Raw genomic sequence first — 56,287 nt, 5'->3', positions numbered from 1 at the left:
CGGCGCGGATTTCCCGAGGAGGCGGCTCGGGCCAAGGCCGACGCCGACCACGCCGCCTCCCTCGCCGACGGCATGGCCACCCCTGACACCTACCTGGGGGTCCTGACCAGCCGCTACACGGTGCTGGGCACGCTCTGGGTGGCACTGCGCCGCCCGTTCCTCGGGCGCAGCGGAGCCTTCGTCTTCGACGTGGAGGTCGCCGAGGCGTACCGGGGGCGGGGGCACGGCCGTTCGTTGATGCTGCTCGCCGAGCAGCGGGCGTTCGCCGCCGGAGGCGAACGTATCGGCCTCAACGTCTACGCGGACAACGTCCCCGCCCTGCGGCTCTACGAGTCGCTGGGGTACGAGTCGGAGATGCGCCACTTCTACAAGCAGTTGCTCTGAGCACCGGGCCTGGTTCCGGGCCAGGGGCCGGGACTCAGGTCCGGAACCAGGCCCGGTGCTCAGGCCTGGGCGAGCAGGCGGTCGACGATCTCCTCGATGCGTCCGCGCAGCCCTTCCTGGCTCTTGCCGCCGTCCAGCCGCTGGTCGTCGATGACGTACGTCGGTGTTCCGGTCACGCCGATGGCCTTGCCCTCGGCCTGGTCGGCGTCGACGATCAGCATGTGGCGCCCGTCGATCAGGGCGGTGTCGAACTCTTCGGCGTCGAGACCGAGTTCACCCGCGGTCGCCACCAGAAAGGGCTCGCCCTTCTTCGCCAGCTCCCCGGTCCCGGCGAGCACCGCCGCCACGTACGGCCACCCCTTGCCCTGCTCGAACGCCTCCTCGGCGGCCTGCGCGGCGGCGTGCGCGTGCTTGTGCTTTTCGAGGGGGAAGTGCCGCAGCCGCAGCTCCAGGCGGTCGCCGTAGCGCTCGCGCAGCGCGTTCACGTCGTCCAGGGCGGTGTGGCAGTCGGGACACTGGAGCTCGCACCAGATGTCGAGGACAACGGTGCGGGCGGGGGAGGAGTCGCTCATGGGGCCAGTCTCCCAGCCCCGCGGAGGCGCTCCCACCGGGACCTGGGGATGACCCGGCCCCGGAGATCTCCCTGAGGTCGCACGGGGGCGTGGCCCCGGCAGCCTCCCTCGGTGCAGGATGGAGGGAAACGTAATCCCTGAGGCTGGAGGACAGGATGCTGGCTGAGACCGTCTGTTCCGCGGTGTCCGCGGCCGGCCTGGGCATCGCCGCGATCACCGCGTACCGCAAGCGCTTCCTGGCCGCGACGCGTATCGCCGCCTACTCGCTCGTCCCGGTCGGCCTGGTCATGACCGGGGTCGTCGAGTGGGTCTCGGGGATCGCCTTCAAGCCGAGTGTGTGGGTCGGCTTCGGGGTGCTCGGGCTCGCCTGGCTGCTCTTCATGACGACCCGGGCCGTCGAGCGCCGCACCGGCGGCACCCGCAAGGAGCGCAGGGCCGCCAAAGCGGCGCAGCGCGAGGCGGTGGCGCCCCGGGCGTCCGCACCGTCGCTCGGTCCGGCACCTGCGCAGGGGCAGCAGGAAGCCGCGCAGCCGCAGGGCCGGCCCGCGGCGCAGCCCAAGAGCAAGCCGAAGGCCGCCGCGCCGGCCGAGGACTTCAGTGACATCGAAGCCATTCTCAAGAAGCACGGGCTCTGAAGAAGCGCGGGATCTGAAAGCGGCGCGGAATCTGCTTGGCCGGATCCGAAGCAGGCGCATGATATGGTCGTCATCCGGACAGGACCTGTCAAAGTCGGGCACTGCGCAAAGCGAAGTGATCCCCGTTGGGTAGCGGGCGGGCGGGGATCCGGCGAACTCCCCCCGCAAGCGGGCGTGTTGGTCATCGGAGGTGCCCGCGCTGCGTCATCATCGCCCCGAGATGCTGGACACGTCCCGGGGCGAAGGCCCCGCACCCACCGAAGAACCGCGCGGCTGCCTCTTCGCGCTCTCCCAGCCACCCCTGATGATCTTCCTCGGGGTGATCGGCTCTCTGCTTCTGATGGCTGCGATGCACGATCTCTTACTGCTGTGAGGCAGTCGTGCCCGCACCGCTGTAGGACATCCGGGCCGAGCCCGCGAGCACGTCGGCTCAGCCCGCGGCTTCCTTGCGCCGCGCCCGGTACGCGGCCACATGCAGCCGGTTCCCGCAGGTGCGGCTTGAGCAGTAGCGGCGCGAGCGGTTGCGCGACAGGTCGACGAAGGCCCGTCGGCAGTCCGGGGCCTCGCAGCGCCGCAGCCGCTCCTGCTCGCCGGAGACCACGATGAAGGCCAGGGCCATCCCGCAGTCCGCCGCGAGGTGGTCCGCGACCGAGGCGCCGGGCGCGAAGTAGTGCACGTGCCATTCGAAGCCGTCGTGGTCGGTGAGCCGGGGCGTGGTGCCGGCCGCGGCCACCAGCTGATTGATGAGTTCCGCCGCGGCATGGGCGTCCTCCGCCGCGAATGAGTCCGCGAACTGCGCTCGCACGTCCCGTACGGCCTTCAAATCCAGCGCGCCGAGCTCTCCCACGTCGCTGACGTCGTGGAGCCTTACGAAGCCGTACAGCGCCTCGATGTCCGCGAGCCGGTCGGGCTGCTCGCCTTCCGCCGCCGTGTTCACCAGATCGACGACGACGTCGAGGGCGCGCCGGGTGTCGTGGGGGATCAGCACGATTTGCTCCCTGGCCTGCCGCGGGCGGGCGCCCGCCGATGCTGGCCGACTTTAGCGGGCGCAGCGGCGCCGCCCCCACGGTGGATTCCGTGGGGGCGGCGCCGGTGTCTGCCTTGTGCGGTTGTCCGCTCCGCGCCGTCGCCCCGAGTCGGACGGCGATGAACGGCTCTCGACCTGGCTCAGTTCTCGGCCAGGATGTGGGAGAGCTCGGTGTCGAGATCGAAGTGACGATGCTCGGTGCCCGGTGGCACCGCGGCATCCGTCCGCTTCAGGAACGACTCCAGGGCTCGCGCCGGAGCTTCGAGAAGTGCTTCTCCTTCCGGGGAGCTCAGGGCGATGCAGACAACGCCCTGACCGTGGCTGCGGGACGGCCAGACTCGGACGTCGCCGGTACCGGTGGGCCGGTGCAGGCCCTCGGCGAGGAGGTCGCGGGCGAACACCCACTCGACGGTTTCCTCGGCTCCGGTGTGGAAGGTGGCATGAACGGCATAGGGATCGGCCGTGTCATACCGCAGGCCCGCGGGTACAGGCAGTGAGGACTCGCTCGACACAACGAGGCGCAGGTGCAGCTCGCAGCTGACCGTGGTGTTCATAAGCGCCAGGGCCTTTCGCTCAGTGTGCGCTCGGGGATTCGCACGTCGGCGAAATCGACATGCCACCTACGGTGCCGTTGTAAACCCCTCTGACCGTTTTGCGGCGCTTGAGGTACCTCGTACGGCCGAGCGGTGCTTCGTCCGATACGGCCATTCCGGTGACGAGGTCGTGTCGGGTAGGTTGGGCTCCATGAATGCGGAGAGTAACGAGCGGGAGAAGGCTGCCGCACCGGCAGCCACAGCCCCCGCGACGGGGGATCTGATCGGGGCCGATCGCGAGCTTGGATCGCGGGCGCCGCAGTTCATCAAGGCATCCAGGACGCTGCACATCAGCTGGCAGGTGTGCGTTTTTGTCATCGGTCTCGCGGTCGTGGCGGCAGGCGTCGTCATGCTGCCGCTGCCGGGACCCGGCTGGCTGGTGATCTTCGGGGGCATGGCGATCTGGGCCACCGAGTTCGTGTGGGCCCAGCTGGTGCTGCGCTGGACGAAGCACAAGGTCACTGCGGCGGCGCAGAAGGCGCTCGATCCGAAGGTCCGCCGACGCAACATCATTCTCACCACGATCGGCCTGGTGATCATCGCTGTGCTGGTCGGAATCTACGTCTGGAAGTTCGGCATCGCGATGCCCTGGAAGATCGACGAATAGCGCGTAATCCGGTTCGGGGGAGCCGCTGACATGGGGTAATGTTTGCGGTGCGTCCGGGCGATTAGCTCAGTGGGAGAGCGCTTCGTTCACACCGAAGAGGTCACTGGTTCGAAACCAGTATCGCCCACCCGGACCGAAGGCCCGAAAGACTCTTGAGTCTTTCGGGCCTTCGGCGTTCCCGGCTCTCCGGGCCCGCCCCATGCCCGGCTCTCAGCGCATCCGGCCCAGGGTCTCCCGCAGCCTGCGGGCGTCGCGAAGCCGCTGCTCGTACGTCGCCCCGACGGCCAGCAGCAGCAGACCCACGAGGGCCGGCGGCAGCCAGCGCGGCAGCGCGCCGACGACCTGGACGACGTACGGCGCGAGCTCGTGCAGCGCGTCCAGGGCGAGCACCGCGCCGCCGAGCACAAGCAGCGCCTGCAGCCGGTACCTGGCACCGGTCAGCGTGACGGCCAGGGCCGCCGCGCCGAGCAGCAGCGGGCGCAGCCAGTGCTCGTCGCCCCAGGCCGCGACGAGGCTCGGCAGCAGCGTCGCCGCCAGACCGGGTCCGTACGCCGCCCAGGACGAGGCCTGCGGGTCGCGGCGGCGCCGCAGCACGCCGATCACGAGCGCGGGCAGGGTCACCGGCAGGGTGTACGCCTCAGGGGCGACCACGTCGGACGCGGCGAGCCGCACCCAGGTGGCCAGCACGAACAACGCCGCGGCGACGTACCCGACGGACCGCCGGTCGGCCCGTACGGCGGTGCCCGCGACGATGACCCCGCACAGGGCCAGCACCAGCGCGAGAGTGGCCGCGTCCCCGGCGGCCAGGCCGATCGCGAGCAGGCCCGCCGCGGCGCCGGTGATCTCCAGGGGCAGCGCCAGGGCGCGGCGGGGGACACGGGCGGCGATGACCGCGACCGCCGCCGGGATCACCAGGACGGCCAACGCGACCTGGTGGGGCGGAAGGTGGAACGAGGCGGCGATGGCGGCGGTGAGCCCGGTCGCGTACCCGACGGCGGCGCAGGCACCGACGAGCGGCGTGACACGGTCGGCGGCGTACGCGGCGTACGCGATGAACAGCGCCGACAGGACGCCGAGGACGGTGAAGGTGGCGATCTCGGAGGCCAGGGACAGCAGGGCGACGGGGGCCGAGGTGGCGAGGGCGCAGGCGAACGCCGTCAGGCCGAGCGGGCCGTCGACCGCCCGCCACCGTGCGGCGGAGGATCCCGTGTCGGGGGCGCCGCCCGTCGGCGTCGTGTCCGGGGCCCGGCGGCGTACCGCAACCGCCAGGGTCGCCGCGGCCAGCACCACGTACAGCGTCACGGCCGCGAGGTAGCCGAAGCCCAGTGCGGCCGGGGCGGCGAGCAGCGCCGACCAGGTCAGGGCCAGGGCACCGCAGGCCGCCGCCGGGCGCCAGGCACGATCGGCGGGAGCCAGGCGACGCGCCGTCACCAGGGCCGCCGCGGCGATCAGCAGGACCAGCGGGGTCAGCGTCGCCCAGGACCAGGGAAGCTCACCGGAGAGCGCCTCACGGATGCCGTCGGGCGCCCCCGACCAGACCCGATCCAGCCCGTTCACGGGGCCCAGCAGGGTCACCGCGACCGGCGGCAGCGCCCACACGGCGCCCCCGGCGAGCACCGCGCCGCCCGCGCCGGCCAGACCGAGCGTCATGGGGCGCGGCAGCCCCGCTCGCACGACGGCCAACAGGGCGACGGCGCACAGCACATACCCGGGCACCGCCCACGCGTCGGGAACGGCGGGGCGGACCGTGCCGCCGACAGCCGCGATCACCGCGAGACCGGCGGCGGCGGCCGGCGCGACGGCGTGCGGCGCCGGTGCGCGCCAGGCCGTGAACAGGCCCAGGGCCGCGACGGCGAGCAGCAGCGCGCCGGGGCGCAGTGCGTCGGCGACGCCACCGGCGGCCACCGCCATGCCCCCGGCGGCGATCAGCGCCCACCCGCCCATGAACCAGGCAAGGGCGTAGGCGAGCGGGCGAACCGCGCGGCCCGTGGTCCACAGGGCGACCGCGACATCGAGCGCGGCCGTCGCCAGCAGCGCCCAGATCGCCGTCAGCGGACCCGCTCCTGCCGCCAGGGCCCAGAGCAGGAACGGCAGTTGAGCGGCGATCAGCGCGGCGGGCAACGGAATCCGCAGCCGGCCGAGCGCAAGACCGTACGCCGTCCACCCCGCCGCGAGCACGGCCGAGACGACCGCCACGTATCCGAAGCCGTCGACGTCCGCCAGCGCCGCCTTGTGCAGCGCGTACGCGTCGAGCACCGTCAGCGCCAGGCCGAGCGCCGCCACCGACTCCGCCGTCGAGACGAGCCCGCGGCGCAGCAGCAGGGCCGGGGTCGCCAGGGCCAGGGCGGTCACCGCGCCCAGCACCACGCTGCGCCCGCCGATGCCCATGTCACCCCAGCTGACCAGGGTGAAGGCGATCGCGGCGATGGTCAGCAGAATCCCGCCGAGTGTCAGCAGCACATTTTGCGCACCCGGCGCCGACGCGTCCTTGGGCGCCCGCGGCACGTGCCCGGCGCCGAACGGCGGAGCCGTCTGCGCACGGGCGAAGGGCGGGGCCTGCGGGGCGGGTGGCCACAGGACGCTGATCAGCCAGGCCCTGCGGGCCAGCAACTGGGCGCGGCGGGCGTCCAGCTGGACCAGTTCGCGATCGAGGATCACCAGTTCCTCGGCGGGCGGTGGCGCGTTCTCCATGGTCGGAGTGTGGCGGGTGCCACCCGCCCCGGCATGGGTTGCGGTACTCAGATCCATGGTGAGTACGCCCGGGTGCCCGCAGACTGCGGACATGGACTGGTGTTGTTACCGCTTTCGCACGGTGTGGGATCTGCCCGCCCCGCCTGCCGCCGTGTACGCCGTGTTGGAGCGGGCCGACGAGTATCCGCTGTGGTGGCCACAGGTGCGGCAGGTGACCCGGATCGACGAGCACACCGGCACCGCGCGGTTCCGCTCGCTCCTCCCGTACGACTTCGTCGTCACCGCAACCGAGCGACGGCGCGACCCGGCGGCCGGGGTGCTGGAAGCGGCCATGACCGGGGATCTCGAAGGGTGGGCGCGCTGGACGGTGACGGCGCACGGCGCGGGCACGCGCGCCATCTACGACCAGGAAGTGGAGGTGCGCAAGCCGCTGGTGCGACGGCTCGCCGTGCCGGGGCGGCCCTTCTTCGTCGCCAATCACGCGCTGATGATGCGAGGCGGCCGACGCGGTCTCGCCGCGCTGCTCGCGGTTTGAAGGAAACCCGCGGGGCCCTGTATGGTTCAGTGCGTTCCCGGGCGATTAGCTCAGTGGGAGAGCGCTTCGTTCACACCGAAGAGGTCACTGGTTCGAAACCAGTATCGCCCACCGGGAAAGGCCGGTCCGCCAACCGCGGACCGGCCTTCGCGCGTTCCGGTCAGGCCGCGGCCGGCAGATCGGGCCGCAGCGGCCAGGCCGGATCCACCGACTCCTCCGTGCCGTTGCGCGCGAACCAGGCCTGCAGGCCGCGCGCCTGCGCCGCGTGCCACACCGCCTGAAGGGTGTGCAGCTCCGCCGGGGTGAGCCGCTCAAGGCGCGCCGCGAACCGACGCCCCACCGCCCGTACAACCTCCAGTGACGCCGTCGCGTCGGCGGCCGCGTCATGGGCGCTGTCCAGCTCCACCTCGTACTGCATGCACAGATCCGTCAGCGTACGACGGCCTTTGCGGTACCGGTCCAGATGCTTGTCAAGGACACGCGGATCGAGCACGTGCAGCGGACGGCGTTCCAGATAGTGCCCCAGGGACGAGGCCCGGTGCCGGCGCAACTCCCGGTCGAGCAGCGTCAGATCGAAGGGCGCGTTCATCACGACCACCGGCCGGCCCGCCGCGCACTGCTCGGCGAGAGCGCGCGCTATCTCCTCGACGACCGGCGCGGGCCAGCGGCCGTTGTGCTGCAGATGCTCGTCGCTCAGCCCATGGATCTCGGTGGCCCCGGCGGGCACCGGGATCCCCGGATTGACCAGCCAACGGGTGGCGCGCACCCGCATACCGGGCGCGTCCTGGACGACGAGGGCGGCGGAAACGATGCGATCCTCCTCGACATCCACGCCCGTCGTTTCGGTGTCGAATGCGGCCAGGGAACCTTCGTACCAGCACGTCATGTCGTAACTCCTCTTGCTGCTTCGGCAGATGGCGTGCGTCCCCTGCCCGAAACGGTAATACCCGGGCCGTTTGCGCCGTACGCAGGACGGAGACAACACAAGTGACGGGGCGTGAAATTGACGGACCGTCAAAGAAAATTGATCGGTACGGCTCGGAAGGCACACGTCAGCCATGGCGCTCGCGCAGCCCGACCCGGGCGGGCTGCTGCCCGAGCGGATCGCACCGCTGCGCGGCGGACTCGCCACCACTGCCTGCATGGAGACACTTCAGGTGGGCTATCTGCACGCGGTCGCGGCGGCCGCCGGATGCTCTCTCTCACAGCCGTTCCCGGACAACGGAATCGACTGGCACGTGAGCCACAGCGCTCCCGGGCACACGGTCGACGACGAAGTCACCATCAAGGTGCAGCTCAAGTGCACGTACCAGATCCCGCCCCGCCCGGCAGGGCCCGCCTTCTCCTTCGTGCTCGACAATCCGCACCTGGAGAAGCTCGCCCGCAGTCCGGTCTCGGTGCACAAGATCCTGGTCGTGATGCTCGTACCACGGACCCAGGAGGACTGGCTGCGTGCCGGCCACGACCGCCTGGATCTGCGGCACTGTTGCTACTGGACCAACCTGGCCGGACACCCGGTGACAGGCAGGCGCAGAACCACTGTGCGGATCCCGACCTCGCGGATATTCGACGACCGAGCACTCTGCGAGATCATGACCCGCGTCGGGGTGGGAGGGAAACCCTGATGCACTGGCCGATCGACGAGCCCCTGCGTCCACACCCGAGCACGGCGTCCGACGGCTTGGCCGCGGGCCCCGGAGTCTGGGGCGCGGGCGCCGGCCCAGAACCCGCCCAGGTGGACCCCGCCGTCCTCGGCGCGCTGCTCCAGCGGCACGGCTGGCGGCGGCGCGGCGGCGCGGCGGGCCGCTACGCCCGCTGGACCCCGCCGGGCTCCGGCGGTGGCGGCGGTACGAGTCTGCTCGTACCGGAGAGCAGGGCGTTCCCGGACAGCGACGACCTGCTCGGCGAGGCGCTCGTCGCACTCGCCCGCTGTCCCGCGCCGTCCGCCCGCGAGGTGCTGGTCTCCCTCGCCGTGCCCAGCGACGAGATCCGCTGGTGGCGCGAGGTGCCGGATGGCCCGTCCGGGGCCGCCCCGTGGACCGTGCAGGAGCAACTGCGCTCCGCGGCGCGCCAGATGCTGCTCGCCGCCGCCCTCGCGGCGCGCGAGCGCTCCGGGTACCACGGCGCGCGGCACCGGCGGCAGGCCCGGACGGTGCTTGAGGGCGTCCTGGTGGGGCCCGCGCCCGGCGGGCGCAGGCTCACCGCGTTCGTGCCGGTCGAGGCGGGACGCGGCGCCGTGGTGCGGCTGCATCACGCGCTGCACGCCGCCCGCGAGGCCACCGACTACCAGCGCACGACCGGCGGCATGGAGGCCTTCGACTCCGCCGTCGCGGCGGGCGTGAGCCGTGAGCTGACCGAGGCGGTCATCGCGCTGGTGCACGGCTCGGAAGGCGCACGTATCGCCCTGGACTGGTCGCCCGCCGCCGGTGTCCCCGAGGGCTGCGCGGCGCGTCCCGAGCCGGTGGAGTTCTCGCCCGGCGACCTGCCGGCGCTGCGCGCGGCCGGCGCGCGCTACCTGCTGGACGAGCCGGCCGTCCCGGTACGGATCACGGGCACCGTGGTACGGATGCGGCGCTCGGGGCAACGCGGTCCCGGCACGGTGCGGCTGCGTGTCCTGGCGGGCGCTGAGGTGGCGCACGTACGGATGGTGCTCGACGAGGACGCGTACCGGACCGCGGGCCACGCGCACCTGGTGGGCGTGCCGATCCGGGTCCACGGGCAGCTGGAGAGCCGGGGCGGTTTCCGGCGGCTGACCGGGGCGAGCGAGGTCGTACCCGTGCAGGTGGACGACGCGGAGCGGGACCGGCTGATGAAGTCGCTGCACGAGAACCTCGACTTCTTCGAGGAGGCGTGCGGCGGCGAGTGAGGGGCGGGGGCCGGGGCGCGGAATAACCGTTTCGCGATGCGACGCCGGGGCTCGTTAGGATTAGCCACTGCGCGCGTAGCAACTTATGCGCGGCCCCCTCAGTCAGGAGTGACCGGTGTCAGACGTCCGTGTGTTCATCCAACGTGATTCCGAGCGGGAAGAGCGGGTGGTGACCACGGGCACTACGGCGGCCGAGCTCTTCCCCGGTGAGCGCACCGTCGTCGCCGCCCGCGTGGCCGGCGAGCTCAAGGACCTGGCGTACGTCGTCGGGGACGGCGAGGAGGTCGAGCCGGTCGAGATCTCCTCCCCGGACGGCCTGAACATCCTGCGCCACTCCGCCGCGCACGTCATGGCCCAGGCCGTGCAGGATCTCTTCCCGGACGCCAAGCTCGGCATCGGACCGCCGGTCAAGGACGGCTTCTACTACGACTTCGACGTCGAGAAGCCGTTCACCCCCGAGGATCTCAAAGCCGTCGAAAAGCGGATGCAGGAGATCCAGAAGCGGGGGCAGAAGTTCTCGCGCCGCGTCGTCACCGACGAGGCCGCGCGCGAGGAGCTGGCGGCCGAGCCGTACAAGCTGGAGCTCATCGGCATCAAGGGGTCTGCCTCGACCGACGACGGCGCCAATGTCGAGGTGGGCGGCGGTGAGCTGACCATCTACGACAACCTGGACTCCAAGACCGGCGAGCTGTGCTGGAAGGACCTCTGCCGAGGCCCGCACCTGCCGACCACCCGCAACATCCCAGCGTTCAAGCTCATGCGCAACGCCGCGGCGTACTGGCGCGGCAGCGAGAAGAACCCGATGCTCCAGCGCATCTACGGCACCGCGTGGCCGTCGAAGGAAGAGCTGAAGGCGCACCTGGAGTTCCTCGCCGAGGCCGAGAAGCGCGACCACCGCAAGCTCGGCAGCGAGCTGGACCTGTTCTCCATCCCGGAGCAGATCGGCTCCGGCCTCGCGGTCTTCCACCCCAAGGGCGGCGTCATCCGCCGGGTCATGGAGGACTACTCGCGCCGCAGGCACGAGGAGGAGGGGTACGAGTTCGTCTACACCCCGCACGCCACCAAGGGGAAGCTCTTCGAGACCTCGGGCCACCTGGACTGGTACGCCGACGGCATGTACCCGCCCATGCAGCTCGACGAGGGCACGGACTACTACCTCAAGCCCATGAACTGCCCCATGCACAACCTGATCTTCGACGCGCGGGGCCGGTCCTACCGTGAACTGCCCCTGCGGCTCTTCGAGTTCGGGACCGTGTACCGGTACGAGAAGTCGGGCGTCGTGCACGGCCTGACCCGGGCCCGTGGCTTCACCCAGGACGACGCGCACATCTACTGCACCAAGGAGCAGATGGCGGAGGAGCTCGACAAGACGCTCACCTTCGTCCTGGGCCTGCTGCGCGACTACGGCCTGAACGACTTCTACCTGGAGCTTTCCACCAAGGACCCGGAGAAGTTCGTCGGGTCCGACGAGGCCTGGGAAGAGGCCACCGAGACCCTGCGCCAGGTGGCCGAGAAGCAGGGGCTTCCGCTGGTTCCCGACCCGGGCGGCGCCGCGTTCTACGGCCCGAAGATCTCCGTACAGGCGACGGATGCCATCGGCCGGACCTGGCAGATGTCGACCATCCAGCTGGACTTCAACCTGCCGGACCGCTTCAACCTGGAGTACACATCGGCGGACGGCAGCAAGCAGCAGCCGGTCATGATCCACCGCGCGCTGTTCGGCTCCATCGAGCGCTTCTTCGCAGTGCTCCTTGAGCACTACGCGGGCGCGTTCCCGGCGTGGCTCGCGCCCGTCCAGGCGACTGGAATCCCGATCGGGGACGCACACGTGCCCTATCTCCAGGAGTTCGCCGCCGAGGCGAAGAAGAAGGGCCTGCGGATCGAGGTCGACGCCTCCTCGGACCGCATGCAGAAGAAGATCAGGAACGCCCAGAAGCAGAAGGTTCCGTTCATGGTCATTGCTGGTGACGAGGATGTCGCGAACGGCGCTGTGTCCTTCCGCTATCGCGACGGGTCGCAGAAGAACGGGATCCCCCGTGACGAGGCGATCGCTGAGATCGTTGATGTGGTGGAGCGCCGCGTCCAGGTGTGATGGATGCCCCGCATAGGCGGGGGTGGTCCGATGCACGAGATCCAGAACAGCGGACAGAAGTTGTGTTCCCCGCGCAGGCGGGGGTCCTGGCCCCCGGGAAGCATCAGCTCCCCGGGGGCCTGTCCTCGCCCTCCCGCGCGAACGTCTGGAGCAGCCAGGACGAGAACGACCCCGTCACCGCGCCAAGCAGCGCGAGCCCGCAGCCCATCAGACCCGCCGCCACCAGCCGCCCCAGCGGCGTCACCGGTGCCACGTCCCCGTACCCCACCGTGGCCAGCGTCGCGCAGGTCCACCAGGCCGCGTCCCCGAAGGTACGGATCGTGGCGTCCGGCGCCCCGCGCTCCTGCTGGTAGACGGTCAGCGCGCCGGCGAAGCCAAGCAGCAGTGCCGTCAGGCCCGCGTACGTGATCACGCGCGTGTGCAGGCTCAGCCGGGGCCGCGCGCGACGGCGCTGCACCGCCGTGTAGACCCGCACCATGCGCAGTGGCCGCAGCAGCGGCAGCGCCAGCACCACGGTGTCGAGCCAGTGCGCCCGTACGAAGCCCAGCCGCCGGCCGTCCAGCCGCCAGCGCACCAGATAGTCGAGTGCGAAGGCCGCCCACGTGCCAACCGTCACGGCCAGGCACACGCTCTGCCACGCCGGCGGCAGCCCGTGGGCCAGGACCCGGACCGCGTACGCGGCCAGGAAGAGCAGCGACGCCACCAGCAGCGGGATCTCGCTGCGCTGCTCCCAGCGCTGCGCCCGGCTGTCGGCTTCGGCGGCATGATCGGCGTCCATCCGCCCAGCATGGCCGTCGCCCCCGGGCAGCGCCCCGGCGACACGATCCCCGGGAGTCAAGTCATATGCTTCACTCCATGACGATTGAGCCGGAGCAGCAGCTGGGAGTGGGGACTCAGGACGCGTTCCAGCGCCTGTGGACGCCTCACCGGATGGCGTACATCCAGGGGGAGAACAAGCCGACCGGTCCGGGCGCCGGCGACGGCTGCCCGTTCTGCTCGATTCCGGCGAAGTCCGACGAGGACGGCCTGGTCATCGCGCGCGGCGAGCACGTGTACGCCGTGCTGAACCTCTACCCGTACAACGGCGGTCACCTGATGGTCGTCCCGTACCGGCATGTCGCCGCCTACACGGACCTGGACGCGGCGGAGACCGCCGAGCTCGGTGAGTTCACCAAGCGTGCGATGAAGGCGCTGCGTGCGGCCTCCGGTGCGCAGGGGTTCAACATCGGGATGAACCAGGGCTCGGTGGCCGGGGCCGGTATCGCGGCGCATCTGCATCAGCACGTCGTGCCGCGCTGGGGCGGGGACACGAACTTCATGCCGATCGTCGGTCACACCAGGGTGCTGCCGCAGTTGCTGGGGGACACCCGCAAGATGCTGGCCGATGCCTGGGTGGCCCGGCTGGACACCCCCTGACACCCGGCCCGCCTCACGCGTCGTAGAGGTCCGCCTTCCTCGGCGACGGGTCCTGGACCCCGGCACTGAGGAACAGCGAGCGGTTGCTGAAGCGCTCGGTGTCCACGCCGTGGTCGTCGAGGACCCTGATGGCCGCCGTGTGCACCACGCGCAGCACGGGCGCGGCGGCCCGCATCGCGTCGTCGGCCATGAAGCGGTGACGCCAGGGCTTCTCCGCCCAGGCGTGCCGCAGGCCGAAGGGTTCGGGCAGGGTGAGCTTGCCTCCGAAGAAGTCCAGGACCGCCGGGAACCAGGTGAGCGGGGCCCGCACGGCGAGGCGCACCACCTCGGTGGCGTCGACCAGCGGCAGATTCCGCTCGGTGGTCTCCCAGAACTTGACCGTCTTGCTGACCGTGACGGTCTTGGGCTTGGGCTTGGTGGTGAACAGGGAGTGCACAGGACCCAGCGCGTGGCCCGTGACCTCGATGCGCAGGGTCTCGTGCAGCACGGTGACGGTGATCAGCATGGTGATGACCAACTGGCCGTCCCAGAGGGTGAACTGCACACCCAGGTAGTGCCGGTTGCCTGCGCCGAACTGCTGCTCGTTGCAGATCCGCTGTATCTCGTGGCCCTTGATCTGGAAGGCGTCCACGTTCTGGCCGTCGGGCCTCGCCACTTCGCCCGCGTTCTCGCCGACCGGTGCGACGATCCAGTGGCGTACGGACGGGGCGGGGAAGCCGCCGGTGTGCAGCGGGCCGCGCTCCAGCAGCCGGAGCTGGTCGTGGATCGCCCGTATGACGTCCCAGCTGCGGAAGCCGTGGATCTCCTTGCCGGCTTCCCGCGGGTGGAGATCCTCCGCGAGCTGCCAGCTGCCCCAGCGGGTGCCCATGCCCAGTATTCCCTTGGGGCCCGCGTAGAAGACCGAGTTGCTGTGCTGCTCGGCAGTGAGCTTGGCGAGCGACTGGCGCAGCTGCTCGGCGGCGGATTCGTTGGGGTCCCTGGGGACGGCCTCGGGGATCTTGGCGCCGACGCCGCCGCCGCCCTCAAGGAGGGCCAGCCAGCGCGCCCGCAGGTCCTTGGCGGTGGACTCGCCGATCTGCTTCGCCCACAGCCAGCCGATGATCGGGGCGATGACCATCGCCCGCAGGTAGATGGCCAGCATCCCGGTGAAGGGGAGCTTGATCAGGAAGATCACGGCGAGTCCGCCCACGGCCACCAGGGCCGCGGTGGCGAGTGCGCCGGCCCGCTTGTCCTTGGATCCCGCGATCGTGCGCCGCAGCTGGAACAGACCCAGCCAGATCAGCAGTCCGGGCAGGAAGACCAGCCCGAAGGCGACCGTGACGCCGGTGAGTTTGGTGTCGCGCTCCTTGCGGATGCGGGTGGCGGCGAGGCAGTGCTCGACGACGGTCTGCGGCTCGGTGCCGAAGGACTGGATGAGCGCCTTGCGGGCGCCGCCGAGCATCCGTACCTGCACGGCGCGCGAGAAGGCCTCGCCGAGGTTCGGCTCGAAGAGGCTGAGCCTGCCCTTCTTCACCTCGGACTTGTGCCACTCGCTGTTGGCCTTGAGGATCTCGTCGAGCGGGCTGTCGCGGTACGCGGCCGAGGCGAGGGCGTGCGTCGCCGCGGTCTGCCCCGCCGATCCCTGGAGCGGGATCTGAGCTCCCGGTGAGAAGTCGAAAACGTCGTTCGCCACTGCTGCCCCCATCGCCGCACGCAACCGCTGCTGCGGCCCTTTCCCGACTGCCGTCCCCCGCACACCTGCTGAGCTGGGATCACAGCGTATCCGGGGTGTCCCATGCCCGTCAGCGGACAGTGCAATGCCGCCCACCGCAAGGAAATTGGGTGGGCGGCACTCGCAACTATGCTCCCTTTTCTGCCTGTTCGCGTATCTTGCCCGCCAGTTGCGGCGGCATCGGTTCATGCCGGGCGTAGCTGCGGCTGAACCGGCCGGTGCCGTGCGAGACCGACCGCAGGTCGACGGCGTACCGCCCGATCTCGATCTCCGGGACCTCGGCCCGCACGAGCGTACGACCGTGTCCCGCCTGCTCGGTTCCGACCACTCGGCCGCGGCGGCCCGACAGGTCGCTCATCACCGGGCCGACGTAGTGGTCGGGCACCAGCACCAGCACCTCGGCGACCGGTTCCAGCAGATTGATCCTCGCGTCGGCCGCCGCCTCGCGCATCGCCAGCGCGCCCGCCGTCTGGAACGCCGCGTCCGACGAGTCGACCGAGTGCGCCTTTCCGTCGAGCAGAGTGATGCGTACGTCCACGAGCGGATAGCCCGCCGCGATGCCGCGCCCGGCCTGCGCGCGCACTCCCTTCTCCACTGACGGGATGAACTGACGTGGTACCGATCCGCCCACGACCTTGTCGACGAATTCGATTCCGGTGCCGGGGGGCAGCGGTTCGACCGCGATCTCGCAGATCGCGTACTGGCCGTGCCCGCCGGACTGCTTCACGTGCCGACCCCGGCCCGTCGACCTCGCGCCGAAGGTCTCGCGCAGCGACACCTTGTGGGGTACGGCGTCGACCTGGACGCCGTAGCGGCTGCGCAGCCGCTCAAGGGCGACGTCGCGGTGGGCTTCGCCCAGGCACCACAGCACCAGCTGACGGGTGTCCTGGTTCTGCTCCAGACGCATCGTCGGGTCCTCGGCGACCAGCCGCGAAAGGCCCTGGGAGAGCTTGTCCTCGTCCGGTTTGCTGTGCGCCTCGATGGCCAGCGGCAGCAGCGGGTCGGGCATGCTCCAGGGCTCCATCAGCAGCGGGTTGTCCTTGGCGGACAGGGTGTCGCCGGTTTCGGCGCGGGCCAGTTTCGCGACGCACGCGATGTCGCCCGCGATGCAGTGGCTGAGGGTGCGCTGCTGTTTGCCGAACGGGGAGGAGAGCGCGCCGATCCGCTCGTCGACATCGTGGTCCTCGTGGCCGCGGTCGGTGAGGCCGTGCCCCGACACATGCACGATTTCGTCCGGGCGCAGCGTCCCGGAGAAGACCCGGACCAGGCTGACCCGGCCGACATAGGGGTCGGACGCAGTCTTCACCACTTCGGCCACCAGCGGCCCCTGCGGATCGCAGGTGACCGGCGGGCGGGCGTCGCCCTGCGGGGTGGTGACCTCGGGCGCCTCGCCCTCCAGCGGGGTCGGGAAGCCGCCGGTGATCAGTTCGAGCAGCTCGATCGTGCCCAGGCCCTCGCGGGCCCCCTCGGGCGCGGGCGCGGCGGCCAGCACCGGATGGAAGGTGCCGCGCGCGACGGCCCGCTCCAGGTCGTCGACGAGCGTCTTGTAGTCGATCTCCTCGCCGTCGAGATAGCGGTCCATGAGGGTCTCGTCCTCGCTCTCGGCGATGATCCCCTCGATGAGCCGGTTGCGGGCCTCCTCGATCCGCGGCAGCTGGTCCTCGCCCGGTGGGGTCTCCTTGCGCTCCCCGGAGGAGTAGTCGAAGACCCGCTGCGAGAGCAGCCCGACCAGTCCGTCGACCGGGGCGTGCCCGTCGGCTCCCCTGGCTCCGTACAGCGGGATGTACAGCGGCAGTACGGCGTCGGGGTCGTCGCCGCCGAAGGCCTGCGCGCAGACCCGCGTCATGGCGTCGAAGTCGGACCTGGCCGCTTCGAGGTGGGTGACGACGATGGCCCGCGGCATTCCCACCGCGGCGCACTCCTCCCACACCATCCGGGTCGCGCCGTCCACGCCGTCCGACGCGGAGACAACGAAGAGGGCCGCGTCCGCTGCCCGCAGACCGGCCCTCAGCTCCCCGACGAAGTCGGCGTATCCGGGAGTGTCCAGCAGATTGATCTTGATGCCACCCCATTCGACGGGGACCAGCGACAGCTGGACCGACCGACCTTGCCGGTGTTCGATCTCGTCGTAGTCGGAGACGGTCGCGCCGTCCTCCACCCGACCCGCCCGGTTGACCGCTCGCGCTGCCAGCGCGAGGGCCTCGACCAGGGTCGTCTTTCCCGATCCGCTGTGGCCGACCAGCACCACGTTCCTGATGGATGACGGCCGGTCGGCCGCCGTTGCCCTGCCGGCGGCCCCGGAGTGTGCGTTCGCCTTGTCGCCCATGAACCTTGCCTCCCTGTTCCGTGCACGGTGAGGACAGAGGGCGCGGACCTGTCGGGAGCCGCAGCGGCGTGGCGGCACCGGTGACGCCCGCGGTCTTTTGAGCTTTCCACTCGGGTCGCGGTGCGTCCATACGTCGTACGCGATCGTCGGCCGGCCGGTGCCCCGGCGGTGGAGCCGCGCGGTCGTGGCTACGATGGGCCAGCCGGTGGCCACAGGGGCCGCACCGGCCACCGACCGTCGGGAAGGCCATGCTGAACAAGTACGCGCGTGCATTCTTCACGCGTGTCCTCACACCGTTTGCTGCATTTCTGCTCCGGCGCGGGGTGAGCCCGGACGCGGTCACCCTCATCGGGACGGCCGGAGTGATGGCGGGCGCGCTGGTCTTCTTCCCCAGGGGAGAGTTCTTCTGGGGCACGATCGTCATCACGCTCTTCGTCTTCTCCGACCTCGTCGACGGCAACATGGCGCGCCAGGCCGGTGTTTCGAGCCGCTGGGGCGCCTTCCTCGACTCCACGCTCGACCGGGTCGCCGATTCCACCGTCTTCGGCGGGATCGCGCTCTGGTACGCGGGCTCGGGCGACAACAACGTGCTGTGCGCCGTCGCCATCTTCTGCCTGGCCAGCGGCCAGGTCGTCTCCTACACCAAGGCACGCGGCGAATCGATCGGCCTGCCGGTCGCCGTCAACGGTCTGGTGGAGCGGGCCGAGCGGCTCGTCATCACCCTCGTCGCCGCCGGTCTCGCGGGGCTGCACGACTTCGGGGTGCCGGGCATCGACATCCTGCTGCCGATCGCCCTGTGGGCCGTCGCCGTGGGCAGTCTGGTGACCCTCGGGCAGCGGGTCGTGACCGTGCGCCGGGAGTCCGCGGAGGCGGACTCCGCGAGCGGGAGCGAGGCGACGTCATGAGTGGTCTGAGCGCCGCGAAGGAGCGGCTGGTCGGTTCGCTGTACGGGCTCGGCTGGGCCACCGTGAAGAAGCTTCCCGAGCCGGTGTCCGTCGCCCTCGGGCGCAAGATCGCCGACACGGCGTGGAAGCGACGCGGCAAGAGCGTGCTGCGGCTGGAGTCCAACCTCGCCCGGGTAGTGCCCGACGCGAGCCCCGAGCACCTGCTCGCGCTGTCCCGGGCCGGTATGCGCTCGTACATGCGCTACTGGATGGAGTCATTCCGGCTGCCTGCCTGGAGCAAGCAGCGGATCGGCACCGATGTGCAAATCAAGGATGTCCACCACCTTGAGGACGGCCTCGCGGCCGGCCGGGGCGTGGTCGTCGCACTGCCGCACCTGGCCAACTGGGACCTGGCGGGCGCCTGGGCCACCACCCAGGTCGGCGTGCCCTTCACCACGGTCGCCGAGCGCCTCAAGCCCGAGACGCTCTACGACCGGTTCGTCGCCTACCGCGAGGGTCTCGGCATGGAGGTCCTCCCGCACACCGGCGGCAGCGCCTTCGGGACGCTCGCCCGGCGGCTGCGGTCGGGCGGTCTGGTCTGCCTGGTCGCGGACCGGGACCTGTCCTCATCGGGCGTGGAGGTGAAGTTCTTCGGCGAGAGCGCGCGGATGCCCGCAGGACCGGCGATGCTCGCCCAGCACACCGGCGCGGCGCTGCTGCCTGTCACTCTCTGGTACGACGGAACGATCATGCGTGGCCGGATTCACCCCCCGGTGGCAGTACCCGAAATTGGTACCCGGGCGGAGAAGACGTCCGGAATGACGCAGGCGGTGGCCGATGTATTCGCCACCGGAATCGCCGAGCACCCGGAGGACTGGCACATGCTGCAACGACTGTGGCTCGCGGACCTGTCCGAGGAGGGCTCCGACAAGGGTCCCGGCGGGGAGCGCGAGTGAAGATCGGCATCGTCTGCCCGTACTCGTGGGACGTACCGGGCGGCGTCCAATTCCACATCCGCGACCTCGCCGAGCACCTCATCGGGCTCGGCCACGAGGTCTCCGTGCTGGCTCCCGCCGACGACGAGACCGTGGTGCCGCCGTACGTCGTGGCGGCCGGCCGGGCCATTCCGGTGCGGTACAACGGCGCGGTGGCCCGGATGAACTTCGGCTTCCTGGCCGCGGCACGGGTACGGCGCTGGCTGCACGACGGCACGTTCGACGTGCTGCACATCCACGAGCCGACCACACCCTCGCTCGCGCTGCTGAGCTGCTGGGCGGCGCGGGGACCGATCGTCGCGACGTTCCACACGTCCAACCCGCGGGCGCGGCTGCTGGCCGCCGCGTACCCGATGCTCCAGCCCGCGCTGGAGAAGATCAGCGCCCGGATCGCGGTGAGCGAGTACGCGCGACGGACTCTGGTGGAGCACCTCGGTGGGGACGCGGTCGTCATCCCCAACGGTGTTGATGTCGACTTCTTCGCGAAGGCCGAGCCCAAGGCCGAGTGGCAGGGGCAGACCATCGGGTTCGTCGGCCGCATCGACGAACCGCGCAAGGGGCTGCCCGTCCTGATGAGGGCGCTCCCCAAGATCCTCGCGGAGCGGCCGGCCACGCGGCTGCTGATCGCAGGGCGCGGTGACGAGGAGGAAGCGGTTGCCTCGCTGCCCAAGGAGATGCGTTCGCGCGTCGAGTTCCTCGGGATGGTGAGCGACGAGGACAAGGCGCGGCTGCTGCGCAGCGTCGACCTGTACATCGCGCCCAACACCGGCGGCGAGAGCTTCGGCATCATCCTGGTGGAGGCGATGTCGGCGGGCGCGCCGGTGCTCGCGAGCGACCTGGACGCCTTCGCGCAGGTCCTGGACCAGGGCGCGGCGGGCGAACTGTTCGCCAACGAGGACGAGGACGCGCTGGCTTCGGCCGCCGTACGCCTACTGGGTGACCCGCAGCGGCTCGCGGAGCTCCGGGAGCGGGGCGCGGTGCATGTGCGCCGCTTCGACTGGCTGACGGTCGCAGCGGACATCCTGGCGGTGTACGAGACGGTGACCGACGGGGCGGCTTCGGTCGTGGCCACGGACGAGCGACCAGGACTCCGGTCCCGCTTCGGCCTGGCCCGGGACTGACCACCGGCGGTGGGGCACGGGAACCCCGCCGCCCCGCGTGACCGCGGTGGCGGGGTGCGGCACCGGCCGCTGCGTATGCCGGTTGCGAGGGTCTCGGGAGGCTGCCGCACCCGGGCCCGTGCTCCGCCCGGAGGCCACACCGGCGCCCTCCCCGGGCGCCGGGACCGCCCGGCCGGGCGGGGGCCCGCCGCGTCCCGGTAGCGTTGCGGCCTGTGACCGCAACTCTGATCTGGATCGTCGTAGCCCTCTTCGCGATTGGGCTCTACCTCAGCTGGACCGCAGGCCGCCTCGACCGCCTGCATGCCCGTATCGACGCTTCGCGTGCCGGGCTCGACGCCCAGCTGCTGCGCCGCGCCTCGGTCACCCAGGAGCTGGCCACCTCCGGCGTGCTCGACCCGGCCGCCTCGATCGTCCTCCATCAGGCCGCGCACGCCGCCCGGCAGGCGGAGGAGGATCAGCGCGAGGTCGCGGAGAGCGAGCTCAGCCAGGCGCTGCGGGCGGTCTTCGGCGAGACGGCGCAGATGGAAGCCATCAAGGAAGTGCCCGGTGGCGAAGAGGCCGCCGGTGAGCTGGCCGCGGCCGTTCGCCGCGTCCCGATGGCCCGGCGCTTCCTCAACGACACCGTCGGCTCCGCCAGGGCGCTGCGCCGCCACCGCACGGTCCGCTGGCTCCGGCTGGCCGGCCACGCGCCCTTCCCCCTCGCCTTCGAGATGGACGACGAGCCGCCGGTGGCGCTCGCGGACAGGCCCGGCACGTAGGCAGGCCCGGCACGTAGGTCCGTCACGTAGGTCCGGCTCATGGCCCGGTACGTAGCCAAAACGATCCACCGGGTACCTATTGGCTCTTGCAGTGGACTGGTCGGCCGGGGTTGTCTCGGGGTGCAGGAACCGCGGTGCAGTAATCCGCAGTGCAGAAACTCCCGCTATTTTTTCACCGAGTGAGGTCGACCGTGTCCAGCACCAACACCCCCCAGGCCCCCGAGACCGGCACCGCGCGCGTCAAGCGCGGCATGGCCGAGCAGCTCAAGGGCGGCGTCATCATGGACGTCGTCAATGCCGAGCAGGCCAAGATCGCCGAGGACGCGGGCGCCGTGGCGGTCATGGCGCTGGAGCGCGTACCCGCCGACATCCGCAAGGACGGCGGCGTGGCCCGGATGTCCGACCCGAACATGATCGAAGAGATCATCGAGGCCGTGTCGATCCCCGTCATGGCCAAGTCCCGGATCGGCCACTTCGTCGAGGCCCAGGTCCTGCAGTCCCTCGGTGTCGACTACATCGACGAGTCCGAGGTCCTGACCCCGGCCGACGAGGTCAACCACGCCGACAAGTTCGCCTTCACGACCCCGTTCGTGTGTGGCGCCACCAACCTGGGTGAGGCCCTGCGTCGTATCACCGAGGGCGCGGCCATGATCCGCTCCAAGGGTGAGGCCGGCACCGGCAACGTCGTCGAGGCCGTCCGCCACCTGCGCCAGATCAAGAACGAGATCGCCAAGCTGCGCGGCTACGACAACAACGAGCTGTACGCCGCAGCCAAGGAGCTGCGCGCCTCCTACGAACTGGTGAAGGAAGTCGCCGAGCTCGGCAAGCTCCCGGTCGTCCTCTTCTCCGCGGGCGGCGTGGCCACCCCCGCCGACGCTGCGCTGATGCGCCAGCTCGGCGCCGAGGGCGTCTTCGTCGGCTCCGGCATCTTCAAGTCCGGCGACCCGGCCAAGCGCGCCGCCGCCATCGTGAAGGCCACCACCTTCTACGACGACCCGAAGATCATCGCTGAGGCGTCGCGGAACCTGGGCGAGGCCATGGTCGGCATCAACTGCGACACCCTCCCCGAGTCCGAGCGCTACGCGAACCGTGGCTGGTAGTCCCTGATGCGCAGCAACCCTGTGATCGGCGTCCTGGCTCTCCAGGGCGACGTACAGGAGCACCTGATCGCCCTGGCCGTGGCCGACGCCACGGCCAGGCCGGTCCGGCGCCCCGAAGAACTCGCCGAGCTCGACGGTCTGGTGATCCCCGGCGGCGAGTCCACCACCATGTCCAAGCTGGCCGCCCTGTTCGGGATGCGGGAGCCGCTGCGTGAGCGCATCGCGGGCGGGCTGCCGGTCTACGGCACCTGCGCCGGGCTGATCATGCTGGCCGACAAGATCCTCGACCCGCGCTCCGAGCAGGAGACGTTCGGCGGCATCGACATGATTGTGCGCCGCAACGCCTTCGGACGGCAGAACGAATCGTTCGAGGCGTCCGTCGACGTCGCGGGCATCGAAGGCGGCCCCGTCGAGGGCGTCTTCATCCGCGCCCCGTGGGTGGAGTCGGTCGGCGCCGAGGTCGAGGTGCTCGCCGAGCACAACGGTCACATCGTCGCCGTAAGGCAGGGCAACGCCCTCGCGACGTCGTTCCACCCCGAACTGACGGGCGACCACCGGGTGCACCACCTGTTTACCGACATGGTCCTGGCCGTACGCTGACGGGATCCCGGTAGGATCTCTGCCGAACGCAGCAGAATTGGTGACGCGAAGGAGACAGGCGGATGTCCGGCCACTCTAAATGGGCTACGACGAAGCACAAGAAGGCCGTGATCGATGCCAAGCGCGGCAAGCTCTTCGCGAAGCTGATCAAGAACATCGAGGTCGCGGCGCGCACCGGTGGCATCGACCCCGAGGGCAACCCGACGCTCGTCGATGCCGTTCAGAAGGCGAAGAAGAGCTCCGTCCCGAACAAGAACATCGACTCCGCGGTCAAGCGCGGCGGCGGTCTTGAAGCGGGCGGTGTCGACTACCAGACGATCATGTACGAGGGGTACGGCCCGAGCGGTGTCGCGGTGCTCATCGAGTGCCTCACCGACAACCGCAACCGCGCGGCCTCCGACGTACGGGTCGCCATGACCCGCAACGGCGGCTCGATGGCCGACCCCGGTTCGGTCTCGTACCTCTTCCACCGCAAGGGCATCGTGATCGTCCCCAAGGGCGACCAGTCCGAGGACGACGTCCTCGGCGCTGTCCTGGAAGCGGGCGCCGAGGAGGTCAACGACCTCGGTGAGTCCTTCGAGGTGCTCAGCGAGGCCACCGACCTGGTCGCGGTCCGTACCGCGCTCCAGGCCGCCGGTATCGACTACGACTCGGCGGACGCCAGCTTCGTGCCGACCATGCAGGTCGAGCTCGACGAGGACGGCGCGCGGAAGATCTTCAAGCTGATCGACGCGCTGGAGGACAGCGACGACGTGCAGAACGTCTTCGCCAACTTCGACGTCTCGGACGAAGTCATGGAGAAGGTCGACGCCTGACCCCTCTCCACAGGGGAATCGCACGCAGCGGCGGCGGGTCGACGGGACACACCCGTCGGCCCGCCGCTTTGTCACTGGTAGCCGATAGCCTGCACAAACAGGTGATCGAAGGGAGGGGTGGCGTGCGTGTGCTGGGCGTGGACCCGGGGTTGACCCGGTGCGGTGTCGGTGTGGTCGAAGGTGTCGCGGGCCGTCCCCTGAAGATGCTCGGGGTCGGTGTCGTGCGTACGTCGGCGGACGCGGAGCTGGGGGACCGGCTGGTGGCCATCGAGTGCGGAATCGAGCAGTGGCTCGACGAATATCAGCCACAATTCGTCGCCGTGGAGCGGGTGTTCAGCCAACACAACGTGAGTACGGTCATGGGCACCGCCCAGGCCAGCGCGATCGCGATGCTCTGCGCCGCCCGCCGCGGCCTGCCCGTCGCACTGCACACACCCAGCGAGGTCAAGGCGGCGGTCACCGGCAGCGGCCGGGCCGACAAGGCCCAGGTCGGCGCGATGGTGACCCGGCTGCTGCGGCTCGACGCGCCCCCCAAGCCGGCCGACGCCGCCGACGCCCTCGCGCTCGCCATCTGCCACATCTGGCGCGCCCCCGCGCTCACCCGACTCCAGCAGGCGCATGCCGCAGCCCGCGCGCCCCGCATCCCCGTACGGAAGGCCACGCGATGATCGCGTTTGTCAGCGGCCAGGTAGCCGCACTCTCCCCGAACACCGCCGTCATCGAGGTCGGCGGCATCGGCATGGCCGTCCAGTGCGCGCCCAACACGCTGTCCACCCTGCGCATGGGCCAGGAGGCGAGACTCGCGACCTCCCTGGTCGTACGGGAGGACTCCCTCACCCTCTACGGCTTCGTCGACGACGACGAGCGCCAGGTCTTCGAGCTGCTCCAGACCGCGAGCGGCGTCGGCCCGCGGCTGGCCCAGGCCATGCTCGCTGTGCACTCGCCGGACGCCCTGCGCCTCGCCGTGTCGACCGCCGACGAAAGGGCGCTCACCGCCGTGCCGGGCATCGGCAAGAAGGGCGCGCAGAAGCTCCTCATCGAGCTCAAGGACCGCCTCGGCGCCCCGCTCGGCACCGGCGGGCACCTCGGCGCCCAGCGCATCGCGACCGGCCCCGCCCCGTGGGGCGAGCAGCTGCAGGCCGCCCTGGTCGGCCTCGGCTACGCCTCACGCGAGGCCGAAGAGGCGGTGGCCGCGGTCGCGCCGCAGGCCGAGGCCGCGCTCGCCGAGGGCGTCCAGCCTCCCGTACCGCAGCTGCTGCGCGCCGCACTCCAGACCCTCAACCGCGCCCGCTGACCGAGAGATCCACACTCATGAACTGGGACGAGACCGGACCCGAGACCGACCAGCGCCTGGTCGACTCCGGCACCGACGGCGAGGAGCAGGCCGTCGAGGCCGCGCTGCGCCCCAAGGACCTCGACGAGTTCGTGGGCCAGGAAAAGGTCCGTGAGCAGCTCGACCTGGTCCTGCGGGCGGCCAGGGCGCGCGGCGCCACCGCGGACCATGTGCTGCTCTCCGGCGCCCCGGGACTCGGCAAAACCACACTCTCGATGATCATCGCGGCGGAGATGAACGCGCCGATCCGCATCAGCTCAGGACCCGCCATCCAGCACGCGGGTGACCTCGCCGCGATCCTCTCCTCCCTCCAGGAGGGCGAGGTCTTCTTCCTCGACGAGATCCACCGGATGTCCCGCCCGGCGGAAGAAATGCTCTACATGGCGATGGAGGACTACCGGGTCGACGTCATCGTCGGCAAGGGCCCCGGCGCCACCGCCATCCCCCTCGAACTGCCGCCTTTCACCCTCGTCGGCGCCACCACCAGGGCCGGCCTGCTGCCGCCCCCGCTGCGCGACCGTTTCGGCTTCACCGCGCACATGGAGTTCTACGAGCCGTCCGAGCTGGAGCGTGTCATCCACCGCTCCGCGCGCCTCCTCGACGTGGAGATCGACACGGAGGGCGCCGCCGAGATCGCTGGACGCTCCCGCGGCACCCCCCGTATCGCCAACCGCCTGCTGCGCCGCGTCCGGGACTACGCCCAGGTCAAGGCCGACGGCTTCATCGTCAGGGACATCGCCAGGGCCGCCCTGAAGGTGTACGAGGTCGACCACCGCGGCCTCGACCGCCTGGACCGCGCGGTCCTGATCGCGCTGCTCAAGCTCTTCGGCGGCGGCCCGGTGGGCCTGTCCACGCTGGCGGTGGCGGTGGGGGAGGAGCGCGAGACGGTCGAAGAGGTGGCCGAGCCGTTCCTCGTACGGGAAGGGCTGCTGGCCCGCACCCCGCGCGGGCGGGTGGCGACACCCGCGGCCTGGGCGCATCTGGGGCTCGTACCGCCGCAGCAGGGGCAGGGCGGAAGCGGACAACCGGGCCTCTTCAGGGCGTGACGGCGCGGAGGGTGGCCGGGGCAGGAACCACGGTGCCATGCTGGGCGTTGTTCCATTGATGCGGACTCGCTTAGACTCCGCCGATGCCGCCCTTCCAGGTCGGCACGCCCACCCCCGTATATCAGGCCGTCCATCTGTGCGGTCGTGCGAAGGAAGTTCCGTCCCGTGAGTATCGTGACCCTCCTCCCCTTCATCGTGCTCATCGGGGCCATGTTCCTGATGACCCGGTCCGCCAAGAAGAAGCAGCAGGCGGCTGCGCAGATGCGCAACGAGATGCAGCCCGGCACCGGCATCCGGACGATCGGTGGCATGTACGCCACCGTCAAGGAGGTGCACGACGACACGATCCTCCTTGAGGTCGCACCCGGCGTGCACGCCCTCTACGCGAAGAACTCGGTCGGTGCGGTCCTCTCCGACGAGGAGTACAACCGCATCGTCCACGGCGACCCCGACATCGAGGCCGAGAGCCCGGTCGTGCCGGACGACGCTTCCTCGCTGACCGACTCCTCGGACGACGACGTCGCGCACATCGACCTCAGCAAGAAGCCCGAGACGGACGACGCCGAAGCGGTCGCGGTCACCGACCAGCCGGTCACCGACGAGCCGGCCGTCGACGAGCCGAAGGACAAGAAGGCCGACGGCGAGAGCGACGCGAAGAAGTAGTCACGTAGGGGGACCGTGGAGCGCCCACCGGCGTACCCCGGTCCCCGGATCGTGTCGACTTCCGCGGGGCAGGGCCTCACACACTTCGTGGCCGCCCGAGCGCTCACCCAGCGCGGGGCGGTTGGACAGGGAGAAACGAAAAGGTGGCAGCACCGAAGAAGGGCCGTAGGCCCGCGGGGGCTCCGGGCAAGCCAGGGCGCGCCCTGGCTCTGATCTTGATCATCCTGGTCGTGCTCACCGGCGGCATGCTCTGGTCCGGCCACACCAAGCCGCGCCTGGGCATCGACCTCGCCGGCGGTACGAGCATCACGCTCAAGGCCCAGAGCGAGCCCGGCAAGCCCAACGCGGTCAACAAGACCAACATGGACACTGCCGTCAGCATCATCGAAAGCCGTGTCAATGGTCTGGGTGTTTCCGAGGCCGAGGTACAGACCCAGGGCACCGACAACATTGTTGTCAACATCCCCAAGGGATCCAACGAGCGACAGGCCCGGGAGCAGGTCGGTACCACCGCTCAGCTCTACTTCCGGCCCGTGCTGACGCTCGACGCCGGTGTTCCCGCGCCCAAGCCCTCGGGCAGCCCGTCCCCGGGCGCCACGGCCGGCGACAAGGACAAGGCCCCCGACAAGGACAAGGCCACGGACGGCAAGTCCACGCCCTCCGCGACCCCGACGTCCCAGGGCCGCGCCGTCACCGACGCGCTCAAGAAGGACGAGACGCCGTCCCCCAAGGCCAGCGGATCGAAGACCCCCGAGCCCTCCGGCACGCCCGCCGCGGACCCGGCGGCAGCGGAGCTCGGGAAGAAGTTCACCGCCCTGAACTGCGCCGACAAGGTCGCGCGGAGCAAGGCCGGTAAGGGCGTCAAGCCCGAGGACCCGACGCTCGCCTGTGGCAAGAACAGCCAGAACCAGTGGGAGAAGTACATCCTGGGTCCGGCCGCCGTCAACGGCAAGGACGTCGACGACGCCAGCGCCGAGCTGGACACCCAGCGCGGTGGCCAGTGGAAGGTGAACATGGAGTTCACCAGCGGCGGGTCCAAGAAGTTCTCGGACATCACCAGCAAGCTGTCGCAGCAGCAGCCCCCGCAGAACCAGTTCGCCATCGTCCTCGACGGTGAGGTCGTCTCGGCCCCCTCGGTCAACCAGACTCTGAGCGCCAACGCCGAGATCTCCGGCAGCTTCACCCAGGAGTCCGCCCAGGAGCTGGCGAACATCCTGTCGTACGGCGCGCTGCCGCTCACGTTCCACGAGGAGACCGTCACCACGGTCACCGCGGCGCTCGGCGGCGACCAGCTGGAAGCCGGTCTGATCGCCGGTGCGATCGGGCTGGTCCTCGTCATCATCTACCTGCTGGCGTACTACCGGGGCCTGGCGTTCGTCGCGATCGTGAGCCTCATCGTCTCGGCGATCCTCACCTACGCGATCATGACGCTGCTCGGTCCTGGCATCGGGTTCGCGCTGAACCTGCCCGCGGTGTGTGGTGCGATCGTTGCGATCGGTATCACCGCGGACTCGTTCATCGTCTACTTCGAACGCATCCGTGACGAGATCCGCGAGGGCCGCACCCTCAAGCCGGCCGTCGAGCGCGCCTGGCCGCGCGCCCGACGCACCATCCTGGTCTCGGACTTCGTGTCGTTCCTCGCCGCCGCGGTGCTGTTCGCCGTGACCGTCGGCAAGGTGCAGGGCTTCGCGTTCACTCTCGGCCTGACCACTCTGCTCGACGTGGTCGTGGTGTTCCTCTTCACCAAGCCGCTGATGACGCTGCTGGCCCGCACGGAGTTCTTCGGCCGGGGTCACCCGTGGTCCGGCCTGGACCCGAAGCGGCTCGGCGTCCAGCCCCCGCTTCGCCGTACCCGTCGCGCCTCCGCCCCCACCGACCCGAAGGAGGCCTGAGATGTCGCGACTCGGCAGCCTCGGCGCCCGGCTCTACCGCGGTGAGGTCGGTTACGACTTCGTCGGCAAGCGGATGATCTGGTACGGCCTTTCGATCCTGATCACCATCACGGCCATCGTCGGTCTGGCGGTGCGCGGCCTGACCATGGGCATCGAGTTCGAGGGCGGTGCCGTCTTCACCACGCCCAAGACGAGCCTGTCCGTCGCGAAGGTCCAGGAGGACGCCGAGAAGGCGTCCGGGCACGAAGTGATCGTCCAGGAGCTGGGCAACGGCGGCATGCGGATCCAGATCAGTGGTCTGGACACCGCCACCGCCACCCCGGTCCAGGACGCGCTCGCCAAGGACCTGGACGTCCCGGCCGACAAGATCAACGCCGAGCTGGTCGGCCCCAGTTGGGGTGAGCAGATCGCCAACAAGGCCTGGACCGGCCTCGCGATCTTCATGGTGCTGGTGGTGATCTATCTGGCCATCGCCTTCGAGTGGCGGATGGCCGTCGCCGCCCTCATCGCCCTGATCCACGACCTCACCATCACCGTCGGTGTGTACGCACTGGTGGGCTTCGAGGTCACACCGGGCACGGTGATCGGCCTGTTGACGATCCTTGGTTACTCCCTCTACGACACCGTCGTCGTCTTCGACGGACTCAAGGAGGGGTCCAAGGACATCACCAAGCAGACCCGCTGGACGTACAGCGAGATCGCCAACCGGAGCCTCAACGGCACGCTGGTGCGTTCCATCAACACCACCATCGTGGCGCTGCTCCCGGTGGCGGGCCTGCTGTTCATCGGTGGCGGTGTGCTCGGCGCGGGCATGCTCAACGACATCTCGCTCTCGCTGTTCGTCGGCCTCGCCGCCGGCGCGTACTCGTCGATCTTCATCGCCACTCCGCTCGTCGCCGACCTCAAGGAACGCGACCCGCAGATGAAGGCCCTGAAGAAGCGCGTGCTCGCCAAGCGGGCCGCCGCGGCGGCCAAGGGCGAGTCGGCCGAAGGTTCGGACCGGGCCGACGGCTCGGCCGAGCCACAGGACCGGGTCGAGGGTGACGCCGCGCCGGCCGGTGCGGTCGTCGGTCAGCGGCCCTCCGACCGCGGCCCCCGTGGTCGCGGCAAGCCCACGGGCAAGCGGCGATGACCAGCACCCAGGAGCTCCTGCTCAGCCGCATCCGGGACGTTCCGGACTATCCGAAGCCGGGCGTGATGTTCAAGGACATCACCCCCCTGCTCGCGGACCCGGAGGCGTTCACGGCCCTGACCGACGCCCTGGCGGAGCTGTGCGTACGGCACGGCGCCACCAAGGTCGTCGGCCTGGAGGCACGCGGCTTCATCCTGGCCGCGCCGGTCGCGATCCGCGCCGGCCTGGGATTCATCCCCGTGCGCAAGGCGGGGAAGCTGCCCGGGGCGACGCTCTCGCAGGTGTACGAGCTGGAGTACGGCACCGCCGAGATGGAGATCCACGCCGAGGACCTGGCCGCGGAGGACCGCGTCATGATCATTGACGACGTGCTCGCCACCGGCGGCACCGCCGGGGCCTCGCTGGAGCTCGTCCGGCGGGCCGGTGCCCAGGTGGCAGGCGTGGCCGTGCTCATGGAGCTCGGCTTCCTGAACGGCCGAGCCCGGCTGGAAGGGGCCCTCAAGGGGGCACCGCTGGAGACCCTGATCACCGTCTGACCTGCACTGATGTACGTAAGAGGCGGGCCCGGGGGCAATCCCGTGGCCCGCCTCTCACGTCCCCGCAGCCCCCGGCCCCGGGCGAAGGCGAAGCCAGGGATCGTTACCATGGGTTCTCCGGGCCTGACCGGGGGACCCGGATCCGCACGAGGAGCGCTCTTGCCAGACGAGGCCCAGCCACTCTCCCCCAGTGCCCGTCCGGGGGACCCCGCAGCCGCGCAGCCCGGCCCCAAGCAGGCCGACCGGGCCGCGGCAGGCCCGGTCACGCCCGCGGAGAGCGGCGCTCCCGCCGAGACCAGTGCCACGGAGCCCCCCAGGGCGATCGGGACGAGCGAGCCCTCCGGCGACACCGGTGCGGCGAAGGCCGCCGAGCCGGCCGCGAACGCCGACAGCGCCAAGGCCGCCGGGGCAACCCGGGCCGCCGAGCCCGCTAAGGCCGAGCCCGCCAAGGCCGAGCCCGCTAAGGCCGAGCCCGCGCCCCAGCAGCCCAAGGCCACCCCCGAGCAGGCCAGCGGCGTCACTCCCGCCTCCGACCCCAAGCCGGCCCAGGGCTCCGCCCCGCGCACCGGCGGCGGCTCGTCCAACCGCGTCCGGGCCAGGCTCGCCCGCCTCGGCGTACAGCGCACCAGCCCGTACAACCCGGTCCTGGAGCCGTTGCTGCGCATAGTGCGCAGCAACGACCCGAAGATCGAGACCACCACCCTGCGTCAGATCGAGCGGGCCTACCAGGTCGCCGAGCGCTGGCACCGGGGCCAGAAGCGCAAGAGCGGCGACCCGTACATCACCCACCCGCTGGCCGTCACCACCATTCTCGCCGAGCTCGGCATGGACCCGGCGACGCTGATGGCGGGCCTGCTGCACGACACCGTCGAGGACACCGAGTACGGCCTGGACACGCTGCGCCGCGACTTCGGCGACCAGGTGGCGCTGCTGGTCGACGGCGTCACCAAGCTGGACAAGGTCAAGTTCGGCGAGGCCGCACAGGCCGAGACCGTACGCAAAATGGTCGTCGCCATGGCCAAGGACCCGCGCGTCCTGGTCATCAAGCTCGCCGACCGGCTGCACAACATGCGCACCATGCGCTATCTCAAGCGGGAGAAGCAGGAGAAGAAGGCCCGCGAGACCCTTGAGATCTACGCGCCGCTGGCCCACCGCCTGGGCATGAACACCATCAAATGGGAGCTGGAGGACCTCGCCTTCGCGATCCTCTACCCCAAGATGTACGACGAGATCGTGCGGCTCGTCGCCGAGCGGGCGCCCAAGCGCGACGAGTACCTCGCCATAGTGACCGACGAGGTCCAGTCCGACCTGCGCGCCGCCCGCATCAAGGCCACCGTCACCGGGCGGCCCAAGCACTACTACAGCGTCTACCAGAAGATGATCGTGCGAGGCCGCGACTTCGCCGAGATCTACGACCTGGTGGGGATTCGTGTACTTGTCGACACGGTCCGCGACTGTTACGCCGCCCTCGGCACGGTGCACGCGCGATGGAATCCGGTCCCCGGCCGGTTCAAGGACTACATCGCGATGCCCAAGTTCAACATGTACCAGTCGCTGCACACGACCGTGATCGGGCCCAGCGGCAAGCCCGTCGAGCTGCAGATCCGTACGTTCGACATGCACCGCCGCGCCGAGTACGGCATCGCCGCGCACTGGAAGTACAAGCAGGAGCCTTCCGCCGGTGTCTCCAAGGTGCGTACCGACGTACCGAAGAACACCGGCCGGGGCCAGGACACGGTCAATGACATGGCCTGGCTGCGGCAGCTGCTCGACTGGCAGAAGGAGACCGAGGACCCCAGCGAGTTCCTGGAGTCCCTGCGCTTCGACCTCTCGCGCAACGAGGTCTTCGTCTTCACGCCCAAGGGCGATGTCATAGCGCTGCCGGCCGGCGCCACGTCCGTCGACTTCGCGTACGCCGTGCACACCGAGGTCGGCCACCGGACCATAGGGGCGCGGGTCAACGGGCGGCTCGTACCGCTCGAATCGACCCTCGACAACGGCGACCTGGTGGAGGTCTTCACCTCCAAGGCGGCGGGGGCCGGCCCGTCCCGCGACTGGCTGGGCTTCGTCAAGTCGCCGCGGGCCAGGAACAAGATCCGCGCGTGGTTCTCCAAGGAGCGCCGCGACGAGGCGATCGAGCAGGGCAAGGACGCCATCGCGCGGGCCATGCGCAAACAGAACATGCCGATCCAGCGCATCCTCACCGGCGACTCGCTCGTCACCCTCGCGCACGAGATGCGCTACAACGACATCTCCTCGCTGTACGCGGCGATCGGTGAAGGCCATGTCACCGCGCAGAGCATCGTGCAGAAACTGGTGCAGGCGCTCGGTGGCGAGGACGCCGCCAACGAGGACATCGCGGAGAGCTCGCCGCCCTCGCAGGGCCGCAGCAAGCGCCGGGCCAACGCCGACCCGGGCGTCGTGGTCAAGGGCGTCGACGACGTGTGGGTCAAGCTGGCCCGCTGCTGTACGCCGGTTCCCGGCGACCCCATCATTGGCTTCGTCACCCGGGGCAGCGGCGTATCGGTGCACCGCGCCGACTGCGTCAACGTCGACTCCCTGTCCAAGGAGCCCGAGCGCATGCTTGAGGTCGAATGGGCCCCGACCCAGTCCTCGGTGTTCCTGGTCGCCATCCAGGTGGAGGCGCTGGACCGGTCCCGGCTGCTCTCGGACGTCACCCGCGTCCTGTCCGACCAGCACGTCAACATCCTGTCGGCGGCCGTCCAGACGTCCCGCGACCGGGTGGCCACCTCGCGCTTCACCTTCGAGATGGGCGACCCCAAGCACCTCGGTCATGTCCTGAAGGCGGTCCGCGGTGTGGAGGGCGTCTACGACGTCTACCGCGTGACCTCGGCCCGCAGGCCGTAGGGCGGACAGCACATGAGGCGGCCCCGGTACGGATTTCCGTACCGGGGCCGCCTCATGCATGCGGGGGTTCGGCTGTTCAGCCGCCGAACTCCTCCAGGCCCTTGAGCGCCTGGTCGAGCAGCGCCTGGCGGCCTTCGAGCTCACGGGCGAGCTTGTCGGCCTTGGAGTTGTTGCCCGAGGCGCGGGCCGCGTCGATCTGCGTACGCAGCTTGTCGACGGCGTCCTGGAGCTGGCCGGTCAGACCCGCGGCGCGGGCACGCGCCTCAGGGTTCGTACGGCGCCACTCGGTCTCCTCGGTCTCCAGGAGAACCCGCTCCACCGCCTGCATCCGGCCCTCGACCTTCGGGCGGGCGTCACGCGGCACATGACCGATGGCCTCCCAGCGCTCGTTGAGGGAACGGAACGCGGCCCTGGCCGCCTTCAGGTCCTTCACCGGCATCAGCTTCTCGGCCTCGATCGCGAGCTCATCCTTGAGCTTGAGGTTCTCGGACTGCTCCGCGTCGCGCTCCGCGAAGACCTCGCTGCGCGCGGCGAAGAAGACATCCTGGGCGCCGCGGAAGCGGTTCCACAGATCGTCCTCGGCCTCGCGCTGGGCGCGGCCCGCGGCCTTCCACTCGGTCATCAGATCGCGATAGCGGGCCGCGGTCGTCACCCAGTCCGTGGAGCCGGACAGCGCCTCGGACTCGACGACCAGCTTCTCCTTGGCCTTACGGGCCTCTTCGCGCTGCGCGTCCAGCGAGGCGAAGTGGGCTTTGCGCCGCTTGGAGAACGCCGAGCGGGCATGCGAGAAGCGGTGCCACAGCTCGTCGTCGGACTTCCGGTCGAGCCTGGGCAGGCCCTTCCAGATGTCCACCAGCGCCCGCAGCCGCTCGCCGGCCGACCGCCACTGCTCGCTCTGCGCCAGCTCCTCGGCCTCGACGACCAGAGCCTCCTTGGCGTGCTTCGCCTCGTCGGTCTGCTTCGCCTTCTGGGCCTTGCGCTCCTCGCGGCGCGACTCGACCGTGTCGACGAGCGCGTCGAGGCGCTTGCTCAGCACGTCGAGGTCGCCGACCGCGTGATGCTCGACCACCTGCTGGCGCAGGTGGTCGATCGCGGTCTGCGCGTCCTTGGCCGACAGGTCGGTGGTCTTCACCCGCCGTTCGAGGAGGCCGATCTCGACAACCAGGCCCTCGTACTTGCGCTCGAAGTAGGCCAGGGCCTCCTCGGGAGAGCCCGCCTGCCAGGATCCGACGACCTTCTCGCCATCGGCCGTACGCACGTACACGGTGCCGGTCTCGTCGACACGGCCCCACGGGTCGCTGCTCACAGCGCCTCCTCCACATGATGCCTGTCAGGAGCGCGAAGACCCCCGGGCATCGTCCACAGTTTCTTTTCGCGGGTCACAGGCGCCCCGCACTCCGCCAACATAGGCGAACCGCAGGGCGGCTGTCCGCATCCCGCACTTCCGGATTTACTTGGTGACGGTCGCCTTGTCGATGACGACGGTCGCATTCGGCGCCCCGTCACCCTGACCGGTCGCCTCACCAGCACCAGCGATCTTCTTCAGCACGTCCTGACCACCCTTGATGGTGCCGAACGGCGTGTAGTTGGCAGGCAGTTTGCTGTCCTGGTACACGAGGAAGAACTGGCTGCCTCCGGTACCCGGGCCCGCGTTCGCCATCGCGACCGTGCCCGCCGGGTAGACGCCGCCCTTGAGCTTCGGGTCCTTCAGGTTCTCGTCGGGCAGCTTGTAGCCGGGCGTGCCCGAGCCCTGCGCGGTCGGGTCGCCGCACTGCAGGACGAAGATGCCGTTCGTCGTCAGCCGGTGGCACTTCGTGTGGTCGAAGTAGCCCTTGGATGCAAGAAAGTTGAAGGAGTTCACCGTGCGGGGCGCCTTCGCCGCGTCCAGGCCGAGCGTGATGTCACCACAGGTGGTCTGCAGCTTCATCGTGTACGCGGCGGACTTGTCGATGGTGAGCGCCGGCTCCTTCTTGTACGACAGCTTCTTGATCGCACCGGCCGCTGGCTTCTTGCAGGGGTCGGGGCCCTTCGAAGGCGACGCACTGGGCGTGGAATCGGCGACGGTGTCCTTGCTGTCGTCCTTCTTGTCGTCGCCCCCCAGGCTGCCGGTGGCGAACGCGGCGGCCCCGGCCGCCAGCACCACGGCGAGCGCCGAGGCGATCACGGCATTGCGCCGCCGCGACTTGCGCTTCGCCGCAGCGCGGCGCAGCTGCTGGCGTTCGAACTTTTCACGGGCGAGCTGCCGCCGCCGCTGATCGTTGTTGACCACCGGTGTCTCCTCGTACGTCTCGTCTGTCACTGCAGTCGGCCGACCTGAGCTTGCCCGTACCGTATATGGGTTACCTGTGGGATGAGCAGCGCCGGTAGGCTTTGATCCGCTGCCATTCGACGCAGCGATCTCTTGTCGGACGACACATTGAGGACGATCGTGCTAATTGCCGGGTTCCCCGCCGGGGCCTGGGGGACCAACTGTTACGTGGTCGCCCCCGCCGCAGGCGAGGAGTGCGTGATCATCGACCCGGGCCACCAGGCCACCGCGGGAGTCGAAGAGACGCTCCGGAAGCATCGGCTCAAGCCGGTCGCCGTCATCCTCACCCATGGCCACATCGACCATGTCGCCTCGGTGGTCCCGGTGTGCGGAGCGCACGACGTACCCGCGTGGATCCACCCCGCCGACCGGTACATGATGAGCGACCCGGAGAAGGCGCTCGGCCGCTCCATCGGCATGCCGCTGATGGGCGAGCTGACCGTGGGGGAGCCGGACGACCTCAGGGAGCTCAACGACGGCGCGGAGCTGAAGCTCGCGGGACTCGACCTCACCGTCTCGCACGCGCCCGGCCATACCAAGGGGTCGGTGACCTTCAAGATGCCCGAGTCCGGCGATGTTCCGCCGGTGTTCTTCTCGGGCGACCTGTTGTTCGCCGGCTCCGTCGGACGCTCGGACCTGCCTGGCGGCGACCACGCCGAGCTGCTCGGTTCGCTGGCCAGGGTGTGCCTGCCGCTCAGCGACCCGACCGTGGTGCTGTCCGGCCACGGCGCCCAGACGACCATCGGCCACGAGCGCGCCACCAACCCGTACCTGCGGCAGGTGGCGGCCGGCCGGGGAGCGGCTCCCGCTCCACGACGAGGAATGTGACGAGAGATTCCGTGAGCACTTTTCAGGCCCCCAAGGGCACGTACGACCTGCTTCCGCCGGACTCCGCGACGTACCTCGCGGTCCGTGAGGCCATCGCGGCGCCGCTGGAGAACTCCGGCTACGGCTATGTCGAGACGCCCGGCTTCGAGAACGTCGAGCTGTTCTCGCGCGGTGTCGGGGAGTCCACCGACATTGTCTCCAAGGAGATGTACGCCTTCGAGACCAAGGGCGGCGACAAGCTGGCCCTGCGCCCCGAGGGCACCGCCTCCGTGCTGCGGGCGGCGCTTGAGGCCAACCTGCACAAGGCGGGCAGCCTCCCGGTCAAGCTCTGGTACTCCGGCTCGTACTACCGCTACGAGCGCCCGCAGAAGGGCCGCTACCGCCACTTCTCCCAGGTCGGCGCCGAGGCGATCGGTATGGAGGACCCGGCGCTGGACGCCGAGCTGATCATCCTGGCCGACCAGGCGTACCGCGCGCTCGGCCTGCGCGAGTTCCGCATCCTGCTGAACTCGCTGGGCGACAAGGAGTGCCGCCCCGTCTACCGGGACGTGCTCCAGGGCTTCCTGCGCGGTCTCGACCTGGACGAGGAGACCCGCCGTCGCATCGAGATCAACCCGCTGCGGGTCCTCGACGACAAGCGCGCCGACGTCCAGAAGCAGCTGGTGGGCGCGCCGCTGCTGCGCGACTATCTGTGCGACGCGTGCAAGGCGTACCACGAGGAGGTCCGCGAGCTGCTGACGGCCGCGGGCGTCGTGTACGAGGACGACGAGAAGCTGGTGCGCGGCCTCGACTACTACACGCGCACGACCTTCGAGTTTGTGCACGACGGCCTCGGTTCGCAGTCCGCCGTGGGCGGCGGCGGCCGCTACGATGGCCTGTCCGAGATGATCGGTGGCCCCGCGCTGCCGTCCGTCGGCTGGGCACTGGGCGTGGACCGCACCGTGCTGGCGCTGGAGGCCGAGGGCATCACCCTCGAACTCCCCGCCACCACCAGCGTGTTCGCGGTGCCGCTGGGCGAGGAGGCCCGCCGGGTCCTGTTCGGCGTGGTGACGCGGCTGCGCCGGGAAGGCGTGGCTACGGACTTCTCGTACGGTGGCCGGGGCCTCAAGGGGGCCATGAAAACGGCGAACCGCAGCGGTGCGCGGTACACGATCGTGGCTGGTGAGCGCGACCTGGCTGAAGGAGTCGCTCAGCTCAAGGACATGGAGTCCGGCGAGCAGGAAGCGGTAGCCCTCGACACGATCGTCGAAACTCTGCGCTCGCGGCTCGCGTAAAATAGTGGGCCGGACGGCACCCGGCGTCCGGCCCGAGCCTGCTTCCGCGGGGAGCACGCTCCGGAACCACTCGCGCTGTTCATCGCCGCGGGATCACTCCCACACTGCGGGGAGTTGTGCATGGAGCACCGTGTGAAACGGTGTGTCGGACGGCGTGTTAGGGCCCACCAGACGTCAACTTCACCGCAGCGCTCACCCCTTACGGGCGCCACCGTCGCCCATGGCGCCCTTGTTGGCGGATGCCCAGGTCCAAGCTGTTTCCGTGGGCCATGCGCGCGGCCCCGGGCCCGTCCTTATGTCCATCGAACAGCGGAAACGGGTGCTGGTGCGGCACAATGACCCTGCCCGGCAGCCCCTGAGCGATGGAACGGCGATATGACGACTGCAGTGGTAGACGACGTGTCCTCCGACCGTGAAGGAGCGAGGGGCGCGGTCGGCAGCGGTCGCGCGTTGGCCCTGCTGCTGGTGATCACCGGGGCGGCCGGACTGCTGGCCTCCTGGGTCATCACGATCGACAAGATCAAGCTCATTGAGGATCCGACCTTCACACCGGGCTGCAGCCTCAACCCTGTGGTGGCCTGCGGCAACATCATGAAGAGCGAGCAGGCCGAGGCCTTCGGGTTCCCCAACCCGATGCTCGGCCTCGTGGCGTACGCGATGGTCGTCTGCATCGGCGTGGGACTGCTGGCCGGCGCGCGCTACCGGAGCTGGTTCTGGCTCGGGCTGAACGCGGGCACCGTATTCGGCGTCGGGTTCTGCACCTGGCTCCAGTACCAGTCGCTGTACAACATCAACTCGCTCTGCCTCTGGTGCTGCCTGGCCTGGGTCGCCACCATCGTGATGTTCTGCTACGTCACTACGCACAACATCAAGCACCGGTTCATCCCGGCCCCCGAGGGTCTGCGGAAGGGTCTGCTGGAGTTTCACTGGGTGCCTCCCGTGCTGTGGATCGGCGTCATCGGGATGCTGATCCTGACGCGCTGGTGGGACTTCTGGACCAGCTGACCAGCTGATCCGAAGGCGTTGTCAGTGGGCTGACATAGGCTTCATGCGTGGAGCCCGACCTATTCACCGCAGCCGCGGAAGACCGTCAGTTGAAGGATCCGTCCAGCAGTCCGCTGGCTGTACGGATGCGTCCGCGCACCCTCGACGAGGTGGTCGGCCAGCAGCATCTGCTGAAGCCGGGATCGCCGCTGCGCCGCCTGGTCGACGAGGGCGGCGGCGGCCCCGCGGGCCCCTCGTCCGTGCTCCTCTGGGGCCCGCCCGGCATCGGCAAGACGACGCTGGCGTACGTCGTCAGCCAGGCCACCCAGAAGCGCTTCGTCGAGCTCTCCGCGATCACCGCCGGGGTCAAGGAAGTCCGGACCGTCATCGACAGCGCCCGGCGCGCCTCGGGCGGTTACGGCAAGGAGACCGTCCTCTTCCTTGACGAGATCCACCGCTTCAGCAAGGCCCAGCAGGACTCGCTGCTGCCCGCCGTCGAGAACCGCTGGGTCACGCTCATCGCAGCGACCACCGAGAATCCATACTTCTCGATCATCTCGCCGCTGCTCTCCCGGTCCCTGCTGCTCACGCTGGAGTCGCTGACCGACGACGACCTGAGCGCCCTGATACACCGGGCGCTCACCGAGGACCGGGGCCTGGGCGGCGCCGTCACCCTGGCCGAGGACGCCGAGGCGCATCTGCTGCGGATCTCGGGCGGCGATGCCAGGCGCGCGCTCACCGCCCTGGAGGCCGCAGCGGGGGCGGCGATCTCCAAGAGCGACCAGGAGATCACCCTCGAAACGGTCGAGGAGACCGTCGACCGCGCGGCGGTGAAGTACGACCGGGACGGGGACCAGCACTACGACGTGGCGAGCGCGCTCATCAAGTCCATCCGCGGCTCCGACGTCGACGCGGCGCTGCACTACCTGGCCCGGATGATCGAAGCGGGGGAGGACCCCCGGTTCATCGCCCGGCGGCTGATGATTTCGGCCAGCGAGGACATCGGCCTCGCCGACCCGACGGCGCTGCCGACGGCCGTGGCCGCCGCCCAGGCCGTGGCCATGATCGGCTTCCCGGAGGCCGCTCTCACCCTGAGCCACGCCACCATCGCGCTGGCCCTCGCGCCCAAGTCCAACGCCGCGACCATGGCGATCTCAGCCGCCCAGGACGACGTACGCAAGGGACTCGCGGGCCCGGTCCCCGCGCATCTGCGCGACGGTCACTACAAGGGCGCGGCCAAGCTCGGCCACGCGCAGGGCTATGTGTACCCGCACGATGTGCCGGGCGCCATCGCCGCCCAGCAGTACGCACCGGACGCCGTGCACGGCAAGCAGTACTACACCCCCACGCGTTACGGCGCGGAGGCGCGTTACGCCGATGTGGTCGACAAGGTGCGCGAGCGGCTGCGCGGGGACGGCTCGTAGCGACACCCGCCCCGGACCGTCGAGGCCGGTACGGTCGTGGGCGCGCCGGAAGTGACGTTCGTGACCTGCCCGAAGTGAGCCGCCCGGGATCCGGCCCGCTCAGCCGGTGAGCCGGATCCCGGGCGGGCGGGTCTGCGCGCGCGGCTCCTCAGTGCGCCGCCGCGTCGAAGAGCTGATGCATGGCCCGGCGCAGCTCGATGATGTCTGCCACCGGCTCCCGGAAGTCGAACCGCGCGTCGAAGATCCGCCCGCCGGCCGCCTGGAAGCGCACCCGCAGCCCGAACCGGTCCAGTGCCACCGGCACCGCGCTCTGCCAGTCCGCGTCCGCCCCTTCGTCCACCAGGTCGCCCAGCTCGCGCACCTGGTCGCTGTGCGCCGTGTGCAGATGCTGGAGGAGGTCGGCCTCGTGCGCCACCAGGGGATCCGCGGTCGCCGAGGCGAAATCCTCGGGCTCCACGGAGCCGGTGCCCCACAGGTCGTCCACGCAGGCCTCGCCGACTTCGAGCCGCAGCAGCATGCGGCCGGGGTCGGCGATCCCGCGCACCGCGGTGAGCCAGCCGGTGACCCAGGCGCGGCCACGGATACGGTTGGGCACCGAGACCGGCGCGACATCGGTGATCTCCAGCACCGCGGTCAGCTCGTCGTCCTGGGCGTGCGTGGCGGCGCGTACGGCCGGTGAGTCAGCGGGGAAGAGCAGGAACACCTCACCGTCGGGTCCCACGCTCCGTTCCACGGGTGTCAGCTGCTCCGGACGTGCTCCCTCAAGCCCCGGGATGAGGAGCACCGCGGAGGAGGTACTCTGTACGAGAGTTCGTGTGCGTTCGGCTGCTGACGGCATCCGTGCGATTTCAAGTCCGCTGGGACGCGGCTGACCACGATCTGATCGGACCTCCGTCGCGTCGATGCCCTGAGCGTCGGCCTTCTTCGTGTTGTCCGTGATGTGACTGGTGTTCCCCGGGCGAGACATACGATCTCCTTGAGTAAGGTGAGCCTAACCTAACCTACAACGGAGGTCCGGAGAACGTGCCTAACCAGTCGCGTCCCAAGGTCAAGAAGTCACGTGCGCTCGGTATCGCACTGACGCCGAAGGCTGTCAAGTACTTCGAAGCCCGCCCGTACCCGCCGGGCGAGCACGGCCGTGGGCGCAAGCAGAACTCGGACTACAAGGTTCGTCTGCTCGAAAAGCAGCGTCTGCGCGCCCAGTACGACATCAGCGAGAAGCAGATGGCCCGCGCGTACGACCGCGCCAAGAAGGCCGAAGGCAAGACGGGCGAGGCGCTGGTCGTCGAGCTTGAGCGCCGCCTCGACGCGCTGATCCTTCGTTCGGGCATCGCCCGCACGATCTACCAGGCCCGCCAGATGGTCGTTCACGGCCACATCGAGGTCAACGGTGGCAAGGTCGACAAGCCGTCGTTCCGCGTCCGTCCCGACGACGTCGTGATGGTCCGCGAGCGCAGCCGCGAGAAGCACCCCTTCCAGGTTGCCCGCGAGGGTGGTTACGACACCGACGGTGAGACGCCGCGCTACCTCCAGGTGAACCTGAAGGCCCTGGCCTTCCGCCTGGACCGCGACCCGAACCGCAAGGAAATCCCGGTCATCTGTGACGAGCAGCTCGTCGTCGAGTACTACGCCCGCTGATCAGGCGTACGTAGCTCAGGCGTAAGCGGCTCGGTCAGAGCGCCTCAGCCCGTCGTCTCCTCGCTCCTCACCGGGCGGGAGGCGGCGGGTTCGCGCGTGTGCGGGGCGTTTTCCCTGGGTGGAGGCACCGCACGCGACCGCAGAGCCGCCGGGCGGACCGGTCCGGCCAGCGCCCTGGCGACCGCCGTGTCCATGGCGAGCTCGGCGCCCTCGCGCCTGAGCTTCTCGTAGGTGCCGTCGCGGAGGCGCTCGCGGGCCTGCTGCTCGCACAGCGTGTGCGGCTCGCTGAAGTACGCCGAGCCGAACAGGGGCAGTCCCACCGACGGCCAGATCCGCTCGGCCGCCCCCTGCAGCACGGCCGCCTCTGCCGGATCGTCCTGGTCCAGAGTCACCAGCGCCAGCAGCTCCAGCGCGAGCACCAGGCCGAGCAGGTCGTGGAAGGTGCGGTCGATGGCGAGGCACTCCACGAGCAGCTCCCGGGCCCGTTCCGGGCGGCCGTGGGTCCGCGCCACGTAGGCCAGCGCGTACGCGAGAGTCCAGCGTTCCCCGTGGTCCTCGCAGACCTCGGTGACCTCCTCGCAGATCAGTACGGCCTGCGCCAGATCGCCGCGGAACGCCACCGCCATGGCCAACTCCACCTGCCCCATCAGCACATTGCTGTTGAGCTCGCCGATCTCCCGGTAGCGCACCAGCGCCTCCCGCAGCAGCTCCTCGGCGCGCGGCATGTCGTCGGACACCAGCGCCAGACACCCCGACCTGTGCACGGCGTACGCCGTCGCGGCCGCGTTGCCGGACAGTTCGGCGCCGTCGCGGCACTCCTGGAGCGCGGCGAGCGCCCCGATCACGTCCCCCTGCAGCACGGTCACATGGCCGAGCACCCACAGCGCCTTCAGCTGGTACGCCTCGTGCTCGGTCTCCGCCTCCAACGCGTGGTCCAGCCAGTGTCGGCCCTCCGCCAGGCGACCGCAGCCGACCCAGTAGAACCACAGCGTGCCCGCGAGATACTGGCCCAGGTGCGCCTCCAGCGGGCTGTCCAGCGAGTACTCCATCGCCTTGCGGAGATTGGGCAGTTCGCTGTCGACGCGCGCCGCCACCTCGGCCTGACGGGGGCTGAACCAGTCCAGTTCGCACCAGGTCGCCAGCCCCAGATACCAGTCGCGGTGTCTGCGTGACAGCCGCGCCGAGTCGCCCGTCGCCGTCAGCCAGTCGCCGCCGTACTCCCTGACGGTGTCCAGCATCCGGTAGCGGACACCGGACGCGGAGTCCTCGCGGGTCACGACGGACTGCGCGAGCAGCTCATCGAGTACGTCGAGTACATCGGCGCCCGGCAGTTCGGGGCCGCCGCACACGTACTCGGCGGCCTCCAGGTCGAACTGCCCCGCGAACACCGAGAGGCGCGCCCACAGCAACCGCTGCTCGGGCGTGCACAGTTCATGGCTCCAGCCGATGGCCGTACGCAGCGTCTGGTGGCGGGGGAGCGCGCCCCTGGCGCCGCCGGTCAGCAGCCGGAAACGGTCGTCGAGCCGGTCCAGCACCTGCTCGACGGACAGGGCGCGGAGCCGGCCGGCGGCCAGTTCCAGAGCGAGGGGAATTCCGTCGAGGCGCCGGCACAGCTCCTCGACGGTGGCGCCATTGTCGTCCGTCAGCCGGAAGGCGGGCTGCCAGCCGATGGCCCGGTCGGTGAAGAGCGCCACCGCGTCGGGCGAGGGCATGGGCGCCAGTTCGAAGGCCTGCTCTCCGTCGATGGCCAGCGGCATCCGCCCGGTGGCCAGCACACGCAGCCCCGGCGTCCGTCGCAGCAGCTCCCTGACCAGGTCGGCGCAGGCGTCGACGAGGTGCTCGAACCCGTCGAGCACCAGCAGGAATTCACGCCCGGCGAGATGTTCGAGGAGCACGCCGCGCGGCGGCCTGCTGGTGTGGTCGGTCAGCCCGAGCGCCTCGACGACCGCGTGCTCAAGCAGTTCGGGATCGGGGAGAGTCGACAGCTCGGCGAGCCACACCCCGTCGGCGTACCGTTCCTGCAGAACGTCCGCCGCGCGCAGCGCGAAGCGTGTCTTACCGACGCCACCGACCCCGGTCACGGTGACCAGCCGGGCGTCCGTGAGCAGCCGGCCGAGTTGCGCGAGCTCCTCGTGGCGCCCCACAAATCGATTCAGCTCCGTCGGTAGATTGCCGTGAGCGGCGGACCGGGCCCCGGGGCGAGAAGAGCGTCGCATAGAACACGGAGCGTACTGACGTGTAAGCACTCCGTGCAATCGTCCTGGACAACTCCCGCTGCACGCCCGCGTAATGCGGTACGGGCGGTGAGCCCCGGCGCGATAGGCTCGCAGGACGACTTTTTTCACGCAAAGGGAGCGGTGCAAAGTGTCCGGTGGAGAGGTGGCCGGGATCCTGGTGGCCGTCTTCTGGGCGATTCTGGTCTCCTTCCTCGCCGTGGTGCTGGTGAGGCTGGCCCAGACGCTCAGGGCGACGACCAAGCTGATGGCGGACGTGACCGAGCAGGCAGTCCCGCTGCTCGCCGACGCCTCCGCGACCGTGCGCTCCGCGCAGACCCAGCTCGACCGGGTCGACGCCATCGCCACGGACGTCCAGGAAGTCACCTCCAACGCTTCGGCGCTCTCCACCACCGTCGCGTCCACCTTCGGCGGCCCGCTGGTCAAGGTCGCGGCCTTCGGGTACGGCGTACGCCGGGCCATCGGCCGCAGCAAGGACATGCCGGCCCAACCGTCCCGGCGTGCCGTCATCGTCGGCCGGGCAGTGCCGTCCGACCGACGCAGGAAGCGGAAGGGCTGAAGCCGCAATGTTCCGCCGTACGTTCTGGTTCACCGCGGGCGCCGCAGCCGGTGTGTGGGCCACCACCAAGGTCAACCGCAAGATCAAGCAGCTGACGCCGGAGAGCCTCGCGGCGCAGGCCGCCGACAAGGCGGTCGAGGCAGGTCACCGGCTCAAGGACTTCGCGCTCGACGTCCGGGCGGGCATGGCGCAGCGCGAGAGCGAGCTGGGCGAGGCGTTCGGCCTGCAGATACAGAACGACCCCGAACTTCCCGCGCAGCGACGCATCGCTGCCATCGAGCACCCCAAGCATTCGTACAACCGGAATGAGGATCACTAATGGAGTCGGCTGAAATCCGCCGTCGCTGGCTGCGCTTCTACGAGGAACGCGGTCACACCGTCGTCCCTTCGGCGTCGCTCATTGCGGACGACCCGACTCTGCTGCTGGTCAACGCGGGCATGGTGCCCTTCAAGCCGTACTTTCTCGGCGAGGTCAAGCCGCCCGGCCCGCGCGTCACCAGCGTGCAGAAGTGCGTGCGTACGCCGGACATCGAAGAGGTCGGCAAGACCACCCGGCACGGCACGTTCTTCCAGATGTGCGGCAACTTCTCCTTCGGGAACTACTTCAAGGAAGGCGCCATCAAGTTCGCCTGGGAGCTGCTGACCAGCTCCGTCGCGGACGGTGGCTACGGCCTGGACCCCGAGCGCCTGTGGATCACGGTCTACCTGGACGACGACGAGGCCGAGCAGATCTGGCGCGAGGTGGTCGGCGTGCCCGCCGAGCGCATCCAGCGCCTGGGCAAGAAGGACAACTTCTGGTCCATGGGCGTGCCAGGACCGTGCGGCCCGTGCTCCGAGATCAACTACGACCGGGGCCCGGACTTCGGCGTCGAGGGCGGCCCCGCCGTCAACGACGAGCGCTACGTGGAGATCTGGAACCTGGTCTTCATGCAGTACGAGCGCGGCGCCGGCGAGGGCAAGGACGACTTCCCGATCCTCGGCGACCTGCCGTCCAAGAACATCGACACCGGTCTCGGCCTCGAACGCCTGGCGATGATCCTCCAGGACGTGCAGAACCTGTACGAGATCGACACCTCGCAGGTCGTCATCGACAAGGCCACCGAGCTGACCGGCGTGCGGTACGGCGCCGAACACGCCTCGGATGTCTCCCTGCGCGTCGTCACCGACCACATCCGTACGTCGGTGATGCTCATCGGCGACGGCGTCACCCCCGGCAACGAGGGCCGCGGCTATGTGCTGCGCCGCATCATGCGCCGCGCCATCCGCAACATGCGCCTCCTCGGCGCCAACGGGCCGGTCGTCGCCGAGCTCGTCGACACGGTCATCAAGACCATGGGCGAGCAGTACCCGGAGCTGCTCACCGAGCGCAAGCGCATCGAGACCGTGGCGCTGGCCGAGGAGGCCGCCTTCGTCAAGACGCTGAAGGCCGGCACCAACATCCTCGACAACGCCGTCACCGAGACCAAGGCCTCGGGGGCGCAGGTCCTCGCCGGTGAGAAGGCCTTCCTGCTCCACGACACCTGGGGCTTCCCGATCGACCTCACCCTGGAGATGGCTGCCGAGCAGGGGCTGTCCGTGGACGAGGACGGTTTCCGCCGTCTGATGAAGGACCAGCGGGAGCGCGCCAAGGCCGACGCCAGGTCCAAGAAGACCGGCCACGCCGACCTCTCCGCCTATCGCCAGGTCGCCGACGTCTCGGGCACCACCGAGTTCACCGGGTACGCCAACACCGAGGGTGAGTCCACCGTCGTGGGCCTGCTCGTCGACGGTGTGCCCTCGCCGGCCGCCACCGAGGGCGACGAGGTCGAGATCGTCCTCGACCGCACCCCGTTCTACGCCGAGGGCGGCGGCCAACAGGCCGACCAGGGCCGCATCAGGCTCGACTCCGGCGCGATCGTGGTCGTGCGCGACGTACAGCAGCCGGTCGCCGGCATCAGCGTCCACAAGGGAACCGTGCAGGTCGGCGAGGTGACGGTGGGCGCTTCCGCGCACGCCGCCATCGACCTGACGCGCCGCAGGGCCATCGCCCGCGCCCACAGCGCCACGCACCTCACGCACCAGGCGCTGCGCGACGCTCTCGGCCCGACGGCCGCCCAGGCCGGCTCCGAGAACTCGCCCGGCCGGTTCCGCTTCGACTTCGGCTCGCCCGCCGCTGTGCCCGGCGCCGTCCTCACCGACGTCGAGCAGAAGATCAACGAGGTGCTCTCCCGGGAGCTGGACGTCACCGCCGAGGTGATGTCCATGGAGCAGGCCAAGAAGCAGGGCGCCATCGCCGAGTTCGGTGAGAAGTACGGCGACCGCGTGCGCGTGGTCACCATCGGTGACTTCTCCAAGGAGCTGTGCGGCGGTACGCACGTCAACAACACCGCCCAGCTGGGACTGGTGAAGCTGCTCGGCGAGTCTTCGATCGGCTCGGGCGTACGGCGTGTCGAGGCCCTGGTCGGTGTCGACGCGTACAACTTCCTGGCCAGGGAACACACCGTCGTCGCCCAGCTCCAGGAGCTGGTCAAGGGCCGTCCCGAGGAGCTTCCCGAGAAGATCGCCGGGATGCTCGCCAAGCTCAAGGACGCCGAGAAGGAAATCGAGAAGTTCCGCGGCGACAAGGTCCTGCAGGCCGCCGCCGGTCTGGTCTCCGGTGCCAAGGACGTGCACGGCGTCGCCCTGGTCACCGGCCAGGTGCCCGACGGCACCTCCGCCGACGACCTGCGCAAGCTGGTCCTCGACGTCCGTGGCCGCATCCAGGGGGACCGCGCCGCCGTGGTCGCGCTGTTCACCACCGTCAGCGGGCGCCCGCTGACGGTCATCGCCACCAACGAGGCCGCCCGCGAGCGCGGTCTGAAGGCCGGCGAGCTGGTCCGTACGGCCGCCAAGACCCTCGGGGGTGGTGGCGGCGGCAAGCCGGACGTCGCCCAGGGCGGCGGTCAGAACGTGGAGGCCATCGGGGACGCCGTGGCCGCCGTCGAGCGCGCCGTCGCCGAAGCGGCCTGACCCGCCGTGCGCAGAGGCCGTCGCCTTGCGATCGACGTCGGGGAAGCCCGGATCGGGGTCGCCTCGTGCGACCCCGACGGGGTCCTCGCCACGCCGGTGGAGACCGTGCCGGGACGTGACGTCCCGGCCGCCCACCGGCGCCTGAAGCAGCTCGTCGACGAGTACGAACCCATCGAGGTCGTCGTCGGCCTCCCTCGCTCCCTCAGCGGGGGCGAGGGGCCGGCCGCGGCCAAGGTGCGGATCTTCGCCCAGGAAATAGCGCGCGGCATCGCGCCCGTCCCGGTGCGACTGGTCGACGAGAGGATGACCACAGTGACGGCCAGTCAGGGGCTGCGCGCTTCGGGCGTGAAGTCCAAGAAAGGCCGGTCGATTATCGACCAAGCGGCCGCAATTGTCATCCTTCAGAACGCGCTTGAGGCCGAACGGGGCTCAGGTAGAGCCCCAGGCGAGGGCGTCGAAGTGGTTGTCTGATCGCGATACGGTAACGTTCCGCGCGATGCGGCGGTGTTCGAACAGCTGCCGCACAAAGAAGAGGCGGAACCGGTTGCCGTGCCCCACGCGCGATGCAGCCGACGCCTCGCGGCTCTATGGGGTTTGATGACTGACTATGGCCGTGGCACAGGTCGTGAACCGTGGCATCCCGATGACCCGTTGTACGGGGACCCGGGGTGGGACGGGCAGCAGGCCGCGCACGGCCAGGGTTCCTACGGCGGCCAGCGGCAGCAGCCCCAGCAGCCGTACTACGACGGGCAGCAGCAGCAGCCGCCGCAGCAGCCCTACTACGACGGGCAGCAGCCGCATCAGCCTCCGTACGACGGGCGGCAGCACCAGCAGCAACCGCACCAGCAACAACAGCCGCAGCAGCCCGGGTACCCGGACCAGCAGCAGTACAACAACGCCGGCTGGGACACGGGCCAGCAGCAGGGCGCCGTACCGTACGACGTGAATCCGGCCGACCCGTACGGCGGACAGCAGCCCGGCTACGGCGGCGAGAGCCCCGACTACTACGGCACGCCCGAGGCGTACCCCCCGCCGCAGCCGCCCGGTCAGCGCCACAGCGCACCGGACGAGAACGCGGAGTGGGACGGCGGGCCCGAGGCCGGGGCTCCCGAGGAGCACCCCTTCTTCACCGGCGCCGACGACCGCGACGACGACGGTGAGCAGGACGACGATCCGGACGAGAACGGCCGGGGGCGCGGCGGCGACCGCCGGGGCAAGACCAAAAAGAAGAAGAAGAGCCGCACCGGCTGTGCCTGCCTGGTCCTGTCACTGGTGATGGCCGGCGGTGTGGGCGGGGTCGCCTACTTCGGCTACGAGTTCTGGCAGGACCGCTTCGGCGAGCCGGCCGACTTCGTGGGCGCCGGCACGGGCTCGGTCGAGATCACGGTTCCCAAGGGTGCGGGCACGGGCCAGATCGGCTCGGTCCTGGAGAAGGAAGGCGTGGTCAAGAGCGCCGGAGCCTTCGTATCGGTGGCGGCAGGAAACCCCAAGGCCCAGGGAATTCAGCCCGGCGTCTACCCGCTGAAAAAAGAGATGTCAGCCAAGGCAGCTCTCGAAGTGATGATCAATCCGTCGAACCTGAACGCCCTGATCATCAGCGAAGGCTGGCGGAACGTAAAGATCTACGCCGAGATCGACAAGCGGTTGAAGCTCAAGGACGGGACGACCCGGGACGTCGCGAGAAGCGAGTCCAAGAATCTCGGACTGCCCGGCTGGGCGAATGACAATACGAAGATCAAGGACCCGCTGGAGGGATTCCTCTATCCGGCGCGGTACGACGTGGGCCGAAAGTCGACCCCCAAGTCCGTACTCAAGGAAATGGTCTCCCGGGCCAGCGGTCAGTACGCGAGCCAGGACCTCGAAGCGCAGGCCAACCGGCTGGGTCTCGACTCCCCGTTGCAGCTCGTCACGGTCGCCAGCCTCGTGCAGGCCGAGGGCAAGACGCACGACGACTTCCGCAAAATGGCCGAAGTCGTCTACAACCGCCTCAAGCCCGACAATGACCAGACGAACCAGAAGCTCCAGTTCGACTCGGCCTTCAATTACCTCAGGGGCCAGAGCAACATCAAGATCAGCGAGTCCGAGATCAACAGCAACCCGGACCCGTACAACACCTATTTCCACAAGGGCCTTACCCCCGGCCCCATCGGAAACCCGGGCTCCGATGCGATGGCCGCCGCCCTGAACCCGACGAAGGACGGCTGGCTGTATTTCGTGGCGACCGACGGTGAGAACAAGACGGAATTCGCCAAGACCATCGCCGAATTCAATAAGCTGAAGGACAAGTTCAATGAAAGCCAGGGAATCGGCTGAGGCGCGCCGGGCTGCCGTTCTCGGGTCGCCCATCGCCCACTCGCTCTCACCCGTGCTGCACCGCGCCGCCTATCAGGAGCTCGGTCTCGCCCACTGGTCGTACGACCGCTTCGAGGTGGACGAGGCCGCGCTCACCGGCTTCGTGGAGGGGCTCGACGCCTCCTGGGCGGGGCTGTCGCTGACCATGCCGCTCAAGCGCGCGATCATCCCGCTGCTCGACTCGGTCAGCGACACGGCGGCCTCGGTCGAGGCGGTCAACACCGTCGTGTTCACCGAGGACGGCCGCCGCACCGGCGACAACACCGACATCCCCGGGATGCTCGCCGCACTGCGTGAGCGGGGCGTGCACCAGGTCGAGTCCGCCGCCGTCCTGGGCGCCGGCGCCACCGCGTCCTCGGCGCTCGCCGCGCTCTCCCACATCTGCACGGGCCCGGTCACCGCGTACGTCCGCAGCGCGGCCCGCGCGAACGAGATGCGGCAGTGGGGGGAGCGGCTCGGGGTACGGGTGCGTATCGCGGACTGGGCGGAGGCGGACCTGGCGCTGAGCGCGCCGCTGGTCGTGGCGACCACCCCGGCCGGCGCCACCGACGACCTCGCGAAGGCCGTCCCCGACCACCCGGGCACGCTCTTCGACGTCCTGTACAACCCCTGGCCGACCGCTCTGGCCGGTGCCTGGTCGGCGCGCGGCGGCGCGGTCGTAGGCGGTCTCGACCTCCTGGTGCACCAGGCGGTCCTCCAGGTGAAGCAGATGACCGGACACACCGCGGCGCCGCTCGCTGTGATGCGGAAAGCTGGGGAACAGGCGCTCGCCGCCGGTTAGAAGAAGAGCTCACGCACGTAACGGGGGACAACATCATGAGCACCATCGAAACAGGGCTGCCACAAGCCTCGGGCATCGGCAAGGTCATCGACGGCCTCTTCACCTTCGCACCCGACTGGGTCCAGATGGCGGTGCTCGCGCTGGTCGTGGTCGGTTTCGTGGCCGTCTGGTCGGTGAAGATCAAGCGGAAGATCGAATACCGGCGTGCGGTGCGCTCCGGGCGGCCCATCCACGCCGCCGCCCAGTACGGCCAGGGACGCGGCGCCGACTACCTCGGCTCGTACGCGCCCAGGGACGGCGACCGGGCCTGACGGTCGTCCGACTGCTGGACCTGGGGCCGGGCGCGATGCTCGTTCGTGGGAGGATCGGGGATGGCGGGCCAGGGCCGCGCACCCGGTCGCGCCGTAGCAGTTCGGGCGCGAGCATGAGGAGCATCGTTGAGCAGGTTGCGCTGGCTGACCGCGGGGGAGTCCCACGGCCCCGCACTCGTCGCGACGCTGGAGGGCCTTCCCTCCGGCGTACCCATCACCACGGACATGGTGGCGGACGCGCTGGCCCGGCGGCGGCTCGGCTATGGCCGCGGTGCCCGCATGAAGTTCGAGAAGGACGAAGTCACCTTCCTCGGCGGCGTACGGCACGGCCTGACCATGGGCGGTCCCGTCGCGATCATGGTGGGCAACACCGAGTGGCCCAAGTGGGAGCAGGTCATGTCGGCCGACCCGGTCGACCCCGACGAGCTGGCCAAGCTCGCCCGTAACGCCCCGCTGACCCGCCCGCGCCCCGGCCACGCCGACCTCGCGGGCATGCAGAAGTACGCACTCGACGAGGCCCGCCCGGTCCTGGAGCGCGCCAGCGCCCGGGAGACCGCGGCCCGCGTCGCGCTGGGCACGGTCGCCCGCTCGTACCTCAAGCAGACGACCGGCATCGAGATCGTGTCGCACGTCGTGGAGCTGGCCGGGGCCAAGGCGCCGTACGGCGTCGTCCCGGTGCCCGGCGACGAGGCGAAGCTCGACGCGGACCCGGTGCGCTGCCTGGACGCGGCCGCCAGCGAGGCGATGGTCGCCGAGATCGACCAGGCCCACAAGGACGGCGACACTCTGGGCGGCGTCGTCGAGGTCCTCGCGTACAACGTGCCGGTGGGCCTCGGCTCGTTCGTGCACTGGGACCGGCGCCTGGACGCCCGGCTGGCCGCCGCCCTCATGGGCATCCAGGCCATCAAGGGCGTCGAGGTCGGCGACGGCTTCGGCCTCGCCCGGGTGCCCGGCTCCCAGGCGCACGACGAGATCGTCCCGACCAAGGACGGCGTGCGGCGCACGTCCGGCCGGGCCGGCGGCACCGAGGGCGGCATGTCCACCGGTGAACTGCTGCGTGTCCGGGCCGCGATGAAGCCCATTGCGACCGTGCCGCGCGCCCTGGCCACCATCGACACCGCCACCGGTGAGGTGGCCGCTGCCCACCACCAGCGCTCCGACGTGTGCGCCGTGCCCGCCGCCGGGATCGTCGCCGAGGCCATGGTCGCGCTGGTACTCGCGGACGCGGTCGGTGAGAAGTTCGGCGGCGACAGCGTCGGCGAGACCCGCCGAAACGTACAGGGCTACCTCGACACCCTGGTCGTACGGTGACCGGGCCGCAGGTCGTCCTGGTCGGCCCCATGGGGGTCGGCAAGTCCACGGTCGGCGAGCTGCTCGCCGAGCGGCTCGGCTGTGCGTACCGGGACACCGACGCGGACATCGTCGAGGCCGAGGGCCGGTCGATCTCGGAGATCTTCGTCGAAGCGGGCGAACCGTACTTCCGTGATCTGGAGCGCGAGGCGGTGCGTGCGGCGCTCGCCGAGCACACCGGCGTACTCTCCCTGGGCGGCGGCGCGGTCCTCGACGAGGGCACCCGCGCGGCCCTGGCCGGACAGCCCGTCGTCTATCTCTCCATGAACGTGGGCGAGGCACTCAAGCGCGTCGGGCTCAACACCGCGCGGCCGTTGCTGGCCGTCAACCCGCGCCAGCAGTGGAAGCTCCTGATGGAGGCGCGCCGCCCTCTCTACACCGAGGTCGCCGGAGCCGTCGTCGCCACCGACGACCGCACCCCCGAAGAGGTCGCCCAGGCGGTCCTCGACGCACTGGAATTGAAGGAAGCATGACGGAGCAGGCAGCACCCACCCGTATCCAGGTCGGCGGCAGCGAGGGCGCGGAGCCGTACGAGGTGCTGGTCGGACGGCAGCTCCTCGGGGAGCTCCCCGGGCTGATCGGCGAGCGCGCCAAGCGGGTGGCCGTCCTGCACCCGGAGGCGCTCGCCGGCACCGGTGAGGCGATCCGTGAGGACCTCGCGAGCCAGGGCTACGAGGTCATCGCGATCCAGCTGCCGAACGCAGAGGAGTCCAAGACCGTCGAGGTCGCGGCGTACTGCTGGAAGGCGCTCGGCCAGACCAACTTCACCCGCACCGACGTCATCGTCGGCGTCGGCGGCGGCGCCACCACCGATGTGGCGGGCTTCGTCGCGGCGACCTGGCTGCGCGGGGTGCGCTGGGTCGCCGTACCGACGACCGTGCTGGGCATGGTCGACGCGGCGGTCGGCGGCAAGACCGGCATCAACACCGCCGAGGGCAAGAACCTCGTCGGCGCCTTCCACCCGCCGGTCGGTGTGCTGTGCGACCTGGTGGCGCTGGACTCGCTGCCGGTCAACGACTACATCAGCGGTCTCGCCGAGGTCATCAAGGCGGGCTTCATCGCCGACCCGGTGATCCTCGAACTGATCGAGGAGGACCCGGTGGGGGCCCGTTCGCCCGACGGGCGGCACGCCGCCGAGCTGATCGAGCGCGCCATCCGGGTCAAGGCCGATGTGGTCTCCAGCGACCTCAAGGAATCGGGTCTGCGCGAGATCCTCAACTACGGGCACACCCTCGCGCACGCCATCGAGAAGAACGAGCGCTACAACTGGCGGCACGGCGCCGCGGTGTCCATCGGTATGGTCTTCGCCGCCGAACTGGGCCGTCTCGCGGGCCGCCTCGACGACGCGACCGCCGACCGGCACAGCGCGGTCCTGGAGTCGGTCGGGCTGCCGCTCACCTACCGCGGCGACCAGTGGCCCAAGCTCCTAGAGACCATGAAGGTCGACAAGAAGTCCCGCGGCAATCTGCTGCGCTTCATCGTCCTCGACGGTCTCGCCAAGCCGACGGTCCTTGAGGGCCCGGACCCGGCGGTGCTGCTGGCTGCCTACGGCGAGGTGTCCAAGTGACGGCGGCGACGCGGCGGGTGCTGGTACTCAACGGGCCCAACCTCGGCAGGCTCGGCTCCCGCGAGCCCGATGTCTACGGGGCGACCTCCTACAGCGGACTCGTCGAGGAGTGCGGGCGGCTCGGCAAGCAGCTCGGCTTCGACGTCGATGTCCGCGAGACCAACGACGAGGGCGAGCTGATCCGCTGGCTGCACGAGGCCGCGGACGGTTCGATTCCGGTCGTTCTCAACCCGGGTGCTTTCACGCACTACTCGTACGCAATGCGGGACGCGGCCGCCCAGCGCACCGCGCCGCTCATCGAGGTGCACATTTCGAATCCGTACGCACGCGAGGAATTCCGCCACACCTCGGTGGTCGCGGCCGTCGCCAGCGGCACGATCGCGGGCTTCGGCATCGGTTCCTACCGCCTGGCCCTGCGCGCCCTCGCCGACGAACTCGACGGCTGACAGGGCACTTAGGACCCTCCCCGGCCGTTCACAGTGCGGCGGCCGGGGAGGGTACCGTTCGGTAGGCCCTGACCGCCCTGGCCCAGCACGAGTCGCCTGTACGAGACGGAGTGGCACCGGATGCAGCACGCTATGGGGGCTCCGCTGCCACCGCCCCACGAGCCCGGCGCCGCGTGGGCGCAGGGCGCCCCGCACCCCGCCGGGCCCCCGGCACCCCACGGGCCCCCGCAGGCCCCTCCAGGGCCCGCTCCGGCGCCCGGCTGGGCCTCACCCGCCCCGCAGCACGGTCCGCAGCCTGCGTCCCGCGACACCACGGGGCACATACAGCTGCCGCCCGGCGGCCCCGTTCCCGTGCCCGCGCCGCCACCCGCCGCGGCGCCCGCCAACACCGGCAGCACGACGCTGGCCGTGCTGCTCATCGGCCCGGCCGGTGCGGGCAAGACGACCGTCGCCAAGTACTGGGCACAGCACCGCAGGGTGCCGACCGCGCACATCAGCCTCGACGACGTACGCGAATGGGTCTGCTCGGGCTTCGCCGACCCGCAGTCCGGCTGGAACGACCACTCCGAGGCCCAGTACCGCCTCGCCCGCCGCACCTGCGGCTTCGCCGCCCGCAACTTCCTGGCCAACGGCATCTCGTGCATCGTCGACGACGCAGTCTTCCCTGACCGGCCCGTCGTCGGGCTCGGCGGCTGGAAGCGCCATGTCGGACCCGGGCTGCTGCCCGTGGTGATCCTTCCCGGCCTGGAGATCGTGCTGGAGCGCAACGCCCAGCGCGGCGGCAACCGCCGGCTCTCCGACGAGGAAGTAGCCCGCATCCACGGCCGGATGGCCGGCTGGTACGGCTCGGGGCTGCCGATCATCGACAACTCCAAGTACGACGTGCCGACCACGGCCCGGGTACTGGACGAGGTACTGGCCCGATCCATCGCCAGCCCGCCCAGCTGGTAGCCGCCGTACGGCCCAGGCGAGGGTGGCCGCGCTCCCCCGGCGCGGCGGCCGGGGCGCGGCGGCCCCGCCGCCCGGTCGGACGCGCTGAACCGGCCGGGTCGCGCAAGCGCTCGTACGCTCGTGGCATGTCAGAGGTGTATGCGGTTCGCCGCGGACGGCTGCGGGACCGGTGTGCCGCAGCCGGCAGCGCCGCCGCACTCGTCTCCAGTCCCGCCAATGTCCGCTATCTCGCCGGCGGAGCGCCGCCCGGCGCCGTGCTGCTGCTCGGTCCCGGCGAGGGCGAGGACGTCCTGCTCTGCCCCCGTACGTCGGTGGTCGACCCCGCGGACGGCCGCCCCGACGAGCTGCTGCGGGTCACGGTCCTGCCGATGCCCGGAGGCGACACCGTCGTAGCGGCGGCCGATCTCGTCGCGGCGTCCGGCGCGCGGTCCCTCGCCGTCGAGGAGCACCACCTCACCGTCACCCGGCACCGGGCGCTCGGCTCGGTCGCGCCGCAGCTGCGCCTGCACGATCTCGCGGGCGCCGTCGAGCAGCTGCGGATCGTCAAGGGCGAGGAGGAGATCGCGAGCCTGCGGACCGCGGCCGAGATCACCGACCAGGCCCTCGGCGAGCTGCTCGAATCGATTCTCGTCGGGCGCACCGAGCGCCATCTCGCCCTGGAGCTGGAGCGTCGGCTGGTCGACCACGGCGCCGACGGCCCCGCCTTCGCGACCTCGGTGGCCACCGGGCCGAATTCGGGGCAGGGCAGACACCGGCCGTCGGACAGGCGGGTCGAGGAAGGAGATTTCCTCTCCGTCTGCCTCGGCGCCAACTATCGCGGCTACCGCTGCGAGATCGGCCGTACCTTCGTCATCGGCTCCACGCCCGCGGACTGGCAGATCGAGCTGTACGACCTCGTATTCGCCGCTCAGCGGGCGGGCCGGGAGGCTCTGGCACCCGGCGTCGCCTACCGCGAAGTGGACCGTGCGGCCCGCCAGGTACTGGACGCGGCGGGCTACGGAGAGAACGTCCCGGCACGGACCGGACACGGTGTGGGGCTCGAAATCGAGGAGGACCCGGAGCTGGCACCTGCGGCCATGGGTAAACTGGACGCT

General features: G+C 70.2%; 54 protein-coding genes and 2 tRNA genes (2 of these 56 cut by a window edge). 44 read left to right on the top strand and 12 right to left on the bottom strand.

What is annotated here, in order from left to right; genetic code table 11:
- Nucleotides 1–384, top strand: partial view of a GNAT family N-acetyltransferase gene (locus ABCR94_RS20290; protein ID WP_347120961.1) — the end only. The gene continues 456 nt to the left of window position 1, outside the view; 384 of the gene's 840 nt are visible here — the last part of the coding sequence; the start codon falls outside the window, past its left edge; the stop codon is at nucleotides 382–384.
- 59 nt (nucleotides 385–443) lie between these two features.
- On the opposite strand, the gene ABCR94_RS20285 is transcribed toward ABCR94_RS20290, so the two are convergent.
- A complete protein-coding gene (locus tag ABCR94_RS20285; protein ID WP_347120960.1) occupies nucleotides 444–956 on the bottom strand; it encodes a DsbA family protein in 513 nt (170 codons plus the stop codon).
- Between the two features lie 155 nt (nucleotides 957–1,111).
- Between ABCR94_RS20285 and ABCR94_RS20280 the strand changes: the two genes are divergently transcribed.
- The gene (locus ABCR94_RS20280) at nucleotides 1,112–1,591 is read left to right on the top strand and encodes a hypothetical protein (protein ID WP_347120959.1); all 480 of its coding nucleotides are present in this window, start codon (nucleotides 1,112–1,114) and stop codon (nucleotides 1,589–1,591) included.
- A 220-nt stretch (nucleotides 1,592–1,811) separates the two neighbouring features.
- Complete coding sequence (locus ABCR94_RS20275) at nucleotides 1,812–1,964, top strand: hypothetical protein (RefSeq protein WP_347120957.1); 153 nt, start codon at nucleotides 1,812–1,814, stop codon at nucleotides 1,962–1,964.
- Between the two features lie 57 nt (nucleotides 1,965–2,021).
- On the opposite strand, the gene ABCR94_RS20270 is transcribed toward ABCR94_RS20275, so the two are convergent.
- Together ABCR94_RS20270 and ABCR94_RS20265 are read right to left on the bottom strand one after the other, a co-directional pair.
- Nucleotides 2,022–2,579, bottom strand: coding sequence for a CGNR zinc finger domain-containing protein (locus ABCR94_RS20270; protein ID WP_347120955.1), 558 nt, complete (start codon nucleotides 2,577–2,579; stop codon nucleotides 2,022–2,024).
- A gap of 179 nt (nucleotides 2,580–2,758) precedes the next feature.
- Nucleotides 2,759–3,172 (bottom strand): SsgA family sporulation/cell division regulator, encoded by a 414-nt coding sequence (locus ABCR94_RS20265; protein WP_003987206.1) that lies wholly within the window; start codon nucleotides 3,170–3,172, stop codon nucleotides 2,759–2,761.
- 190 nt (nucleotides 3,173–3,362) lie between these two features.
- Here ABCR94_RS20265 and ABCR94_RS20260 point away from each other — a divergent pair, with 190 nt between their 5' ends.
- Complete coding sequence (locus ABCR94_RS20260; protein ID WP_347120953.1) at nucleotides 3,363–3,818, top strand: TIGR02611 family protein; 456 nt, start codon at nucleotides 3,363–3,365, stop codon at nucleotides 3,816–3,818.
- Nucleotides 3,819–3,873: 55 nt separating this feature from the next.
- A tRNA-Val gene (locus ABCR94_RS20255) sits at nucleotides 3,874–3,945 on the top strand.
- 83 nt (nucleotides 3,946–4,028) lie between these two features.
- Here the strand turns inward: ABCR94_RS20255 and ABCR94_RS20250 are convergent.
- A complete protein-coding gene (locus tag ABCR94_RS20250) occupies nucleotides 4,029–6,509 on the bottom strand; it encodes an SCO7613 C-terminal domain-containing membrane protein (RefSeq protein ID WP_347120951.1) in 2,481 nt (826 codons plus the stop codon).
- Nucleotides 6,510–6,600: 91 nt separating this feature from the next.
- On the opposite strand from ABCR94_RS20250, the gene ABCR94_RS20245 reads away from it, so the two are divergent.
- Entirely contained in the window at nucleotides 6,601–7,044 is a 444-nt protein-coding gene (locus ABCR94_RS20245; RefSeq protein ID WP_347121369.1) for an SRPBCC family protein, read from the top strand.
- Between the two features lie 39 nt (nucleotides 7,045–7,083).
- A tRNA-Val gene (locus ABCR94_RS20240) sits at nucleotides 7,084–7,155 on the top strand.
- 49 nt (nucleotides 7,156–7,204) lie between these two features.
- On the opposite strand, the gene ABCR94_RS20235 is transcribed toward ABCR94_RS20240, so the two are convergent.
- Complete coding sequence (locus ABCR94_RS20235) at nucleotides 7,205–7,930, bottom strand: 3'-5' exonuclease (RefSeq protein ID WP_347120949.1); 726 nt, start codon at nucleotides 7,928–7,930, stop codon at nucleotides 7,205–7,207.
- Nucleotides 7,931–8,102: 172 nt separating this feature from the next.
- On the opposite strand from ABCR94_RS20235, the gene ABCR94_RS20230 reads away from it, so the two are divergent.
- The 3 genes from ABCR94_RS20230 to thrS all read left to right on the top strand — a co-directional run bounded on the left by ABCR94_RS20230 (nucleotide 8,103) and on the right by thrS (nucleotide 12,002).
- Nucleotides 8,103–8,669, top strand: a complete 567-nt coding sequence (locus ABCR94_RS20230; RefSeq protein ID WP_283520674.1) for a DUF4365 domain-containing protein — start codon at nucleotides 8,103–8,105, stop codon at nucleotides 8,667–8,669.
- Nucleotides 8,669–9,910, top strand: a complete 1,242-nt coding sequence (locus ABCR94_RS20225; protein WP_521977391.1) for a hypothetical protein — start codon at nucleotides 8,669–8,671, stop codon at nucleotides 9,908–9,910. The genes ABCR94_RS20230 and ABCR94_RS20225 overlap by 1 nt, the downstream gene beginning before the upstream one ends.
- Before the next feature lie 115 nt (nucleotides 9,911–10,025).
- On the top strand, nucleotides 10,026–12,002 hold the full coding sequence (gene thrS / locus ABCR94_RS20220) for a threonine--tRNA ligase (RefSeq protein ID WP_347120948.1): 1,977 nt from the start codon (nucleotides 10,026–10,028) through the stop codon (nucleotides 12,000–12,002).
- A 103-nt stretch (nucleotides 12,003–12,105) separates the two neighbouring features.
- On the opposite strand, the gene ABCR94_RS20215 is transcribed toward thrS, so the two are convergent.
- Nucleotides 12,106–12,780: a potassium channel family protein gene (locus ABCR94_RS20215; RefSeq protein WP_347120947.1), complete on the bottom strand. Its 675-nt coding sequence runs from the start codon at nucleotides 12,778–12,780 to the stop codon at nucleotides 12,106–12,108.
- Nucleotides 12,781–12,845: 65 nt separating this feature from the next.
- Here ABCR94_RS20215 and ABCR94_RS20210 point away from each other — a divergent pair, with 65 nt between their 5' ends.
- A complete protein-coding gene (locus ABCR94_RS20210; protein WP_347120945.1) occupies nucleotides 12,846–13,418 on the top strand; it encodes an HIT family protein in 573 nt (190 codons plus the stop codon).
- A gap of 13 nt (nucleotides 13,419–13,431) precedes the next feature.
- Here the strand turns inward: ABCR94_RS20210 and ABCR94_RS20205 are convergent, their stop codons facing one another.
- Together ABCR94_RS20205 and ABCR94_RS20200 are read right to left on the bottom strand one after the other, a co-directional pair.
- Nucleotides 13,432–15,090 carry an AbeC-like domain-containing protein gene (locus ABCR94_RS20205; protein WP_521977388.1) on the bottom strand — a complete coding sequence of 553 codons (1,659 nt, stop codon included), beginning with the start codon at nucleotides 15,088–15,090 and terminating at the stop codon, nucleotides 13,432–13,434.
- A gap of 166 nt (nucleotides 15,091–15,256) precedes the next feature.
- A complete protein-coding gene (locus ABCR94_RS20200; RefSeq protein WP_347120943.1) occupies nucleotides 15,257–17,455 on the bottom strand; it encodes an elongation factor G-like protein EF-G2 in 2,199 nt (732 codons plus the stop codon).
- Nucleotides 17,456–17,703: 248 nt separating this feature from the next.
- On the opposite strand from ABCR94_RS20200, the gene pgsA reads away from it, so the two are divergent.
- The 15 genes from pgsA (at nucleotide 17,704) to ABCR94_RS20125 (ending at nucleotide 33,198) form a co-directional block, all read left to right on the top strand.
- Nucleotides 17,704–18,360: a phosphatidylinositol phosphate synthase gene (gene pgsA / locus ABCR94_RS20195; protein WP_347120942.1), complete on the top strand. Its 657-nt coding sequence runs from the start codon at nucleotides 17,704–17,706 to the stop codon at nucleotides 18,358–18,360.
- A gap of 5 nt (nucleotides 18,361–18,365) precedes the next feature.
- Entirely contained in the window at nucleotides 18,366–19,295 is a 930-nt protein-coding gene (locus ABCR94_RS20190; RefSeq protein ID WP_347121366.1) for a phosphatidylinositol mannoside acyltransferase, read from the top strand.
- Complete coding sequence (locus ABCR94_RS20185; RefSeq protein ID WP_347120941.1) at nucleotides 19,292–20,455, top strand: glycosyltransferase family 4 protein; 1,164 nt, start codon at nucleotides 19,292–19,294, stop codon at nucleotides 20,453–20,455. The genes ABCR94_RS20190 and ABCR94_RS20185 overlap by 4 nt, the downstream gene beginning before the upstream one ends.
- A 212-nt stretch (nucleotides 20,456–20,667) precedes the next feature.
- On the top strand, nucleotides 20,668–21,213 hold the full coding sequence (locus ABCR94_RS20180) for a hypothetical protein (RefSeq protein ID WP_347120940.1): 546 nt from the start codon (nucleotides 20,668–20,670) through the stop codon (nucleotides 21,211–21,213).
- A 191-nt stretch (nucleotides 21,214–21,404) separates the two neighbouring features.
- Nucleotides 21,405–22,313, top strand: coding sequence for a pyridoxal 5'-phosphate synthase lyase subunit PdxS (pdxS, locus tag ABCR94_RS20175; RefSeq protein WP_347120938.1), 909 nt, complete (start codon nucleotides 21,405–21,407; stop codon nucleotides 22,311–22,313).
- A gap of 6 nt (nucleotides 22,314–22,319) precedes the next feature.
- Nucleotides 22,320–22,913 (top strand): pyridoxal 5'-phosphate synthase glutaminase subunit PdxT, encoded by a 594-nt coding sequence (pdxT, locus tag ABCR94_RS20170; RefSeq protein ID WP_347120937.1) that lies wholly within the window; start codon nucleotides 22,320–22,322, stop codon nucleotides 22,911–22,913.
- A 62-nt stretch (nucleotides 22,914–22,975) separates the two neighbouring features.
- On the top strand, nucleotides 22,976–23,728 hold the full coding sequence (locus ABCR94_RS20165; RefSeq protein ID WP_347120936.1) for a YebC/PmpR family DNA-binding transcriptional regulator: 753 nt from the start codon (nucleotides 22,976–22,978) through the stop codon (nucleotides 23,726–23,728).
- A 122-nt stretch (nucleotides 23,729–23,850) separates the two neighbouring features.
- Nucleotides 23,851–24,396, top strand: a complete 546-nt coding sequence (gene ruvC / locus ABCR94_RS20160; protein ID WP_347120935.1) for a crossover junction endodeoxyribonuclease RuvC — start codon at nucleotides 23,851–23,853, stop codon at nucleotides 24,394–24,396.
- Complete coding sequence (gene ruvA / locus ABCR94_RS20155) at nucleotides 24,393–25,022, top strand: Holliday junction branch migration protein RuvA (RefSeq protein ID WP_347120933.1); 630 nt, start codon at nucleotides 24,393–24,395, stop codon at nucleotides 25,020–25,022. Before ruvC ends, ruvA begins: the two co-directional genes overlap by 4 nt.
- 17 nt (nucleotides 25,023–25,039) lie before the next feature.
- Nucleotides 25,040–26,107 carry a Holliday junction branch migration DNA helicase RuvB gene (ruvB, locus tag ABCR94_RS20150; RefSeq protein ID WP_347120931.1) on the top strand — a complete coding sequence of 356 codons (1,068 nt, stop codon included), beginning with the start codon at nucleotides 25,040–25,042 and terminating at the stop codon, nucleotides 26,105–26,107.
- 165 nt (nucleotides 26,108–26,272) lie between these two features.
- Nucleotides 26,273–26,770, top strand: coding sequence for a preprotein translocase subunit YajC (gene yajC / locus ABCR94_RS20145; RefSeq protein ID WP_347120929.1), 498 nt, complete (start codon nucleotides 26,273–26,275; stop codon nucleotides 26,768–26,770).
- Between the two features lie 143 nt (nucleotides 26,771–26,913).
- Nucleotides 26,914–28,662, top strand: coding sequence for a protein translocase subunit SecD (secD, locus tag ABCR94_RS20140; RefSeq protein WP_347120928.1), 1,749 nt, complete (start codon nucleotides 26,914–26,916; stop codon nucleotides 28,660–28,662).
- 1 nt (nucleotide 28,663) lies between these two features.
- Entirely contained in the window at nucleotides 28,664–29,794 is a 1,131-nt protein-coding gene (secF, locus tag ABCR94_RS20135) for a protein translocase subunit SecF (RefSeq protein ID WP_347120926.1), read from the top strand.
- Nucleotides 29,791–30,330, top strand: coding sequence for an adenine phosphoribosyltransferase (locus ABCR94_RS20130; protein ID WP_347120924.1), 540 nt, complete (start codon nucleotides 29,791–29,793; stop codon nucleotides 30,328–30,330). Before secF ends, ABCR94_RS20130 begins: the two co-directional genes overlap by 4 nt.
- Before the next feature lie 159 nt (nucleotides 30,331–30,489).
- Nucleotides 30,490–33,198, top strand: a complete 2,709-nt coding sequence (locus tag ABCR94_RS20125; protein WP_347120922.1) for a RelA/SpoT family protein — start codon at nucleotides 30,490–30,492, stop codon at nucleotides 33,196–33,198.
- Between the two features lie 76 nt (nucleotides 33,199–33,274).
- Here the strand turns inward: ABCR94_RS20125 and ABCR94_RS20120 are convergent, their stop codons facing one another.
- Nucleotides 33,275–34,504: a DUF349 domain-containing protein gene (locus ABCR94_RS20120; protein WP_347120921.1), complete on the bottom strand. Its 1,230-nt coding sequence runs from the start codon at nucleotides 34,502–34,504 to the stop codon at nucleotides 33,275–33,277.
- Nucleotides 34,505–34,648: 144 nt separating this feature from the next.
- Nucleotides 34,649–35,467 (bottom strand): peptidylprolyl isomerase, encoded by an 819-nt coding sequence (locus tag ABCR94_RS20115; protein WP_347121364.1) that lies wholly within the window; start codon nucleotides 35,465–35,467, stop codon nucleotides 34,649–34,651.
- A 159-nt stretch (nucleotides 35,468–35,626) separates the two neighbouring features.
- Between ABCR94_RS20115 and ABCR94_RS20110 the strand changes: the two genes are divergently transcribed.
- The 4 genes from ABCR94_RS20110 to ABCR94_RS20095 all read left to right on the top strand — a co-directional run bounded on the left by ABCR94_RS20110 (nucleotide 35,627) and on the right by ABCR94_RS20095 (nucleotide 40,016).
- On the top strand, nucleotides 35,627–36,334 hold the full coding sequence (locus ABCR94_RS20110) for an MBL fold metallo-hydrolase (RefSeq protein ID WP_347120919.1): 708 nt from the start codon (nucleotides 35,627–35,629) through the stop codon (nucleotides 36,332–36,334).
- Nucleotides 36,335–36,345: 11 nt separating this feature from the next.
- Nucleotides 36,346–37,608, top strand: a complete 1,263-nt coding sequence (gene hisS / locus ABCR94_RS20105) for a histidine--tRNA ligase (protein ID WP_347120917.1) — start codon at nucleotides 36,346–36,348, stop codon at nucleotides 37,606–37,608.
- A gap of 375 nt (nucleotides 37,609–37,983) precedes the next feature.
- On the top strand, nucleotides 37,984–38,613 hold the full coding sequence (locus tag ABCR94_RS20100; RefSeq protein WP_347120916.1) for a vitamin K epoxide reductase family protein: 630 nt from the start codon (nucleotides 37,984–37,986) through the stop codon (nucleotides 38,611–38,613).
- 47 nt (nucleotides 38,614–38,660) lie between these two features.
- On the top strand, nucleotides 38,661–40,016 hold the full coding sequence (locus tag ABCR94_RS20095) for a replication-associated recombination protein A (protein ID WP_347120915.1): 1,356 nt from the start codon (nucleotides 38,661–38,663) through the stop codon (nucleotides 40,014–40,016).
- 148 nt (nucleotides 40,017–40,164) lie between these two features.
- On the opposite strand, the gene ABCR94_RS20090 is transcribed toward ABCR94_RS20095, so the two are convergent.
- Nucleotides 40,165–40,854, bottom strand: a complete 690-nt coding sequence (locus tag ABCR94_RS20090; RefSeq protein ID WP_347121362.1) for a DUF2470 domain-containing protein — start codon at nucleotides 40,852–40,854, stop codon at nucleotides 40,165–40,167.
- 185 nt (nucleotides 40,855–41,039) lie between these two features.
- On the opposite strand from ABCR94_RS20090, the gene rpsD reads away from it, so the two are divergent.
- Nucleotides 41,040–41,654 carry a 30S ribosomal protein S4 gene (gene rpsD / locus ABCR94_RS20085; protein ID WP_283520647.1) on the top strand — a complete coding sequence of 205 codons (615 nt, stop codon included), beginning with the start codon at nucleotides 41,040–41,042 and terminating at the stop codon, nucleotides 41,652–41,654.
- Nucleotides 41,655–41,698: 44 nt separating this feature from the next.
- On the opposite strand, the gene ABCR94_RS20080 is transcribed toward rpsD, so the two are convergent.
- Nucleotides 41,699–43,870 (bottom strand): ATP-binding protein, encoded by a 2,172-nt coding sequence (locus ABCR94_RS20080; protein WP_347120914.1) that lies wholly within the window; start codon nucleotides 43,868–43,870, stop codon nucleotides 41,699–41,701.
- Between the two features lie 148 nt (nucleotides 43,871–44,018).
- On the opposite strand from ABCR94_RS20080, the gene ABCR94_RS20075 reads away from it, so the two are divergent.
- From ABCR94_RS20075 to ABCR94_RS20015, 13 genes are all read left to right on the top strand, one after another.
- The gene (locus ABCR94_RS20075) at nucleotides 44,019–44,447 is read left to right on the top strand and encodes a DUF948 domain-containing protein (RefSeq protein WP_347120912.1); all 429 of its coding nucleotides are present in this window, start codon (nucleotides 44,019–44,021) and stop codon (nucleotides 44,445–44,447) included.
- A 7-nt stretch (nucleotides 44,448–44,454) separates the two neighbouring features.
- Complete coding sequence (locus ABCR94_RS20070) at nucleotides 44,455–44,766, top strand: DUF6167 family protein (protein ID WP_347120910.1); 312 nt, start codon at nucleotides 44,455–44,457, stop codon at nucleotides 44,764–44,766.
- Nucleotides 44,766–47,435, top strand: a complete 2,670-nt coding sequence (alaS, locus tag ABCR94_RS20065; RefSeq protein WP_347120909.1) for an alanine--tRNA ligase — start codon at nucleotides 44,766–44,768, stop codon at nucleotides 47,433–47,435. The genes ABCR94_RS20070 and alaS overlap by 1 nt, the downstream gene beginning before the upstream one ends.
- Nucleotides 47,436–47,441: 6 nt before the next feature.
- Nucleotides 47,442–47,906: a Holliday junction resolvase RuvX gene (gene ruvX / locus ABCR94_RS20060; protein WP_347120908.1), complete on the top strand. Its 465-nt coding sequence runs from the start codon at nucleotides 47,442–47,444 to the stop codon at nucleotides 47,904–47,906.
- A gap of 126 nt (nucleotides 47,907–48,032) precedes the next feature.
- The gene (gene mltG, locus ABCR94_RS20055; protein ID WP_347120907.1) at nucleotides 48,033–49,748 is read left to right on the top strand and encodes an endolytic transglycosylase MltG; all 1,716 of its coding nucleotides are present in this window, start codon (nucleotides 48,033–48,035) and stop codon (nucleotides 49,746–49,748) included.
- Nucleotides 49,726–50,568, top strand: a complete 843-nt coding sequence (locus tag ABCR94_RS20050; RefSeq protein ID WP_347120906.1) for a shikimate dehydrogenase — start codon at nucleotides 49,726–49,728, stop codon at nucleotides 50,566–50,568. The genes mltG and ABCR94_RS20050 overlap by 23 nt, the downstream gene beginning before the upstream one ends.
- Before the next feature lie 35 nt (nucleotides 50,569–50,603).
- On the top strand, nucleotides 50,604–50,879 hold the full coding sequence (locus tag ABCR94_RS20045) for a hypothetical protein (RefSeq protein WP_347120905.1): 276 nt from the start codon (nucleotides 50,604–50,606) through the stop codon (nucleotides 50,877–50,879).
- Nucleotides 50,880–51,005: 126 nt separating this feature from the next.
- The gene (gene aroC / locus ABCR94_RS20040; RefSeq protein WP_347120904.1) at nucleotides 51,006–52,190 is read left to right on the top strand and encodes a chorismate synthase; all 1,185 of its coding nucleotides are present in this window, start codon (nucleotides 51,006–51,008) and stop codon (nucleotides 52,188–52,190) included.
- Nucleotides 52,187–52,702 (top strand): shikimate kinase, encoded by a 516-nt coding sequence (locus ABCR94_RS20035; RefSeq protein ID WP_347120903.1) that lies wholly within the window; start codon nucleotides 52,187–52,189, stop codon nucleotides 52,700–52,702. The genes aroC and ABCR94_RS20035 overlap by 4 nt, the downstream gene beginning before the upstream one ends.
- The gene (aroB, locus tag ABCR94_RS20030; RefSeq protein ID WP_347120902.1) at nucleotides 52,699–53,796 is read left to right on the top strand and encodes a 3-dehydroquinate synthase; all 1,098 of its coding nucleotides are present in this window, start codon (nucleotides 52,699–52,701) and stop codon (nucleotides 53,794–53,796) included. The genes ABCR94_RS20035 and aroB overlap by 4 nt, the downstream gene beginning before the upstream one ends.
- A complete protein-coding gene (gene aroQ, locus ABCR94_RS20025; RefSeq protein ID WP_347120901.1) occupies nucleotides 53,793–54,242 on the top strand; it encodes a type II 3-dehydroquinate dehydratase in 450 nt (149 codons plus the stop codon). Before aroB ends, aroQ begins: the two co-directional genes overlap by 4 nt.
- A gap of 120 nt (nucleotides 54,243–54,362) precedes the next feature.
- On the top strand, nucleotides 54,363–55,193 hold the full coding sequence (locus tag ABCR94_RS20020; RefSeq protein ID WP_347120899.1) for a Pro-rich N-terminal domain-containing protein: 831 nt from the start codon (nucleotides 54,363–54,365) through the stop codon (nucleotides 55,191–55,193).
- A gap of 125 nt (nucleotides 55,194–55,318) precedes the next feature.
- Nucleotides 55,319–56,287 carry the 5' portion of a M24 family metallopeptidase gene (locus ABCR94_RS20015; protein WP_347120897.1) on the top strand. It continues 144 nt past the right edge of the window, so only the first 969 of its 1,113 coding nucleotides appear in the window; the start codon lies at nucleotides 55,319–55,321; its stop codon lies beyond the right edge, outside the window.

It is taken from the genome of Streptomyces changchenzhani, assembly GCF_039766235.1.
Taxonomy (GTDB): domain Bacteria; phylum Actinomycetota; class Actinomycetes; order Streptomycetales; family Streptomycetaceae; genus Streptomyces.
The sequence above is the reverse complement of the archived record's forward strand: the minus strand, read 5'-3'. Positions and strand labels throughout refer to the sequence as shown.

Excerpts from the sequence above, each read along its gene's own strand:
- ABCR94_RS20285 (WP_347120960.1), bottom strand. The coding sequence starts at position 956 with ATGAGCGACTCCTCCCCCGCCCGCACCGTTGTCCTCGACATCTGGTGC.
- ABCR94_RS20280 (WP_347120959.1), top strand. The coding sequence starts at position 1,112 with ATGCTGGCTGAGACCGTCTGTTCCGCGGTGTCCGCGGCCGGCCTGGGC.
- ABCR94_RS20275 (WP_347120957.1), top strand. The coding sequence starts at position 1,812 with ATGCTGGACACGTCCCGGGGCGAAGGCCCCGCACCCACCGAAGAACCG.
- ABCR94_RS20265 (WP_003987206.1), bottom strand. The coding sequence starts at position 3,172 with ATGAACACCACGGTCAGCTGCGAGCTGCACCTGCGCCTCGTTGTGTCG.
- ABCR94_RS20260 (WP_347120953.1), top strand. The coding sequence starts at position 3,363 with ATGAATGCGGAGAGTAACGAGCGGGAGAAGGCTGCCGCACCGGCAGCC.
- ABCR94_RS20250 (WP_347120951.1), bottom strand. The coding sequence starts at position 6,509 with ATGGAGAACGCGCCACCGCCCGCCGAGGAACTGGTGATCCTCGATCGC.
- ABCR94_RS20245 (WP_347121369.1), top strand. The coding sequence starts at position 6,601 with ATGGACTGGTGTTGTTACCGCTTTCGCACGGTGTGGGATCTGCCCGCC.
- ABCR94_RS20235 (WP_347120949.1), bottom strand. The coding sequence starts at position 7,930 with ATGACGTGCTGGTACGAAGGTTCCCTGGCCGCATTCGACACCGAAACG.
- ABCR94_RS20230 (WP_283520674.1), top strand. The coding sequence starts at position 8,103 with ATGGCGCTCGCGCAGCCCGACCCGGGCGGGCTGCTGCCCGAGCGGATC.
- ABCR94_RS20225 (WP_521977391.1), top strand. The coding sequence starts at position 8,669 with ATGCACTGGCCGATCGACGAGCCCCTGCGTCCACACCCGAGCACGGCG.
- ABCR94_RS20215 (WP_347120947.1), bottom strand. The coding sequence starts at position 12,780 with ATGGACGCCGATCATGCCGCCGAAGCCGACAGCCGGGCGCAGCGCTGG.
- ABCR94_RS20210 (WP_347120945.1), top strand. The coding sequence starts at position 12,846 with ATGCTTCACTCCATGACGATTGAGCCGGAGCAGCAGCTGGGAGTGGGG.
- ABCR94_RS20200 (WP_347120943.1), bottom strand. The coding sequence starts at position 17,455 with ATGGGCGACAAGGCGAACGCACACTCCGGGGCCGCCGGCAGGGCAACG.
- pgsA (WP_347120942.1), top strand. The coding sequence starts at position 17,704 with ATGCTGAACAAGTACGCGCGTGCATTCTTCACGCGTGTCCTCACACCG.
- pdxT (WP_347120937.1), top strand. The coding sequence starts at position 22,320 with ATGCGCAGCAACCCTGTGATCGGCGTCCTGGCTCTCCAGGGCGACGTA.
- ABCR94_RS20165 (WP_347120936.1), top strand. The coding sequence starts at position 22,976 with ATGTCCGGCCACTCTAAATGGGCTACGACGAAGCACAAGAAGGCCGTG.
- ruvA (WP_347120933.1), top strand. The coding sequence starts at position 24,393 with ATGATCGCGTTTGTCAGCGGCCAGGTAGCCGCACTCTCCCCGAACACC.
- ruvB (WP_347120931.1), top strand. The coding sequence starts at position 25,040 with ATGAACTGGGACGAGACCGGACCCGAGACCGACCAGCGCCTGGTCGAC.
- secF (WP_347120926.1), top strand. The coding sequence starts at position 28,664 with ATGTCGCGACTCGGCAGCCTCGGCGCCCGGCTCTACCGCGGTGAGGTC.
- ABCR94_RS20130 (WP_347120924.1), top strand. The coding sequence starts at position 29,791 with ATGACCAGCACCCAGGAGCTCCTGCTCAGCCGCATCCGGGACGTTCCG.
- ABCR94_RS20100 (WP_347120916.1), top strand. The coding sequence starts at position 37,984 with ATGACGACTGCAGTGGTAGACGACGTGTCCTCCGACCGTGAAGGAGCG.
- ABCR94_RS20090 (WP_347121362.1), bottom strand. The coding sequence starts at position 40,854 with ATGCCGTCAGCAGCCGAACGCACACGAACTCTCGTACAGAGTACCTCC.
- ABCR94_RS20080 (WP_347120914.1), bottom strand. The coding sequence starts at position 43,870 with ATGCGACGCTCTTCTCGCCCCGGGGCCCGGTCCGCCGCTCACGGCAAT.
- ABCR94_RS20070 (WP_347120910.1), top strand. The coding sequence starts at position 44,455 with ATGTTCCGCCGTACGTTCTGGTTCACCGCGGGCGCCGCAGCCGGTGTG.
- alaS (WP_347120909.1), top strand. The coding sequence starts at position 44,766 with ATGGAGTCGGCTGAAATCCGCCGTCGCTGGCTGCGCTTCTACGAGGAA.
- mltG (WP_347120907.1), top strand. The coding sequence starts at position 48,033 with ATGACTGACTATGGCCGTGGCACAGGTCGTGAACCGTGGCATCCCGAT.
- ABCR94_RS20050 (WP_347120906.1), top strand. The coding sequence starts at position 49,726 with ATGAAAGCCAGGGAATCGGCTGAGGCGCGCCGGGCTGCCGTTCTCGGG.
- ABCR94_RS20045 (WP_347120905.1), top strand. The coding sequence starts at position 50,604 with ATGAGCACCATCGAAACAGGGCTGCCACAAGCCTCGGGCATCGGCAAG.
- aroB (WP_347120902.1), top strand. The coding sequence starts at position 52,699 with ATGACGGAGCAGGCAGCACCCACCCGTATCCAGGTCGGCGGCAGCGAG.
- ABCR94_RS20020 (WP_347120899.1), top strand. The coding sequence starts at position 54,363 with ATGCAGCACGCTATGGGGGCTCCGCTGCCACCGCCCCACGAGCCCGGC.